58 protein-coding genes and 2 tRNA genes (1 of these 60 only partly in view) are annotated in these 54,811 nt (G+C 70.1%); 24 read left to right on the forward strand and 36 right to left on the reverse strand.

Going from position 1 to position 54,811, the window contains the following annotated elements; all coding sequences use genetic code 11:
- Nucleotides 1–142: 142 nt before the first annotated feature.
- The 4 genes from ACIQUC_RS12820 to ACIQUC_RS12835 all read right to left on the reverse strand — a co-directional run bounded on the left by ACIQUC_RS12820 (nt 143) and on the right by ACIQUC_RS12835 (nt 4,428).
- Complete coding sequence (locus ACIQUC_RS12820; protein ID WP_402267455.1) at nt 143–1,144, reverse strand: glycosyl hydrolase family 18 protein; 1,002 nt, start codon at nt 1,142–1,144, stop codon at nt 143–145.
- A gap of 405 nt (nt 1,145–1,549) precedes the next feature.
- Nucleotides 1,550–1,639: transfer RNA gene (locus ACIQUC_RS12825), tRNA-Ser, on the reverse strand.
- A gap of 507 nt (nt 1,640–2,146) precedes the next feature.
- Nucleotides 2,147–2,821: a GntR family transcriptional regulator gene (locus tag ACIQUC_RS12830; RefSeq protein ID WP_402267458.1), complete on the reverse strand. Its 675-nt coding sequence runs from the start codon at nt 2,819–2,821 to the stop codon at nt 2,147–2,149.
- A 149-nt stretch (nt 2,822–2,970) separates the two neighbouring features.
- Complete coding sequence (locus tag ACIQUC_RS12835) at nt 2,971–4,428, reverse strand: MFS transporter (RefSeq protein WP_402267461.1); 1,458 nt, start codon at nt 4,426–4,428, stop codon at nt 2,971–2,973.
- A 212-nt stretch (nt 4,429–4,640) separates the two neighbouring features.
- Here ACIQUC_RS12835 and ACIQUC_RS12840 point away from each other — a divergent pair, with 212 nt between their 5' ends.
- Complete coding sequence (locus ACIQUC_RS12840; protein ID WP_402267464.1) at nt 4,641–6,026, forward strand: magnesium chelatase; 1,386 nt, start codon at nt 4,641–4,643, stop codon at nt 6,024–6,026.
- Nucleotides 6,019–8,031: a VWA domain-containing protein gene (locus ACIQUC_RS12845; protein ID WP_402267467.1), complete on the forward strand. Its 2,013-nt coding sequence runs from the start codon at nt 6,019–6,021 to the stop codon at nt 8,029–8,031. The genes ACIQUC_RS12840 and ACIQUC_RS12845 overlap by 8 nt, the downstream gene beginning before the upstream one ends.
- Before the next feature lie 362 nt (nt 8,032–8,393).
- Here the strand turns inward: ACIQUC_RS12845 and ACIQUC_RS12850 are convergent, their stop codons facing one another.
- Genes ACIQUC_RS12850 through ACIQUC_RS12870 form a run of 5 tightly spaced genes read right to left on the reverse strand, consistent with a single transcriptional unit; the run spans nt 8,394 to nt 12,269 of the window.
- The gene (locus ACIQUC_RS12850; RefSeq protein ID WP_402267469.1) at nt 8,394–9,167 is read right to left on the reverse strand and encodes an SCO1664 family protein; all 774 of its coding nucleotides are present in this window, start codon (nt 9,165–9,167) and stop codon (nt 8,394–8,396) included.
- The gene (locus ACIQUC_RS12855; RefSeq protein WP_022907702.1) at nt 9,164–9,691 is read right to left on the reverse strand and encodes a DUF3090 domain-containing protein; all 528 of its coding nucleotides are present in this window, start codon (nt 9,689–9,691) and stop codon (nt 9,164–9,166) included. The genes ACIQUC_RS12850 and ACIQUC_RS12855 overlap by 4 nt, the downstream gene beginning before the upstream one ends.
- A 34-nt stretch (nt 9,692–9,725) precedes the next feature.
- Nucleotides 9,726–10,448, reverse strand: coding sequence for a histidine phosphatase family protein (locus ACIQUC_RS12860; RefSeq protein WP_022907701.1), 723 nt, complete (start codon nt 10,446–10,448; stop codon nt 9,726–9,728).
- 10 nt (nt 10,449–10,458) lie between these two features.
- Complete coding sequence (locus tag ACIQUC_RS12865; protein ID WP_402267473.1) at nt 10,459–11,184, reverse strand: ABC transporter ATP-binding protein; 726 nt, start codon at nt 11,182–11,184, stop codon at nt 10,459–10,461.
- On the reverse strand, nt 11,181–12,269 hold the full coding sequence (locus ACIQUC_RS12870) for an FtsX-like permease family protein (protein WP_402267476.1): 1,089 nt from the start codon (nt 12,267–12,269) through the stop codon (nt 11,181–11,183). Before ACIQUC_RS12870 ends, ACIQUC_RS12865 begins: the two co-directional genes overlap by 4 nt.
- A 149-nt stretch (nt 12,270–12,418) precedes the next feature.
- On the opposite strand from ACIQUC_RS12870, the gene ACIQUC_RS12875 reads away from it, so the two are divergent.
- The 4 genes from ACIQUC_RS12875 (at nt 12,419) to ACIQUC_RS12890 (ending at nt 15,986) form a co-directional block, all read left to right on the forward strand.
- Nucleotides 12,419–13,588 carry a sensor histidine kinase gene (locus ACIQUC_RS12875; RefSeq protein ID WP_402267479.1) on the forward strand — a complete coding sequence of 390 codons (1,170 nt, stop codon included), beginning with the start codon at nt 12,419–12,421 and terminating at the stop codon, nt 13,586–13,588.
- Entirely contained in the window at nt 13,585–14,205 is a 621-nt protein-coding gene (locus tag ACIQUC_RS12880; protein WP_402267482.1) for a response regulator, read from the forward strand. Before ACIQUC_RS12875 ends, ACIQUC_RS12880 begins: the two co-directional genes overlap by 4 nt.
- A gap of 63 nt (nt 14,206–14,268) precedes the next feature.
- Entirely contained in the window at nt 14,269–15,477 is a 1,209-nt protein-coding gene (locus tag ACIQUC_RS12885; RefSeq protein WP_402267485.1) for an MFS transporter, read from the forward strand.
- Nucleotides 15,478–15,557: 80 nt separating this feature from the next.
- Nucleotides 15,558–15,986 carry a BLUF domain-containing protein gene (locus tag ACIQUC_RS12890; protein ID WP_022907696.1) on the forward strand — a complete coding sequence of 143 codons (429 nt, stop codon included), beginning with the start codon at nt 15,558–15,560 and terminating at the stop codon, nt 15,984–15,986.
- Between the two features lie 18 nt (nt 15,987–16,004).
- Here the strand turns inward: ACIQUC_RS12890 and ACIQUC_RS12895 are convergent, their stop codons facing one another.
- A complete protein-coding gene (locus tag ACIQUC_RS12895; RefSeq protein WP_402267489.1) occupies nt 16,005–16,616 on the reverse strand; it encodes a ScbR family autoregulator-binding transcription factor in 612 nt (203 codons plus the stop codon).
- A 112-nt stretch (nt 16,617–16,728) separates the two neighbouring features.
- Entirely contained in the window at nt 16,729–18,279 is a 1,551-nt protein-coding gene (locus tag ACIQUC_RS12900) for an alpha-L-fucosidase (protein WP_402267492.1), read from the reverse strand.
- A 120-nt stretch (nt 18,280–18,399) separates the two neighbouring features.
- On the opposite strand from ACIQUC_RS12900, the gene ACIQUC_RS12905 reads away from it, so the two are divergent.
- Genes ACIQUC_RS12905 through ACIQUC_RS12915 form a run of 3 tightly spaced genes read left to right on the forward strand, consistent with a single transcriptional unit; the run spans nt 18,400 to nt 20,839 of the window.
- Nucleotides 18,400–19,392 (forward strand): aldo/keto reductase, encoded by a 993-nt coding sequence (locus tag ACIQUC_RS12905; protein WP_402267495.1) that lies wholly within the window; start codon nt 18,400–18,402, stop codon nt 19,390–19,392.
- Nucleotides 19,389–20,411 (forward strand): LacI family DNA-binding transcriptional regulator, encoded by a 1,023-nt coding sequence (locus ACIQUC_RS12910; RefSeq protein WP_022907692.1) that lies wholly within the window; start codon nt 19,389–19,391, stop codon nt 20,409–20,411. Before ACIQUC_RS12905 ends, ACIQUC_RS12910 begins: the two co-directional genes overlap by 4 nt.
- Nucleotides 20,411–20,839 carry an RbsD/FucU domain-containing protein gene (locus tag ACIQUC_RS12915; protein WP_402267498.1) on the forward strand — a complete coding sequence of 143 codons (429 nt, stop codon included), beginning with the start codon at nt 20,411–20,413 and terminating at the stop codon, nt 20,837–20,839. The genes ACIQUC_RS12910 and ACIQUC_RS12915 overlap by 1 nt, the downstream gene beginning before the upstream one ends.
- Nucleotides 20,840–20,863: 24 nt before the next feature.
- Here ACIQUC_RS12915 and ACIQUC_RS12920 read toward each other — a convergent pair whose 3' ends face one another.
- The 4 genes from ACIQUC_RS12920 to ACIQUC_RS12935 form a co-directional block, all read right to left on the reverse strand.
- On the reverse strand, nt 20,864–21,334 hold the full coding sequence (locus ACIQUC_RS12920) for a BLUF domain-containing protein (protein WP_022907690.1): 471 nt from the start codon (nt 21,332–21,334) through the stop codon (nt 20,864–20,866).
- Between the two features lie 92 nt (nt 21,335–21,426).
- Nucleotides 21,427–22,800 carry an ABC transporter substrate-binding protein gene (locus ACIQUC_RS12925; protein WP_402267501.1) on the reverse strand — a complete coding sequence of 458 codons (1,374 nt, stop codon included), beginning with the start codon at nt 22,798–22,800 and terminating at the stop codon, nt 21,427–21,429.
- A gap of 10 nt (nt 22,801–22,810) precedes the next feature.
- A complete protein-coding gene (locus tag ACIQUC_RS12930; RefSeq protein WP_402267504.1) occupies nt 22,811–23,764 on the reverse strand; it encodes a carbohydrate ABC transporter permease in 954 nt (317 codons plus the stop codon).
- Between the two features lie 30 nt (nt 23,765–23,794).
- On the reverse strand, nt 23,795–24,739 hold the full coding sequence (locus ACIQUC_RS12935; protein WP_402268011.1) for a carbohydrate ABC transporter permease: 945 nt from the start codon (nt 24,737–24,739) through the stop codon (nt 23,795–23,797).
- A 230-nt stretch (nt 24,740–24,969) separates the two neighbouring features.
- On the opposite strand from ACIQUC_RS12935, the gene ACIQUC_RS12940 reads away from it, so the two are divergent.
- Both ACIQUC_RS12940 and ACIQUC_RS12945 read left to right on the forward strand, forming a co-directional pair.
- Nucleotides 24,970–26,238: a Gfo/Idh/MocA family protein gene (locus ACIQUC_RS12940; protein WP_402267507.1), complete on the forward strand. Its 1,269-nt coding sequence runs from the start codon at nt 24,970–24,972 to the stop codon at nt 26,236–26,238.
- 73 nt (nt 26,239–26,311) lie between these two features.
- Nucleotides 26,312–27,325 carry a LacI family DNA-binding transcriptional regulator gene (locus ACIQUC_RS12945; protein WP_402267510.1) on the forward strand — a complete coding sequence of 338 codons (1,014 nt, stop codon included), beginning with the start codon at nt 26,312–26,314 and terminating at the stop codon, nt 27,323–27,325.
- Between the two features lie 151 nt (nt 27,326–27,476).
- On the opposite strand, the gene ACIQUC_RS12950 is transcribed toward ACIQUC_RS12945, so the two are convergent.
- The gene (locus tag ACIQUC_RS12950) at nt 27,477–27,923 is read right to left on the reverse strand and encodes a winged helix-turn-helix transcriptional regulator (protein WP_402267513.1); all 447 of its coding nucleotides are present in this window, start codon (nt 27,921–27,923) and stop codon (nt 27,477–27,479) included.
- An 81-nt stretch (nt 27,924–28,004) separates the two neighbouring features.
- On the opposite strand from ACIQUC_RS12950, the gene ACIQUC_RS12955 reads away from it, so the two are divergent.
- Entirely contained in the window at nt 28,005–28,700 is a 696-nt protein-coding gene (locus tag ACIQUC_RS12955; protein WP_402267515.1) for an SDR family oxidoreductase, read from the forward strand.
- A gap of 451 nt (nt 28,701–29,151) precedes the next feature.
- Here the strand turns inward: ACIQUC_RS12955 and ACIQUC_RS12960 are convergent, their stop codons facing one another.
- Entirely contained in the window at nt 29,152–29,712 is a 561-nt protein-coding gene (locus tag ACIQUC_RS12960) for a GrpB family protein (protein WP_402267518.1), read from the reverse strand.
- An 83-nt stretch (nt 29,713–29,795) separates the two neighbouring features.
- Here ACIQUC_RS12960 and mtnN point away from each other — a divergent pair, with 83 nt between their 5' ends.
- Nucleotides 29,796–30,518, forward strand: coding sequence for a 5'-methylthioadenosine/S-adenosylhomocysteine nucleosidase (mtnN, locus tag ACIQUC_RS12965; RefSeq protein ID WP_402267521.1), 723 nt, complete (start codon nt 29,796–29,798; stop codon nt 30,516–30,518).
- On the opposite strand, the gene ACIQUC_RS12970 is transcribed toward mtnN, so the two are convergent.
- Entirely contained in the window at nt 30,515–32,002 is a 1,488-nt protein-coding gene (locus ACIQUC_RS12970) for a family 20 glycosylhydrolase (RefSeq protein WP_402267524.1), read from the reverse strand. The genes mtnN and ACIQUC_RS12970 overlap by 4 nt on opposite strands.
- A 96-nt stretch (nt 32,003–32,098) precedes the next feature.
- Here ACIQUC_RS12970 and ACIQUC_RS12975 point away from each other — a divergent pair, with 96 nt between their 5' ends.
- Together ACIQUC_RS12975 and ACIQUC_RS12980 are read left to right on the forward strand one after the other, a co-directional pair.
- Nucleotides 32,099–32,473 (forward strand): hypothetical protein, encoded by a 375-nt coding sequence (locus ACIQUC_RS12975; protein ID WP_402267526.1) that lies wholly within the window; start codon nt 32,099–32,101, stop codon nt 32,471–32,473.
- Between the two features lie 13 nt (nt 32,474–32,486).
- A complete protein-coding gene (locus tag ACIQUC_RS12980) occupies nt 32,487–32,672 on the forward strand; it encodes a hypothetical protein (RefSeq protein ID WP_402267528.1) in 186 nt (61 codons plus the stop codon).
- Here the strand turns inward: ACIQUC_RS12980 and ACIQUC_RS12985 are convergent.
- The 7 genes from ACIQUC_RS12985 to ACIQUC_RS13015 form a co-directional block, all read right to left on the reverse strand.
- Nucleotides 32,611–33,216, reverse strand: a complete 606-nt coding sequence (locus ACIQUC_RS12985; protein WP_402267530.1) for an AAA family ATPase — start codon at nt 33,214–33,216, stop codon at nt 32,611–32,613. The two genes, ACIQUC_RS12980 and ACIQUC_RS12985, sit on opposite strands and share 62 nt — an antisense overlap.
- Nucleotides 33,217–33,262: 46 nt before the next feature.
- Nucleotides 33,263–33,790, reverse strand: a complete 528-nt coding sequence (locus tag ACIQUC_RS12990; RefSeq protein ID WP_402267533.1) for a GNAT family N-acetyltransferase — start codon at nt 33,788–33,790, stop codon at nt 33,263–33,265.
- A gap of 154 nt (nt 33,791–33,944) precedes the next feature.
- A complete protein-coding gene (locus ACIQUC_RS12995) occupies nt 33,945–34,511 on the reverse strand; it encodes a hypothetical protein (RefSeq protein ID WP_402267535.1) in 567 nt (188 codons plus the stop codon).
- 70 nt (nt 34,512–34,581) lie between these two features.
- Nucleotides 34,582–35,418: a hypothetical protein gene (locus ACIQUC_RS13000; protein WP_402267538.1), complete on the reverse strand. Its 837-nt coding sequence runs from the start codon at nt 35,416–35,418 to the stop codon at nt 34,582–34,584.
- A gap of 20 nt (nt 35,419–35,438) precedes the next feature.
- Nucleotides 35,439–35,672, reverse strand: a complete 234-nt coding sequence (locus tag ACIQUC_RS13005; RefSeq protein WP_402267540.1) for a hypothetical protein — start codon at nt 35,670–35,672, stop codon at nt 35,439–35,441.
- 105 nt (nt 35,673–35,777) lie between these two features.
- Nucleotides 35,778–36,155 (reverse strand): hypothetical protein, encoded by a 378-nt coding sequence (locus tag ACIQUC_RS13010; RefSeq protein ID WP_402267543.1) that lies wholly within the window; start codon nt 36,153–36,155, stop codon nt 35,778–35,780.
- 37 nt (nt 36,156–36,192) lie between these two features.
- A complete protein-coding gene (locus tag ACIQUC_RS13015; protein WP_402267545.1) occupies nt 36,193–36,615 on the reverse strand; it encodes a hypothetical protein in 423 nt (140 codons plus the stop codon).
- A gap of 100 nt (nt 36,616–36,715) precedes the next feature.
- Here ACIQUC_RS13015 and ACIQUC_RS13020 point away from each other — a divergent pair, with 100 nt between their 5' ends.
- A complete protein-coding gene (locus tag ACIQUC_RS13020; protein ID WP_402267548.1) occupies nt 36,716–37,006 on the forward strand; it encodes a hypothetical protein in 291 nt (96 codons plus the stop codon).
- 526 nt (nt 37,007–37,532) lie between these two features.
- Here ACIQUC_RS13020 and ACIQUC_RS13025 read toward each other — a convergent pair.
- The gene (locus tag ACIQUC_RS13025) at nt 37,533–38,861 is read right to left on the reverse strand and encodes a hypothetical protein (protein WP_402267551.1); all 1,329 of its coding nucleotides are present in this window, start codon (nt 38,859–38,861) and stop codon (nt 37,533–37,535) included.
- A gap of 163 nt (nt 38,862–39,024) precedes the next feature.
- Nucleotides 39,025–40,818 carry a phage tail tape measure protein gene (locus tag ACIQUC_RS13030; protein ID WP_402267554.1) on the reverse strand — a complete coding sequence of 598 codons (1,794 nt, stop codon included), beginning with the start codon at nt 40,816–40,818 and terminating at the stop codon, nt 39,025–39,027.
- Nucleotides 40,819–41,204: 386 nt separating this feature from the next.
- On the opposite strand from ACIQUC_RS13030, the gene ACIQUC_RS13035 reads away from it, so the two are divergent.
- Both ACIQUC_RS13035 and ACIQUC_RS13040 read left to right on the forward strand, forming a co-directional pair.
- The gene (locus ACIQUC_RS13035) at nt 41,205–42,176 is read left to right on the forward strand and encodes a DUF4062 domain-containing protein (RefSeq protein ID WP_402267557.1); all 972 of its coding nucleotides are present in this window, start codon (nt 41,205–41,207) and stop codon (nt 42,174–42,176) included.
- Nucleotides 42,177–42,359: 183 nt separating this feature from the next.
- Nucleotides 42,360–42,764 carry a hypothetical protein gene (locus ACIQUC_RS13040; protein WP_402267560.1) on the forward strand — a complete coding sequence of 135 codons (405 nt, stop codon included), beginning with the start codon at nt 42,360–42,362 and terminating at the stop codon, nt 42,762–42,764.
- A gap of 90 nt (nt 42,765–42,854) precedes the next feature.
- On the opposite strand, the gene ACIQUC_RS13045 is transcribed toward ACIQUC_RS13040, so the two are convergent.
- Together ACIQUC_RS13045 and ACIQUC_RS13050 are read right to left on the reverse strand one after the other, a co-directional pair.
- Entirely contained in the window at nt 42,855–43,475 is a 621-nt protein-coding gene (locus tag ACIQUC_RS13045) for a hypothetical protein (RefSeq protein ID WP_402267563.1), read from the reverse strand.
- Between the two features lie 31 nt (nt 43,476–43,506).
- A complete protein-coding gene (locus tag ACIQUC_RS13050; protein WP_402267565.1) occupies nt 43,507–43,911 on the reverse strand; it encodes a hypothetical protein in 405 nt (134 codons plus the stop codon).
- A 2-nt stretch (nt 43,912–43,913) separates the two neighbouring features.
- Between ACIQUC_RS13050 and ACIQUC_RS13055 the strand changes: the two genes are divergently transcribed.
- The 3 genes from ACIQUC_RS13055 (at nt 43,914) to ACIQUC_RS13065 (ending at nt 45,856) form a co-directional block, all read left to right on the forward strand.
- A complete protein-coding gene (locus ACIQUC_RS13055; protein WP_402267568.1) occupies nt 43,914–44,066 on the forward strand; it encodes a hypothetical protein in 153 nt (50 codons plus the stop codon).
- A 115-nt stretch (nt 44,067–44,181) separates the two neighbouring features.
- On the forward strand, nt 44,182–44,745 hold the full coding sequence (locus ACIQUC_RS13060; protein ID WP_402267571.1) for a helix-turn-helix domain-containing protein: 564 nt from the start codon (nt 44,182–44,184) through the stop codon (nt 44,743–44,745).
- Nucleotides 44,732–45,856 carry a tyrosine-type recombinase/integrase gene (locus tag ACIQUC_RS13065; RefSeq protein WP_402267573.1) on the forward strand — a complete coding sequence of 375 codons (1,125 nt, stop codon included), beginning with the start codon at nt 44,732–44,734 and terminating at the stop codon, nt 45,854–45,856. Before ACIQUC_RS13060 ends, ACIQUC_RS13065 begins: the two co-directional genes overlap by 14 nt.
- 39 nt (nt 45,857–45,895) lie before the next feature.
- Here ACIQUC_RS13065 and ACIQUC_RS13070 read toward each other — a convergent pair.
- The 3 genes from ACIQUC_RS13070 to serS form a co-directional block, all read right to left on the reverse strand.
- A tRNA-Ser gene (locus tag ACIQUC_RS13070) sits at nt 45,896–45,980 on the reverse strand.
- A 52-nt stretch (nt 45,981–46,032) separates the two neighbouring features.
- Nucleotides 46,033–46,887: an HAD family hydrolase gene (locus tag ACIQUC_RS13075; RefSeq protein WP_402267576.1), complete on the reverse strand. Its 855-nt coding sequence runs from the start codon at nt 46,885–46,887 to the stop codon at nt 46,033–46,035.
- Entirely contained in the window at nt 46,884–48,149 is a 1,266-nt protein-coding gene (gene serS / locus ACIQUC_RS13080) for a serine--tRNA ligase (RefSeq protein WP_402267579.1), read from the reverse strand. The genes ACIQUC_RS13075 and serS overlap by 4 nt, the downstream gene beginning before the upstream one ends.
- Nucleotides 48,150–48,312: 163 nt before the next feature.
- Between serS and ACIQUC_RS13085 the strand changes: the two genes are divergently transcribed.
- On the forward strand, nt 48,313–49,383 hold the full coding sequence (locus ACIQUC_RS13085) for a diacylglycerol/lipid kinase family protein (protein ID WP_402267582.1): 1,071 nt from the start codon (nt 48,313–48,315) through the stop codon (nt 49,381–49,383).
- Nucleotides 49,384–49,440: 57 nt separating this feature from the next.
- Here the strand turns inward: ACIQUC_RS13085 and pheA are convergent, their stop codons facing one another.
- From pheA to ACIQUC_RS13105, 4 genes are read right to left on the reverse strand one after another with little or no spacing between them, the layout of a single operon-like run.
- Complete coding sequence (gene pheA, locus ACIQUC_RS13090) at nt 49,441–50,397, reverse strand: prephenate dehydratase (RefSeq protein WP_402267585.1); 957 nt, start codon at nt 50,395–50,397, stop codon at nt 49,441–49,443.
- A gap of 52 nt (nt 50,398–50,449) precedes the next feature.
- The gene (locus ACIQUC_RS13095; protein WP_022906312.1) at nt 50,450–50,995 is read right to left on the reverse strand and encodes a MarR family winged helix-turn-helix transcriptional regulator; all 546 of its coding nucleotides are present in this window, start codon (nt 50,993–50,995) and stop codon (nt 50,450–50,452) included.
- A gap of 28 nt (nt 50,996–51,023) precedes the next feature.
- Nucleotides 51,024–51,461, reverse strand: a complete 438-nt coding sequence (locus ACIQUC_RS13100; protein ID WP_402267588.1) for a hypothetical protein — start codon at nt 51,459–51,461, stop codon at nt 51,024–51,026.
- Nucleotides 51,458–52,780, reverse strand: a complete 1,323-nt coding sequence (locus ACIQUC_RS13105; protein ID WP_402267591.1) for a molybdopterin-dependent oxidoreductase — start codon at nt 52,778–52,780, stop codon at nt 51,458–51,460. The genes ACIQUC_RS13100 and ACIQUC_RS13105 overlap by 4 nt, the downstream gene beginning before the upstream one ends.
- A gap of 54 nt (nt 52,781–52,834) precedes the next feature.
- Between ACIQUC_RS13105 and ACIQUC_RS13110 the strand changes: the two genes are divergently transcribed.
- The gene (locus tag ACIQUC_RS13110) at nt 52,835–54,280 is read left to right on the forward strand and encodes a glycosyltransferase 87 family protein (protein WP_402267593.1); all 1,446 of its coding nucleotides are present in this window, start codon (nt 52,835–52,837) and stop codon (nt 54,278–54,280) included.
- A 5-nt stretch (nt 54,281–54,285) separates the two neighbouring features.
- Nucleotides 54,286–54,811, forward strand: the 5' portion of a protein-coding gene (gene moaA / locus ACIQUC_RS13115; protein WP_402267596.1) for a GTP 3',8-cyclase MoaA. The gene runs 518 nt beyond the window's last position; 526 of the gene's 1,044 nt are visible here — the first part of the coding sequence; it begins with the start codon at nt 54,286–54,288; its stop codon lies beyond the right edge, outside the window.

The following is a 54,811-nucleotide window of genomic DNA, read 5'->3' on the forward strand; positions in this document are numbered from 1 at the left end:
CCCGGTCCACGGGCCCGGTGGTTGGGCACCCGGGGGGGGGCCCCCCCCCCCGGGGGGGGGGGGGGGGGGGGGTTCCCGGGGGGGGGGGCCCCCCCGGCCCCCCCCGCCTCCCGTCCGGTGCGGGGTCGCCCCGCGCGCGCCGTCAGCGCGGCAGGGCCAGTGTGTTCAGGGACCAGAGCGCGACGCCGTGCAGCCCCAGCCGGTCGGCGAGCGTGACCCGCACCCGGTAGGACCGCGCGTCGGACCAGTGCAGCTCGCGGCCGTCGTCGAGCATCGCGGACCACTCCCCGGTGCGTTCCGACCACCGGGCGTCGTCACCCGCGAGTTCCCGCGCCCGCGCCGGACTCACCTGCGCGTCCCCCGAGCCGCCCCACACGTACCCGTAGCCGGCGATCCCGAGGTCGATCCGGTCGGCCGGGACGCCCGAGCGCTCGGCCGCATCGACCACGCGCTCCGCCCACGACACGGACCCGATCGTGCCGGCGCCGCTCCACGGCCCGTGCTGGTCGTACGTCATCAGGACGAACCGGTCGACGTGGTCCGCGAGCGCGCGGAGGTCGTACCCGGTGGCGCGGTAGCCCTGCTCGTCGGTCGAGGCCATCACCGCCATCGACACCTCGGCGTCCCGGCCGAGCCGCTCGTGGACGGCGTCCTCGAGGGCCGCCGCGAACGCCACGAGCCCTGCACGGTCACGGCTCCGGAGCGACTCGAGGTCGATCTGCACGCCGCGCAGGTGTTGTTCGGACGCGAGGTCCGCCAGGCGCCCGGCGACCCGCGACCGGTTCCCGGCGTCGGACAGCAACGCAGTGCCGACCTCGGGCGAGAAGTCGCCGATCGCCTCCGAGAAGTTGCTGACGAGCAGCTCGGGGGCGGCTCCACCGTCCTCCGCGGTCCGGGCGAGTGCGCCGACGCCGGCCGGCAGGTCGTTCAGCCCGGCGCCGTCGTCCGTCACCGTGACGCCGTCGATCCCGATCGTCGCCGCGCGTCCGGACGCGTCCGAGACCGTGGCCGCGGACCCGTCCCCGGGTTCGACGTACGCCTCGACAGCGAGGTCGGCGTCGGATGCCTGCGTCGCGGCGCAGCCGCCCGTGACCAGCGCGACCACGACCGCGATCCCGATCACGAGCCCCGTCCGCCGCACCATGCGCTCACCGTAGCGTGCGGGGCGGAGCGGGCCGCGCCTCCCGGACTTCAGACGGAGGCGCCCTCGAGCCGGTCGACCGCGACGGCGAGCTCCTCGAGCTCGGGGACCCCGCGCGCTTCGGCCAGCCCGCGAGGTTTCGTGAGCAGGAATGGTCGGGTCACGTGCGCACACCCGACCGTTTCTGCTCACGAGGTTCGCGGCCGTCGCGGCGCACCCACGCGCGGACGGGAGGCGCGGTGCGGGCTGGCACCGCGCCTCCCGTCCGCGGTGGTGGCGCCGCGCACTCGATGCACCCGGTGCTCCCGGTGTTCCCGGTGTCCCTCGGTGCTCCCGGTGTTCCGGTGATCCCGGTGTTCCTCGGGAACGACGAAACCCCGGTCCAGGAGGACCGGGGTTTCGATGCCGCGGAGACGGAGGGATTTGAACCCTCGGTCCCCTCAAAGGGGACTCCACCTTAGCAGGGTGGTGCACTCGGCCGGACTATGCGACGTCTCCAAGCACTCTCGCGAGCGCTCCCACCACCATACAGGAGGTCGGGCACGGTCTCGACACCGTCCTTGCGCCGAGCCCACAGTAGGGTCCCCCGAAGTGGGGACAGCCGGAGGTTGTCCGCCCGTACCCCGGTCAATAGCATCGTCGAGGCGCGGCCATCACATTCCGGGGTCCACCCCGTCGCCGCGACACAGCACCGACGTCGCTCCTGGGCGGCGAGCCCGACGCGCGCCCGATCGCGCGAGGCTCAGACCGAGGAGTGGCCAGGGGGCGCGGCCCACCACCGCGCCCCCGCTCTCGGTCTGGTGCGGCCCGCGTTCGTCCGGCTCGTCCCCGACCGTCGGCGCACTCCCGGCTCCGGCACGCTCCCGGCTGTCGGCGCGTTCCCGGCTCCGGCCCGCCCGTCGTTTCGCGCTCACCGACATCTCACGGCCCAGAACGCCCGTGAACTGTCGGTGAGCGCGAAACCTCGGCGCACAGCCGTGCGCACAGGCGCGCGCGCGGGAGCCGTCAGGCGGCCGCTCGGAACCGCTCCGGCAGCGCGATCAGGGCGTCCGCGAGCTCGACCAGCACCGCCGCACACTCGTCGAGCGCATCCCGCTCGGCCGCCACGGTCGCCCGATCCGCCAGCACGCGCCGCTCCCGCCGCGCGACCACGGCGTCGATGCCGTTCGCCAGCGCCACCTCGTCCGTGAAGAACGCGTCGAGCACGGCACGCTGCGACAGGAGCCAGTCGGCACTGACCGCCGCACCGCTCCGGCGCAGCCACCACGAACCGATCTCGACGAACACACCACCCTCGGTCGCGCACGTCCGCAGCCAGGCGACGTCGAACCGGTCCGCACTCCGGGCCGACCCCGCCGAGGGCTCGGTGATCATCGTCCGCGCGATGCGGATGCGCTCGATCATGTGGTCGACGGTCCAGTGCGCCACGACGACCCCGACGTACCGCTGCACCGACACGAGCCGCAGGTTCTCGAGCGGCACGAGGGCTTCGCGGACGGGCGTCCGGGACACCCGCATGTCCGCCGCGATCGTGTCCAACCGCATCCGCTGCCCACGCCGGTACACCCCGCGCAGCACGTTGTCGAGCAGTCGGGCGAAGACGGCGTCGCGCAGCAGACTGCGTCGGATGCCGAGCGGGTCGTCGTCGTCACGACCCGGCCGGTGCTGTACTCGCTCCATGGCGCCAGGATCACGCACGGCCCACGCCGCCGGCTTCGCGAGTGGTCGGACCGTGGACCGTGCGGGACACTGTCGTGCTGTGGAGGACTGCCATGCGAGGACGATGACAGACCCCGCAACTCGGTGCTAAACACTCCGCATACGGAATACTACTTCCGCGCCGTGTCCGCTTCCTTGGTCAGGACCGAGAGCGGTTGGGTGACGTCCTCGAGCCCCTTCCGGGCCGCGTCGACCCCGAAGATCAGCGCCACCACCCCGCCGGCGATCATCACCGCGGAACCGAGCAGGTACCCCCAGAACAACGGTTCGCGGGAGGACCCGTCGCCGATGAGCGCACCGTAGATCAGCGGGGCGATGGCACCGAAGATCTGCGCCAGCGCGAAGAAGTACGAGATCGCCTGCGACCGGAGCTCGAGCGGGAAGATCTCCGACACGGTCAGGTAGGCGCTCGATGCCCCCGCCGAGGCGAAGAAGAACGACACGCACCAGAAGACGACCTGCACGGTGGCGCTGATCGCGTCGGCCTGGAACAGGAACGCCGAGGTGGCGAGCACGAGACCCGAGACGAGGTACGTCGAGAAGATCATCTGTCGACGACCCCAGGTGTCGAAGAATCGCCCGAGGATGATCGGGCCGAGCAGGTTGCCGATCGCGAACGGGAAGAAGTACACGCTCGTCTCGGCCGTCTTCAGCCCGAAGAAGTTCGTGAGCACGAGGGCGTAGGTGAAGAAGATCGCGTTGTAGAGGAACGCCTGGGTGATCATCATCGTCGCGCCGACGAGGGTCCGGGTCGGGTACTGCCGGAACAGCACCTTCACGATCGTCCGGAACTTCACGTTGTCCGTCGGGGTGACGGTCATCGCCTTGGACTGGTCGACCTCCGGCAGCCGGTGCCCGGTGGACTGCTCGACCGACTCCTCGATCTGCGTGACCGTCGCCTCGGCTTCCTCCTCGCGTCCGTGCGTCATGAGCCACCGGGGACTCTCCGGGATGTGCCGCCGCAGGAAGATGATCGCGATGCCGAGCACCGGGCCGAGGAAGAAGCCGATGCGCCAGCCGATGTTCTCGGCGAAGTTGGCCGTGTCGAGCAGGTAGATGTTCGCGAACGCGCCGAGTGCCGCGCCGCCCCAGTAGGTGCCGTTGATCGCGATGTCGACGTGCCCGCGGTACTTCGCCGGGATGAGCTCGTCGATCGCGGAGTTGATGGCCGCGTACTCGCCGCCGATGCCGAGACCCGCCACGAACCGGAAGGCCGCGAGGAACCAGAAGTCCTGCGCGAGCCCGGCGATGCCGGAGCCGATCAGGTAGATGGCCAGCGTGAGGATGAAGAGCTTCCGCCGCCCCAACCGGTCGGACATCCGGCCGAAGACGATCGCGCCGACGACCTGCCCGATGAGGTAGATGGTGCCGAGCGACGTCACCTGCTGCGTCGACAGGTCCAGGTCCGCCTGGAAGCCGGCGTTCGACACGATCTGGATCTCGAGGCCGTCGAGGACCCACGAGACGCCGAGTCCCACCACGACACTCCAGTGGAACCGTGTCCACGGCAGTCTGTCCATCCTGGCGGGGACCAGGCTCTTGATCGCCCCGTTCGTCGTGCTGCTCACGAGAGGGGAACGTACGCCCAGATCGACGAGATGGTTCAGATCCGGAAACGAACGGGTTCCGGGCCCGGAGCCGGATCCCCCTAATCGAATCCGGCTCCGATGCCGGAGTCCCAATCATTGCAATTGCTATGAGAACTCACAAGCAGGATGCCGGGAGGCGCGGTGCGGGCCCGCACCGCGCCTCCCGGCCCGAAGGGCGTAGCGTCGGACAGGTGACCCGACCCACCATCAGAACGGTCGGCGAGCTCCGCACCTCTGGCCACGTCCAGAAGACGGTCCGCGCCGAGATCCGCGACAACCTGATCAACGCCCTCCGTGAGGGCCGCGACCCGTGGCCCGGCCTGCACGGCTTCGAGACCACCGTGATCCCGCAGCTGGAACGCGCCCTCATCGCCGGGCACGACGTCGTCCTGCTCGGCGAGCGCGGCCAGGGCAAGACCCGACTGCTCCGCACGCTGCAGGGCCTGCTCGACGAGTGGACGCCGGTCATCACCGGCTCCGAGCTCGGCGAGCACCCGTACGAACCGATCACGACCGCGAGCATCCGGCGGGCGGAGGACCTCGGCGACGCCCTGCCGATCGGCTGGCGCCACCGGGACGACCGCTACGTCGAGAAGCTCGCGACGCCGGACACGAGCGTCGCCGACCTCATCGGCGACGTCGACCCGATGAAGGTGGCGGAGGGACGCAGCCTCGGCGATCCGGAGACGATCCACTTCGGGCTCGTCCCCCGCGGCCACCGCGGCATCGTGGCCATCAACGAGCTCCCCGACCTCGCCGAACGCATCCAGGTCGCGATGCTCAACGTGATGGAGGAGCGCGACGTGCAGATCCGCGGCTACGTGCTGCGGCTGCCGCTCGACGTGCTCGTGGTCGCGAGCGCGAACCCCGAGGACTACACGAACCGCGGCCGCATCATCACGCCGCTCAAGGACCGCTTCGGCGCTGAGATCCGGACCCACTACCCGATCGAGCTCGAGGACGAGATCGCCGTCATCCGCCAGGAGGCGCGGCTCACCGCCGACGTGCCGGACGCGCTCGTCGAGATCCTCGCGCGGTTCACGCGGGCGCTCCGCGCATCGAGCGCGGTCGACCAGCGCAGCGGCGTCAGCGCCCGCTTCGCGATCGCCGGGGCCGAGACCGTCTCCGCCGCCGCGGTGCACCGCGCCGCACGGCAGGGCGAGGAGCACGCGGTCGCACGGCCGATCGACCTCGAGACCGCCGTCGACGTCCTCGGCGGCAAGATCGAGTTCGAGAACGGCGAGGAGGACCGCGCCGACGAGGTGCTCGAGCACCTGCTCCGGACCGCGACCGCCGAGACCGTCCGCGCGCGCTTCCGCGGACTCGACTTCGCGGTCCTCGTCGAGGCCCTCGACGGCGGCACGATGGTGACCACGGGCGAGCAGGTCAGCGCCCGGACCTTCCTCGAGGGCCTGCCGTCGATCGGTGAGTCCGACCTGTACGACCAGATCGGCGAACGACTCGGTGCGACCGACGACGGCGGACGTGCCGGGGCCATCGAACTCGCGCTCGAGGGGCTCTACCTCGCGCGGCGGATCAGCAAGGAGTCCGGCGGGGGCGAAGCCGTCTATGGCTAGGGCGAACCGGCGCCTGACCCGCGACGCCCGCTACGGGAAGTACGAGGACGGGCCGGACCCGCTCGCTCCCCCGGTCGACCTGGCCGAGGCGCTCGACGCCATCGGCGAGGACGTGATGGGCGGCACCTCGCCCGAGCGCGCCCTCCGGGAGTACCTGCGCCGGGGCGGTCGGGACCAGCGCGGCCTCGACGACCTGGCACGCCGCGTGGCCGAGCGACGGCGCGAGCTGACGGCGAAGCACAACCTCGACGGCACCCTGCAGCAGGTCAAGCAGCTGCTGGACGAAGCCGTGCTCGCCGAACGCGGACAGCTCGCCCGGGACACCGAGATCGACGACGGCGACCGGGCCCTCGCCGAGATGCAGCTCGACAGCCTCTCGCCGTCGCCGGCCACCGCGGTCCAGGAGCTGAACGGCTACGACTGGACGAGTCCGGCCGCGCGGCAGAAGTTCGAGGAGATCAAGGACCTGCTCGGCCGCGAGGTGCTCGACCAGCGCTTCGCCGGCATGAAGCAGGCGCTCGAGGGCGCCACGGACCAGGACCGCGAGGACGTCGCCGCGATGATGCGCGACCTCACCGCGCTGCTCGAGGACCACCGCGCGGGGACGGACACGCAGGAGCAGTTCGATGCGTTCATGGCCGAGCACGGCCGGTACTTCCCGTCGGCCCCGCAGAACGTCGAGGAGCTGCTCGACGACCTCGCTGCCCGGGCGGCCGCGGCGCAGCGGATGCGCAACTCGATGACCCGGGAACAGCGCGACGAACTCGACGCCCTCGCGCAGCAGGCGTTCGGCTCCCCCGACCTGATGGGACAGCTCGCCCAGCTCGACGACACCCTCCGCTCACTCCGGCCGGGCGAGGACTGGGGCGGGTCCGAGCGGATGGAGGGCGAGCAGGGACTCGGGCTCGGCGACGGCACCGGGGTGTTCCAGGACATCGCCGACCTCGACGCCCTCGCCGACCAGATCGCACAGGCCGGACCGGGCTCCGACCTGGACGACCTCGACCTCGACGCCCTCGGCCGCCAGCTCGGGAACGACGCCGTCGTCGACGCGACCACCCTGCAGCGGCTCGAGAAGGCCCTGCGGAACTCCGGGGCGATGCGTCGCGGCGCCGACGGGCAGCTCCGACTCACACCGAAGGCCATGCGGCAGCTCGGGAAGAGCCTGCTCCGCGACGTCGCCGAGCGGATGTCCGGTCGCCAGGGAGCCCGGGACCTCCGGCGGTCCGGCGCGTCCGGGGAACCATCGGGCGCGACACGGCAGTGGCAGTACGGCGACACCGAACCGTGGGACGTCACCCGGTCGATCACGAACGCGCTCACCCGCACCGCGGCCTCGGGCCGGACGGGCCCGGGGGTCCGCCTGCAGATCGACGACGTCGAGGTGCAGGAGACCGAGGCTCGGACACAGGCCTGCGTGGCGCTGCTCGTCGACACCTCGTTCTCGATGGCGATGGAGGACCGCTGGGTGCCGATGAAGCGCACCGCGCTCGCGCTCCACACGCTGGTGTCGACCCGGTTCCGCGGCGACGACCTGCAGCTCATCGCCTTCGGACGCGAGGCCGAGGTGATGGACATCGAGCAGCTCGTCGGCCTCGACGCGATGTGGGACAAGGGCACGAACCTGCACCACGCGCTGCTCCTCGCGAACCGGCACTTCCGGAAGCACCCGACCGCCCAGCCCGTGCTGCTCATCGTCACCGACGGCGAACCGACGTCGCACCTCGAGCCGAACGGCCAGGTGTGGTTCGGGTACCCGCCGGACCCGATCACGATCGCGCTGTCCGTGCGCGAGCTGGAGAACGCCGGACGACTCGGCGCGCAGACCACGTTCTTCCGGCTCGGGGACGACCCGGGGCTGGCGCGCTTCGTCGACGCCATGGCGAGACGCGTGGACGGCACGGTCGTCGCGCCGGAGAACGACGACCTCGGCGTCGCGGTCGTCGGGTCGTACCTGGGGTCGCGTCGCGGCGGAGCGTTCCCCCGCGACGACTGGACGATCTGACGGGAAGGCCCTGGTCAGCAGGGTACCCGTCGTCGTATGCTGACGTCACAGCTGCCCCGGACCTCGGCCGCCCATCACCGCTCCACCAGACCGACATCGTCGGCCGGGTGGTGTCGGCCGTCCGAGTGCACCTGATCCGTCCTCGGCCGGTCGACCCCCGTGGGGTCCCGGAACGCAACGGCGCGGTTCGGTCGACCTCGCGGGCATCCGTGTCCCGGCAGGCGGGACGCGGTGGGGTCGGTGGGCTCCGGACCCGACGGAGCCTGCCGACCCGATCCCTCCCGGTGCGCCCGGGACCGACGCGACCCGAGTCCGACGCAGCACAGGACGCGTCCTCTGGGACCGTCGTCGCCCGCTGCTCGCTAGAAGAGGGGCCAGGGCACGGCCGGCCCGTGTCCGGGCGGCGGCGGGAACACCCCGACGGCCCGGAGCGCGGCGCAGCGGGCCCGGAGCGTGTCGACCTCGGCGACGGTGAGGTGCTCGTCGAGCGCCGCGCCGAGGTCGCCGTCGAGCGCCTCGGTCACCCGGTCGATGCCCTCGAGCTCGTCGGCGTCGAGCGGTTCGCCGATCCAGCCCCAGAGCACCGAGCGCAGCTTGTGCTCGACGTGGAAGGTCAGGCCGTGGTCGACGCCGAAGCGGTGGCCGTCCGGCATCGCCAGGACGTGACCGCCCTTGCGGTCGGCGTTGTTCACGACGACGTCGAACACCGCCATCCGCCGGAGTGCCGTCGTGTCCTCGTGCACGAGGGTCACCGGGCGGTCCTGCTCGTCGATCGCCTCGAGCACCGGGAGCCACCGGGGTGTCGTGGCGTCAGCAGGGTCGGCGTCGGCGTCCTCGGTGGGGACGAGGTCGACGGCGTCCTGTTCGGGGTCGACCTCCTGCCAGCGCTGGAGCATGCCGCGACCGAACGGTCCGTCGCCCATCCACGTCGGGGGCACGACGTCCCACCCGAGCGTCTCGGACACCAGGTAGGCCGCGACCTCGCGGTCGGCGAGTGTACCGTCCGGGAAGTCCCAGAGCGGTCGCTCCCCCTCGATCGGCTTGTAGACGACCGCCTCGCCGTCGAGGTCGGCGAGGAACGTGGCGTTCGAGGCTTCCCGGATGCGTGCCCGGATGGACACCGATCCGTGGCTCATGCGGCCCCGGGTGGGCGGCCGGCCGCCACGATCTCCCGGGTGCGCTCGACGAACGCGCGGGCGGTGCCGACGGGGATCTTCACCTGGAACAGCTCGGCCGGCTCGGGGATCTCGACGACGGCCTCGATCTCGTCGCCGTCCTCGCCCGTCTCGGCGACGATCTCGAGCTCGTCGTCGATCGGGTACGCCTCGATCACGACCTGGGCGGTCGCGGGGTCGAACCCGAGGCTCAGCGCACCGGCGCGGAACTCGGCCTCGACCGGCTGGTCGAGCGGTCCGCCGTCGCGGAGTTCGGCGGGAGCGGTGGGCGGGACGCTGAAGCGGTTGTCCTCGACCGTCGCGACCTCGTCGAGGAGCTCGTCGATCTTGTCCGCGAGGACGGCCGACTGCTCCTTCTCGAGCGCGACGCTCGTGACGCGGCGGCCGTCGCGCGCCTGGATGTAGAAGGACCGCTCGCCCGGGCGGCCGACGGTCCCGACGACGAGACGGTCCGGCCAGTCGAAGCCGTGCACGATGGTGGGCATACCCCGCATTGTAGGAGGGCCGGACGACACTCGTTCAGGCTCCGGCGGGAGCGGCTCCGGACGAGGCGTCGTCGTGGCCGGCGCCGCCCCCGACCGCGGCGTCCCCGGTCGGCGCGGGCGCGGCGGCCAGCCAGGCGAGGTCGCCCGACTCGGTGTTCGACGCGACGACCTCGGGGCGGTGCTCGCCGTAGCGCACGATGGACACCGAGGCCGGTCCGACCGCGATCCGCTGGAAGAGGTCGAGGTGCATGCCGAGGGCATCGGCGAGCACCGACTTGATGACGTCGCCGTGGCTGACGGCGACCCAGACGGCGGACGGGCCGTGCGCGGCCTCGACCTCGGCGTCGATCCGCCGGATCGCCGCGACCGCACGGGACTGCATGCCCTGCATGGACTCGCCGCCGGGGAACACGACGGCGCTCGGGTTCGCCTGCACCGTCCGCCAGAGGGGCTCCTGCGCGAGGTCCTGGAGCTTCCGGCCCTGCCAGTCGCCGTAGTCGCACTCCGTGATCGCCCGTTCGATGCGGGTCCCCGGCTCGCCCGTCTGCCGTCCGAGCACCGCCCGGGCGGTCTGCCGGCACCGTTCGAGCGGGCTGGACACCACCGCGGCGAGCGGCACGGCGGCGAGGCGCTCGGCCGTCCGCGCCGCCTGCTCGCGGCCGACCGCGTCGAGCGCGACCCCTGCCGTCCGTCCGGCGAGGACGCCGGTCGCGTTCGCGGTGGTGCGTCCATGCCGGACGAGGAGGACGGTCGCCATGTGCCCGATCCTAGGCGGCGATCGACCGCTCGCTCGTCGTCCGGTCGGACAGCACCCGTCCGTCCACGACCGTGACGAGCGAGTCGAGCGCGTCCCGGTGCACCAGGTCGTGCGTCACGAGCATCGTCGCCGTGCCGCGCTCGTGGGTCAGCTGCGCGATGAGCGCCATGATCGCCGCGCCGCGCTCCTGGTCGAGGGCGCTCGTCGGTTCGTCGACGACGAGGACCGCGGGCTCGTGGACCAGGGCACGGGCGATGGCGATCCGCTGCCGCTGGCCCCCGGACAGCTGGGCCGGCCGCTTGTCGGCGTGCCCGGCCAGCCCGACGGCGTCGAGGAGGTCTTCCGCCCGGCGCCGGAGCTCCGCCGCCCGGCGTCCGACGCGCGGCCCGCCGAGGTGCGCCATCACGAGGAGCTGCTCGCGGGCGGTGAGCGCGGGCAGCAGGTTCGACTGCTGGAACACGATGCCGATCCGCTCACGGCGGAGCGCGGTGGCCTCGTCGCGGGACAGTGCGGCGGCGTCGACCCGAGCGCCCGCGGCGTCGGTGAGGTGCACGTGGCCGGAGTCCGGCCGGATGAGCGTCGCCGCGACCGCCAGGATCGAGGACTTGCCGGACCCGGACGGGCCGGTGATGCCGGTGACTTCGCCGGCGCGGGCGGTCAGGGACACGTGGTCGACCGCGGTGACGCGGCGGTCGCCGTCGGGGAAGGTGAGGGTGACGTCGTCGAGGGTGATCATCGGTTGCTCCCGAGTGCGGTGAGGGGGTCGGCTGCGGTGACGGTCCGGAGGGCGACGGCGGCCCCGGCGAGGCCGAGGAGTGCCATCGCGGTCGCCGGCACCACGGTGGTGAGCGGGCTGAGGAGGAACGGCAGCGCTCCCCCGGCGAGCGCCCCGAGTCCGACGACCGCCGCGGTCCCGACGCCGATGCCGACGACGAGCACGACGAGCGCCTGGCCCAGAGCGTCGCCCGCGAGCGACCGGGTGCTCGCGCCGAGCGCCTTGAGGACGGCGACGTCGCCCGCGCGCTGCATCGTCCACACCGTGAAGAAGGCGCCGACGACGAGGGCGGAGACGCCGAAGAGCATGGCGATCATCAGGGCGAGCGAACCGACCTCCGAGCGGAAGGTCTCGAGCGCCGTGAGCGACCCGAGGTGCGAGGCGGCCGACGTGTCCGTGCGGGCGGCGACGGCGTCCCAGTCCGGCGACCCGCTGACGGCGAGCACCGTCGGGTCCCCGTCGCCCCCGAGCCGACGGTCCGCGGCCGACCAGGCGTCCCGCGTCATCGCGAGCACCGGGGTGTGGCTGTACCAGGCGTCCCCACCGACCGAGGCGACCCGGTAGGTCGTGCCCGTGATCGTCACGTGGTCGCCGACCGCGACGCCCAGGTCGGACGCGGCGCCGGTGGAGAGCCCGACCTCGTCGTCGTGCGCCGGTGCGAGCGCGGCGACCGTCCCGGCGTGGTCGCCGGCCGACGGCAGCCCGAAGAGCGCCACCCCGACCGCCGACCCGTCGTCGTGGGCCGACGTCGCCCGTCCCTGCACGATGCCGACGGGGACCACCTCGTCGACGCCGGCCGCGTCCTGCCAGCCGACCCGCGCCTCCCGGCCGATGGTGGACTCGCCGAAGGACGGCTGCCCGTTGGCGGGCTGCTGCAGGACCAGTCGGTCGCCCGGCAGGGCGAGCACGGCGGAGACGTTCTGGGCGGCGAGTCCGCCCGTCAGCCCCGCGAGGAAGCCCACGAGGAGCGTGATGAGGGCGACGACGGAGCCGATGAGCACGAAGCGTCCGCGAGCGAACCGGAGATCGCGCCAGGCGACGAACACGGTGTTCCTTCCCGAGGCCGCGGACCGTCCGTGACCTCGCACCCAGCCTCGCCGCGGCCCTCGTCCCGGGCATCGCCGACGGGGTTGGTCCCCGGATCGAACTTTCGGTTGATCCGGTCCCGCTGCCGGCTCCGTACGCTGGGAGGGACATGGCCCACAGCACGCTCACCCCGGTCTTCGTCGGTCTCCGCACCGGCCTGCACGTGCTGTCCGCCGCACTCCTCGCCCTCGTGGTGGTCCGGATCCTGGTGGGCGACGGAACCCGCCCGTGGGTGCCGCTCGGGCTGAGCGTCGTCTTCGCCGGCGTCTACCTGCTCGGTGCCGTCGCGGCCCGCACCGCGCCCCGTCGTCGGCGGGTCGCGGGCGCGCTCTGGCTCGTGGCGCTGAGCCTCGTGTGGATCGCCCTGCTGGTGGTCGTGCCCGAGGCCGCCTACCTCGTCTTCCCGCTGTTCTTCCTGTACCTGCACGTCCTGCCCCGGGTCGTCGGTCCGGTCGCGGTGGTGGTCGCCACCCTCGTCGCGGTCGTCGCACTCGGGCTGCACGGCGGCTTCACCGTCGGCGGGGTCGTCGGACCGCTCGTCGGCGCCGGGGTGGCGCTGCTCATCGGCCTCGGGTACCGCGCCCTCGCGCGCGAGGCCACGGAGCGCGAGGCGCTCGTCGCGGAACTCCTCGCCACCCGGGACCGGCTCGCCGCGACCGAGCGCGAGCAGGGCGTCCTCGCCGAGCGGGCGCGGCTCGCCCGCGAGATCCACGACACGGTCGCGCAGGGCCTGTCGAGCATCCAGATGCTGCTGCATGCCGCCGAGCGTGCGGACGGCGACCGGCCCGGGGTCGAGCACATCCGGCTCGCGCGTGCGACGGCGGCGGACGGCCTGGCCGACACCCGGCGCTTCATCCGCGAGCTGACGCCGCCGTCGCTCGACCGGGGGCTGCCCGCCGCGCTCGGCCGCCTCGCCGAGCAGCAGTGGTCCGGCGACGGTCTCACCGTGACCGTCGACGTCCCCGACGTCGCGCTGCCGATGGACGTCCAGACGGCGCTGCTGCGCATCGCCCAGGGCGCGGTCGCGAACGTGGTGCAGCACGCGCACGCCACGCACCTCACGGTGTCGCTTGCGGTCACGGGCCAGGAGGCGCGACTGACGGTCGCCGACGACGGCGTCGGGTTCGACCCGGTCACCGCCGCGGCAGGGGCCGGCTCGTCCGACTCGTTCGGGCTGCGCGCGACCCAGGACCGCGTGGACCAGTTCGGCGGCCGCCTGGAGATCGACTCGGCCCCCGGGCGGGGCACCACGCTCGTCGCCGTCCTGGAGGTGCCGTGATCCGGGTCCTGATCGCCGACGACCACCCGGTCGTGCGGGCCGGCCTCCGCGCGCTCCTGGACGGCGAGGACGGGATCGAGGTCGTCGGCGAGGCGGCGACACCGGGAGCGGCGGTCGACCTCGCCGCGACGCTGTCCCCCGAGCTCGTCCTGATGGACCTGCAGTTCGGCCAGGACACCTCCGGCGCCGACGCCACCCGGCGGATCCGCGCGCTCGACGCCGCGCCGTACGTCCTCGTGCTCACGAACTACGACTCCGACGGCGACATCCTCGGTGCGGTCGAGGCCGGCGCGAGCGGGTACCTGCTCAAGGACGCCCCGCCGCACGAGCTGATCGCGGCCGTGCGGGCGGCGGCGTCCGGGCAGAGTGCGCTCGCGCCGGCGATCGCCGGGCGCCTGATGGCCCGGATGCGGACCCCGCAGGTGTCGCTCTCGGCGCGGGAGATCGAGGTGCTCCGGCTCGTCGCCGACGGCGCGGCGAACGGCGAGGTCGCAGCGCGCCTGCACATCAGCGAGGCCACGGTGAAGTCGCACCTCGTGCACGTCTTCTCCAAGCTCGGGGTCTCGTCGCGGACGGCGGCGGTGTCCGCGGCGCGCTCCCACGGCATGCTGCGCTGACGCCGTCCGCGGGTTCCGTGCCGTTCCCTTGACGTGGCCCTGGTGGCACGTTCTGATGGACCCATGATCGGGCGCCACCGCGCGGCACTCTTCGCCACGTCGACGATGACCGGGTTCGGGATCGCGTCGTGGATCACCCGCACACCCGCGATCCGTGACGAGCTCGGTACCTCGATCGAGGCGATGGGCATCGTCATCCTCGGGCTCTCGATCGGCTCGATGATCGGCATCCTCGGCGCCGGCGTGCTCGTGCGGCGGCTCGGCACCCGGCCGCTCGTCGTGCTCGGCGGCGCCCTGCCCGTGACCGGCATGCTCCTCGTCGCCCTGTCCACCCCCGCGCAGCTCGCCGTCGGGGTCTGGGGCGGGCTCTTCCTGATCGGCTTCGGGTCCGGGGTCGCCGAGATCGGCCTCAACGTCGAGGCGGCGGCGGTCGAGCGGCGGATCGGCCGGCCGGTCGTCCCGGTCCTGCACGCCTGCTTCAGCCTCGGCACGGTCCTCGGTGGTGTGGTGGGCATCGCGGTGACCGCGGCCCGCACGCCCGTCCTCGTGCACCTGGTCGGCGCCACGATCGTGATGGCCGCCCTCGCCGCGTTCGCCGCCGTGGGCCTCCGTCCGGTCCCCCGCGACGCGCCGGAGCCGACGACCGCCGGCGCTCCGGTCCCGCGGCTCCGCGCGGTCCTGACCGTGCAGGTGCTGCTCATCGCCGTGATCACGCTGGCGATGGCCTTCGCCGAGGGCGCCGCGAGCGACTGGCTCCCGCTCCTCATGACCACCGACCACGGCGCCCCCGAGGCCGTCGGGTCCCTGGTCTTCACCGGGTTCGCCCTCGCGATGTTCGTCGGACGATCGGCCGGCACGCCCCTCGTCGCCCGATTCGGGCGCGCGCCGGTCGTCCGGGTGTGCGCGGCCGTCGGGGTGGTCGGCGTGCTGCTCGTCGTGGTGTCGCCGAACCCGGTGCTCACCGCGGCCGCCGCCGGGGTGTGGGGCCTCGGGATCGCCCTCGGGTTCCCGCTCGCGATCTCGGCCGCCGGGGATCACCCGACCGACGGCGACCGGCGCGTGTCCGTCGTCGCGACCGCCGGCTACGTCGCCTTCCTCGCCGGTCCCCCGGCACTCGGGTTCCTCGGCGAGCACCTCGGCCTGCAGGCGGCGATGCTCGTCCCCGCGGGGCTCCTGGTCGTGGCGCTGCTCGCCGCGCCGGCCACCCGTGCCCGCGTCGTCCCCGAGGTGCGCCGGGCACCGGTGCCCGCTCCGACGCCGTCCGCCGACTGAGCGGCACGGGGACCGCACCGGCGGACTACGCGTTGCGGACACCATTTCGTGTCCCGCGTGCCCCACGCCAGGATGGGAGCGTGCTCGTCTCCATCGTCTACATGAGCCGGGCGGCCACCACCTTCGACGACGCCGCCCTGGCCGAGCTCCTGCGTGCATCACGGCTCCGCAACGAGGCGCTCGGTGTCTCCGGTCTGCTGCTCGCGAAGAACGGCCGCTTCATGCAGCTGCTCGAGGGTCCGGCGTGGAGCGTCGACGACCGCTTCGCCGCGATCGCCCGCGACCCGCGCCACGCCGAGCTGAAGTCGCTCGTCCGCGAGGACATCGACCGGCGCCGGTTCGACGGGTGGTCGATGGCGTACCGGGCGCTGGACGACGCCGACGTCGCGTCGGAGGAGGGCTTCAGCCCGTTCCTCACCGAGGGCATCGACTTCCCGCCGTCGTTCGACCGCACGAGCGCCGCGTGGCTGCTGAAGTGGTTCCGCGACCGCGAGCTCCACGACCGCTGACCCGCACCCCGGACGGCGTCAGTCCGCCGTGCCGAACGCGTCCTCGACGACCCCCAGCAGACGGGGTCGGTGCCGTGGGTCCGCGACCGCGGTGAGGACGACCCGCCACATCGTCGCGACCGCGGGGAACAGGTCCTGCCGTCCGGTGCGCACCGCGGACACGAGCTGCACGCCGGTGAACATCGGGACCACGGTCGCACCGAGCTGCTCGGGGGTGAGGTCCGTCCGGAGCTCACCGCTCGCGACGGCGAGTCGGAACAGGTCGCTGATGCCGCCGATCCACCGGTCGTAGAACGCCGCGGTCGCGGCAGCGAACTCGCCGCGTTCGAGCGACAGCCGGATGCCCGCACTCACGACGGGGTCGGTCAGCAGCATGCCGGCGATGCCGCGGGAAGCGGCGACGAGCGCCTGGGTCGGTGACGTGTCGTGCAGGCTGACGACGTCGAAGGTCCGCACGTTCTGCTCGTCGATCACCCCGAGGGCGAGTGCGAGCTTCGTCGGGAAGTGGAAGTACAGGGCGCCCTGCGAGACCCCCGCGCCGCGGGCGACCGCGGCGACCGTCGTGGCGGCGTAGCCGACGCGCTCGAACTCACGAGCGGCGGCCTCCAGGATCTGTGTGCGTCGTTCCACGGGTCCAGTGTCGCGGACGCCGGGCGCGGTGCGGCCCCGCACCGCGCCCGGAGTCCGCGTCCGCGTTCGCGTTCGCGTTCGCGTTCGCGTTCGCGTTCGCGTTCGCGTTCGCTCAACCGTGCAGCGAGTCGTGCCGCTCCTGCCGCTCCGCAGGGCGCAGCCAGACCTTGACGACCGGGCCGGAGTCACCGGACGTCTCCCCACGGACGACGACCTCGAGTGCCGTGGCGGTCTGCGTCCACTCCGCCTCGCCGTCGACGCCCAGCACCTCGACGCTGCGGACGGCCCGCCCGAGCAGGTTCGCCCCGCTGCCGAACGCGCGGACGCGGGCGACACCGTCCTCGGGGTCGGCGAGCAGGACGGCGTAGACGTACTCGCCGGTGACGTCGCGGCGGGTGGTGAAGCGGACGTCCTCGGCCGTGTACGCCGGGGCCTCGCCGTCGACGAACGACCCCGCCCTGACCTGGGTCGGCCCCTCGCCGAAGACCCGCCAGGGACGTGTGCCGTAGATCGCCTCGCCGTTGACGACCAGCCACCGTCCGACGGCCTCGAGCAGCCGCTGCTCGGGTTCGGCGATCGTGCCGTCCGGCTTCGGACCGACGTTGAGCAGGAGCACGCCGTTCTTCGCGACGACGTCCACGAGCTCGGCGACGAGGTCGCGGGTCGTCTTGTAGTCGTGCCCCTCGATCCAGCACCAGGCCGACTTCGACACCGACGTGTCGTTCTGCCAGACCACGGGCGGGATCTCCCCCATCGCCCCGCGTTCGATGTCGTACACCGCGGAACCGTCGGCGAACGCCTCCCACTTGTAGTTGATGACGACCTCGCGCCCCCACTCGGCGGCGCGGTTGTAGTAGTACGCGGCGAGGGTGCGCAGCCACGGCTCGAACGCGGGCTGCTCGATCCACCAGTCGAACCACAGCACCTGGGGCCGGTACTTGTCGATGACCTCGACCGTCCGGAGGAGCCAGTCCTCGAGGTGCCGCTCGTTCGGCGCGGTCTCCTCACGCTGCGCGGGGCCGTAGAAGTCGATGAAGCGGGGATCGAGGACGTCGGAGTCGAACCGGGCGCCGCCGTTCATGAAGAACCAGTGCTCGGCCCGGTGCGAGGACGCCCCACGGACCATGAACGCGTCGTCGACGGCCGTCATCAGGTCCCCGAACACGTCGCGCTGCGGGCCCATCCGTGCCGCGCTCCACCGGGAGCGGTCGGTGTCGTACATCGCGAAGCCGTCGTGGTGCTCGGCGACGGGGACCACGAACTGCGCGCCCGCCCGACGGAACAGGTTCGCCCAGGCACCCGGATCGAAGTGCTCCATCGTGAAGGACGGGATGAAGTCCTTGTAGCCGAACTCGGACTGCGGCCCGTAGGTGGCGACGTGGTGCTCGAACTCGGGCGTGCCCTCGCGGTACATGTCGCGCGAGTACCACTCGTTCCGGAACGCGGGCACCGAGTAGACGCCCCAGTGCAGGAAGACGCCGAACTTGGCGTCCTCGTACCAGCGCGGCGGCGTGTACCGGCGGAGCGACTCCCAGGTGGCGTCGTACGGACCGGTGGCGACGACCGCGGCGACGGCGGCGAGCGCCGCGGAGTTGTCGCTGACGTCGACCGGCTCCGGCAGCGCTGTCGGGTCGAGCCGTGGCAGGTCGTGGGGTTCGGGCATGACTCCTCCTCGAGTCGAGCGAAACGTTTCGTCCTGGGGACGGTTCTACGGTAGCGTGCATCCGAGCCCGATGGGTGAAACGTTCAGTGATGCGCGAGGACGCGCAGGAGGAGGACCACCGTGGACGTCCTGACGAGCCGCCCCCTGCGGACCGGCGCGCACATCCCCTCGATCGGGCTCGGCACCTTCGGCTCGGACCGGTACACCCCGGACCAGGTGGCCGCGGCCGTCCGCGGTGGCCTCGACGCCGGCTACCGGCTGGTCGACTGCGCCTCGGTCTACGGCAACGAACCCGAGGTCGGGGCGGCCATCGCGGCGAGCGGGGTCCCGCGTGAGGACCTCTTCGTGATGTCGAAGGTGTGGAACGACGCACACGACCCGGCGGACGCGGTCGCCTCCGTCGAACGGTCGCTCCGGGACCTCCGGCTCGACCACCTCGACGCGGTCTTCGTGCACTGGCCGTTCCCGAACCACCACGCGCCGCACGCCTCGGTCGAGGACCGCGACGGATCCGCCCGCCCCTACGACCACGCCGCCTACCGCGCACTGTGGCGCGCGCTCGAAGGCCTCGTCGACGCCGGCCTCGTGCGGCACCTCGGCACGTCGAACACGACGATCCCGAAGCTGCGGCTGCTGCTGGACGACGCGCGGGTCCTCCCCGCACTCAACGAGATGGAACTCCACCCCACGTTCCAGCAGCCCGAGCTGTTCGACTTCTGCCGCGCGAACGGCATCCAGCCCGTCGGGTACTCGCCGCTCGGGTCGCCGTCCCGCCCGGAGCGCGACCGCGAGGACGACGACCCGGTGGACGTCGACCACCCGGTCGTCCGACGCATCGCCGAAGCACACGGCGTCCACCCGGCGATCGTCTGTCTGAAGTGGGCCGTCGCGCGCGGGCAGGTCCCGATCCCCTTCGCGGTGAAGCCGGAGCAGTACCGCGCGAACCTCGCCGGGGCGTCGACGGACCCGCTGACCGCCGACGAGCTCGCCGCCATGGCGGACGTCGACCGCGGCGCACGGCTCATCAAGGGGCAGGTGTTCCTCTGGTCTGGCGCCGACAGCTGGCACGACCTGTGGGACGAGGACGGCACGGTCACCGGGAGGGCCGGGTGACGGCGACCTACAAGGACCTGCAGCGGGCGACCGGCCTCTCGCTCGCGACGATCTCGAAGTTCTACAACGGCGGCACCGTCCGCGACGAGAACGCACACGCCATCGAAGCGGCCGCGGCGACGCTCGGGTTCCGTCCGAACGGGTTCGCGCGGAGCCTGCGGTCGCGGCGGTCCGGCACCATCGGGGTCCTGCTGCCGGCACTCGACAACGACTTCCACCTCACCGTGATCGCCGGCGTCGAGAGCGCCCTGCGCGACCACGGGATGAGCGTCATCGTCTCGTCGAGCCCGGACGCACGAGCCGGCGCCGTCGACCTGCTCCTGCGCCGGATGGTCGACGGGATCATCGCGGTGCCGTCCGACCACGACGTCGCGGCACTGTCCCGTGCTGCCGAGCGCGTCCCCGTCGTGCAGATCGACTGGCGCGCGGACGCCCTCGGCACCGACGGCGTCTTCCTCGACAACCACGGAGCCGGCGCGCTCGCCGCCCGGCACCTGCTCGACCACGGCCACCGCCGGGTCGGCGTCGTCGCGGGCGACCCGACGATCTCGACCATGCGCGAACGGACCGCGGGCTTCCGGTCGGTCATCGAGCGGGACGGCGGTGTGCTCGCCCCGGACGCCGTGGTCGAGGGGCCCCTCACGGTGCGCCACGGCCAGGCGGCGATGCAGCGGATCCTCGTGCTGCCCGATCGTCCGACGGCGGTCTTCTGCGCGAACTACGAGCTCACCCTCGGCGCCGTCATCGCGCTGAACGAGTCCGGCCTCACACTCGGCCGGGAGCTCTCGGTCCTCGGGTTCGACGGCCTCGAGCTCGCCCAGGTCACCGTCCCGAAGCTCACCGTGATCGTGCAGCCCACGCACGAGCTGGCGGTCCGGGCGGCGGACCTGATCCGCTCGCGGCTGACCGCACCGGACGACGACCAGGCGCCCGTCGACGTCGTCGTCCGCCCCCGTCTGGTCGCCGGTGGATCCGTCGCCCGACTCCCCACCGGACCCGTCACCGCCACGGAGGCATGATGCTGCGCTACACCCTCACCCACCAACCGACGCTCAGCGCGCTCGCGTCGCTCGGGCACGGCTCGAAGGTCCTGATCGCCGACGGCAACTACCCGTTCGCGACCGCGATGCGCCCCGGCGCCGCGCTCGTGCACCTCAACTTCCGCCCGGGACTGCTCGACGTCGACGAGGTCCTCACCACGCTCCTCGACGCGGTCGCGGTCGAGGCGGCGACGGTGATGGCGCCGCCGGCCGACACCGTCGTCCAGGCGCACGAGGGCTACCGGCGGATCCTCGGTGCCGACGTGCCGCTCGGCACCCTCGACCGGTTCGGGTTCTACGACGCGGTGCGCGCCCCCGAGACCGGGTTGGTCATCGCGACGGGTGACCAGCGCTCACACGCGAACCTGCTCCTCGAGATCGGGTTCCACCAGGCGTCGGAGCGCTAGCCGCCCGCGGAGCCGGCCACCCCGTCAGGCGGCGTGCCTGGCCAGGGTGATCCGCGCCTCCTGGACGTCCCGGAGCTCGCGTCCGCGGAACCAGCGGAGCAACCAGTCGGCCGGCGAGCCCGCCACCCCGGCCGGCAGGCCGGTGCGCTCGGACAGGAAGGTACTGAACCCGGGTTCGGCGCGGACCTCGGGGTCGGAGGGGTTGCCGAACGCCATCGCCCAGCCGTCGAACCGGCGGGCGGCGATGCGCTCGCGGGACAGCGACCTGACGTCCAGGTGGCGGGGATCACGTTCGATCGCGGCGAAGCGGTCCTCGACGCTCCACGCCGGCCCCTCGAGGACCTGCATGAACCGGCCGCCCTTCGCGAGCAGCAGACCGGAGACGCCGAGCGCCTCGTTGCGGAGCCGCGCTTCGCGCAGCATGGCGACGAGCTGGTCGTCGGTGAGGTCGTCGACGGCGACGGACATGTACACGAGCGATTCGAGCGAGGTCATCGGCGTCAGTCTCGTTCCACAGTGGAACCGCCGTCAACGCGGTCGTCCACGGACCGCACCGGACCCGTGGACGACCGCGCCTGCGGGACGGCTCAGGTGAGGCCCAGCAGCGTGTTGACCTGCTCGTTGACCCCGGTGAGCGACGAGATCGGCGCCCCGTTGGCGTAGATGGAGTCGAACGCCGGCTGGACGAGCGCCTGCACGTCGGCGGGGTTCCGCGTGACCGGGAACAGGAACGTCGTTCCATCGTCGACCTGCTCGGTGAACGCCGTGACGTCCAACCCGCGCTTCGCGTAGGCGGCGACCGCCGCGTCGGTCCCGGACCGCCGGGCGGGGAACACGATCCCGGCCCGGCCGACGATCTCCTGCGCGGTCGCGCCGCCGAGGAACGCGACCCACTTCGCCGCGGCCTCCGGGTGCTTCGCCTGCTTCGTGATCGAGTCGCCCAGGCCGTTGAACATCGAGGCGCGGTGCCCGACGGGGCCGGCCGGGGTCGGCGCGATGGCGACGTCGATGCCGGGCAGGTTCGCGTACGTGCCGATCATCCACGACCCGTTGAACGACAGCGCCACCTTCCCCGAGCCGAGCTGCACGTCCGGTCCGGTGGTCGTCGAGAAGACGCCGTACTTCGGCATGTAGCCCTTCTCGGCGAGCCCGAAGTACCACGAGATCGTCTTCTGGAACGCAGCGTCGTCGTAGCGGAACCGGTTCCCCCACGGGTTCCGGTTCGTGTAGAACCAGTCGATCGACCCGGTGAAGGGCGACCACTGCGTCTGCCCGAAGCCGTCGCCGCCACTGCCGTTCGCGCTCATCCCGTAGACGGCGACGTCGTCCTTGTCGAAACCGCGCTCGTCCCCGCGACGGCCCTTGCCGTCGATCGTGAGGTGCGCGACCGCCCGCTCGAAGGTACCGCCGTCGTCCGGGTTCCACGACAGTCCGGCGAGGTCGTCGGCGCTGTACCCGGCCTTCGCGACGACCTTCGGGTCGTAGAACATCGCGATCGTGTCCCAGTCCTTCGGCGACCCGTAGCGGTGTCCGTCCCGGCCCTTCCAGAGCTGGGCGAGGCCGGACTGGTAGTCGTCGTCGCGGATGGAACTCGTCGCCTCGAGCTCGTCGAGCCGGTAGAGCACGTCGAGGTCGGCGAACTGGGGGAACTTCGACAGGTGGTCGGTGAACACGTCCGGCGCCGTGCCGGCGATGAACCCGGCGGTGAGCTTCGTCCAGTAGTCGGCCCAGCCGAGCTGGGTGATCTTGATCCGGATGCCCGGGTTCTCCCGCTCGAAGGCCTTCGCGACGGCCTGGTAGGCGGGCAGCTGGTTCGCGTCCCAGAGCCAGTACGACACGGTGCCGGTCGCGCCGCTCCGCGGGTTGGGCGTGCTCGGACTCGAGCAGGCCGCCAGCGCTCCGAGGGCCAGGGCCGAGGCGCCGCCGGCGAAGAGGGACCGGCGGGTGATGGAGTTCGTCATGAGCTGGTCCCTACTTGATGCCGGAGAAGCCGATGGAGTTGACGATGCGCTTGGCGAAGAGGCCGAACAGCAGCATCATCGGGAGCGCCGCCACCAGGGTCGCCGCCATGAGACCGGCCCAGTCGGTGCCGGACTGCGGGGACTGCGACTTGAAGACGCCGAGCGCGACGGTGAGCACGCGGGAGCTGTCCGTGTACGAGACCATCAGCGGCCAGAAGTAGTCGTTCCAGGCGGTGATGTACGTCAGCACGGCGAGCGTCGCGATCGGGGCGGACGCCATCGGCAGGATCAGGCGGAAGAACACCCGGACTTTGCCGGCGCCGTCGATGAGCGCGGCCTCCTCGACCTCGCGCGAGATGCCGAGGAAGAACTGGCGGAGGAAGAACACCGCGAACGGGGTCATCAGCATCGACGGCAGCGAGATCCCGAGCAGGGTGTCGACGAGCCCGAGCGACTTGATGAGGGTGAAGTTCGGCAGGAGCGTGAAGATCGTCGGGACCATGAGGCCGGCGAGGAACACCCCGAAGACCCGGTCGCGTCCGGGCCACCGCAGGCGTGCGAAGGCGTACGCGGCGCCGGCGGAGAAGAACACCTGGCCGACCGTGATCATCGTCGCCGTGACCACCGAGTTGAGGAGGTAGCGCCAGAAGTCGATCGCGGCGCCCGAGCCTCCCTGGGCCAGGGCCTCCTTGGTGGACTGCAGACCGAACACGCGCTCGAACCCGCCGAGGCTGAAGCCGGTCGGCAGCAACGAGGTCGGGTCGGCCGAGATCGCGCCGTTCGAGGACAGCGCGGTGCGGAGGATCCAGTAGAAGGGGAACAGGGTCACGACGATGACGGCGATCATCGCGATCCAGGCGATCACGCGGCCGACCGAGGGCTTCCGACGCGGCGGGCGGGTGCCGCGGGTGGTGATCGCGCGGGTGGTCTGGGGCTCGACCACCGGGGGCAGGGTGCTGGTCATCTTCGACTCGCTTCCGTGTGCGCTCGGCCGTCAGTCCAGGTCGCTCTCGCCGGAGCGCGAGAGTCGGTACTGGATGACCGTGATGATGCTGAGGACGATGAGGAGGGCCACCGAGACGGCGGACGCGTAGCCGAACTGGAACCGGCCGAACGCCAGGTTGTAGATGTAGTTCTGCACGACGTTCGTGGCGTTCGCCGGGCCGCCCTGCGTCGCGATGGCGACGGTGTCGAACACCTGGAACGAGCCGATGATCGTGATGATGAGCACGAGCGACAGGATCGGGCGGAGGAGCGGCACGGTGATGCGCCAGAACATCTTCCACTCGCTCGCACCGTCGATGCGGCCGGCCTCGTAGACCTGCTCGGGCAGCGCCTGGAGCCCCGCGAAGATGAGCAGCGCCGTGTAGCCCACGTTCCGCCAGACGTTGATGAACGCGATCGTGGGGATGCCCCAGAAGTCGCTCTGCAGGAACGGGATGCGGCCGACGCCGATCGCGGACAGGATCTCGTTGCCGATGCCGAGCTGCGTGTCGAGGATCCAGAGCCAGATGAGAGCGGCGACGACGTTCGACACCAGGTACGGCGCGAGGACGATCCCGCGGACGAAGGTGGACTTGGTGAGCCGGTGCATCATCACGGCGATGAACAGCGCGAGGATCGTCTGGAAGCCGATGTTGAGCAGGACGTACTCGACCGTCACGGCCATCGAGTGCCAGAAGATCGAGTCCTGCACGAGGCGGACGTAGTTCTGCAGGCCGGTGAACACCGGCGGCGTCAGCAGGTTGTAGGTCGTGAAGCTCAGGTAGATGCCGCGGACCGTGGGCCACAGCAGGAACACCGCGAAGCCGACGCTGGCCGGGGCGATGAAGACCAGCGCCAACCAGAGGTCGTTCCTCGGTCGGCGGCGCGGGGAGGTGGTGCCGGCACGAGCGAGGTCGGCGGACCGACTCCTGCGTCTCGTGCTGGCCGTCGTCAAGGGTGACGACACGGGGCTCTCGGTGGCCATCGCGACTCCTTCGTCTGCGGTGGACTGGCGTGCGGCAGTCCGTGAGCCGGGAATCTACACGTGGGGACTGCTGCTGGCAAGAGGTTTCGATGCAGGAACATTCGGGGGTTGTCACGTGTAGATATTCCGTGTCAGGATGACGACCGTTCGCATCGGAGCGACCTGCCCGGCGACGCATCCAACACCTGGAAAGGTCACTGATGATCTCTGTCGGAATGGTCGGCGCCGGCCAGTTCGCCCCCCAGTTCGCCAAGCTGTTCAAGCTGCACCCGGACGTCGACCGCGTCTACGTCACCGACCTCGTCGACGACCGTGCGACGGACCTCGTCGAGTCGCAGCACCTCGACGGCACCTTCCCGGACTTCGACGCGGTGCTCGCCTCGGACGTCGATGCCGTCGCGATCTTCACGCAGCGCTGGACCCACGGCCCGCTCGTCGTGCAGGCACTCCGCGCCGGCAAGCACGTCTACTCGGCCGTGCCGATGGCGATCTCCGTCGAGGAGATCCAGGCCATCATCGAGGCCGTCCGCGAGACCGGTCTCACCTACATGATGGGTGAGACGAGCTACTACAACCCGGCGACGGTGTTCGCCCGGTCGAAGGTCGCCGAGGGCGCCTTCGGACGTGTCTTCTACGCCGAGGGCGACTACGTCCACGACATGGACCTCGGCTTCTACGCCGCCTACCAGTTCAGCGGCGGCGACGACTGGAAGCGCACCGCCAGCTACCCGCCCATGCTCTACCCGACGCACTCGGTCGGCGGGGTCCTCGGGGCGATCCCGGGGCACGCGGTCAGCGTCAGCTGCATCGGCGTCCGCGACGACCGCGGCGACGGTGTCTTCGACAAGGACGTCAGCCAGTTCGACAACGACTTCTCGAACGCCACCGCCCTGTTCGAGCTCGACAACGGCGGGGTCATGCGGATCAACGAGATGCGCCGTGTCGGGTACCCGTCGCACATCCGCGAGTCGCGGTTCCGCTACTTCGGCACCGAGGCCAGCTTCGAGCAGCTCGCCAAGGTCAGCGTGTGGCAGGACAAGGAGGACTCGCACGACATCAGCGACCAGATCGACACCCAGGCGACGATGGAGCTGGACGACCCGCGCCTCGCCGGGGTCGACCCCTCGCTGCGCGACGCGTTCGTCTCCGGCTACGCGGCCGTGCACGACACCGACCGTCTGCCGGCCGAGTACGCCGGGGTGCCGACCGGACACGAGGGCAGCCACCAGTTCCTCGCCGACGACTTCGTCCGCGCCGTCGTCGACCGGACCCTGCCCCCGGTGAACGCCTGGACCGCCGCCCGGTTCACCCTGCCCGGGATCATCGCCCACCAGTCCGCGCTGCAGGGCGGGGTCCGCCTCGAGGTCCCGGACTTCGGCGACGCCCCGACCCCGGCCGACGCGACGGCGTCCGGGGCTGCGGCGTCCGGCGGCGCGACCGGTGCCGGGGGTCCGACCGCTGCCGTCTAGGATTCCAGCAACAACCGTCGTTCGGGTGCCGGTCCGTGTGGACCGGCACCCGAACGCCATCGAGGAGGCGTCCGTGACCAGCCCGACCACCCCGAGGGCGGTCACGCGCGCGGACGTCGCCCGGTACGCGGGCGTCAGCACCTCGGTCGTCAGCTACGTCGTGCACGACGGCCCCCGTCCCGTCGCGGCCGCGACCGCCGCCCGGGTCCGCGACGCCATCCGCGTGCTCGGGTACCGGCCGAACGCCAGCGCCCAGGCCCTCCGCACCGGGTCCTCGAAGATGCTCGGCCTGATCGTCCCCGAGCTCGACAACCCCTTCTGGTCCGAGCTCGCGGTCGCGGTCACGCACGCGGCGACCGCGCGCGGCTACGACGTCCTGCTCGCGAACAGCGACGGTGACGCGGCGGGCGAACGGGACCGGCTCCGCACGCTCTCCGCCCGGCAGGTCGACGGGATCATCGTCACGAGCATCATGACGCGCCCGGACCTGTCGACCGTCTCCGACCCGGGCATCCCGATGGTCCTCCTCAACACCTTCTTCGAGGTCCCCGACTACGCGAGCATCGGCGTGGACGCGCTCCGCGGCGCCCAGGACGGGACGCGGCACCTCATCGAGCACGGCTACCCGTCGATCGGGCTCGTGATGGGACACGCCGGCGGCTTGGAGCTGCGCGAGCAGGGCTGGATGCGGGCACTCCGCGATGCCGGTCGCCCCGACGGCCCGATCGTCCGCTGCGACTTCACCCGCCGCGGCGGGTACGAGGCCGGGCTCCGCATGTTCGGCGACGGCGCCGGCCCGCGTGCCGTCTTCGTCAGCTCCGACATGCAGGCGATCGGGCTCATGCGGGCCCTCTGGGAGCTCGGGCTCCGCGTGCCGGAGGACGTCGCGATCGTGTCGTTCGACGGCGCCGCCGAGTCCGACTGGACGAACCCGCAGCTCACCACGGTCCGGCAGCCGATCGAGACGATGGCGGTCGCCGCGGTCGACAGGGTGCTCGGACTCGACCTCGACAACCAGTGGCACCGGGACCTCGTCCCCGCCGAGTTGGTGCTCGGCGCGAGCTGCGGGTGCGACGTGCGTCGCTGACACACCCGCCTGCGGTCCGGGAGGCGCGGTGCGGGCCCGACCCGCGCCTCCCGTCCGACGGCGGTCCCGTCCACGGACCGCACCGTACTGCCGACATCGCGCGCGTCGATCGACGCGCGGGTCGTCGCAGAGCGCGTGCGGAGCAGCGCGGTCAGCGCAGTGCCGCCGCGAGCTGGTCGCGCGGGACGATGCGTCCGGTCGCGGGGACGACCGCGGCCGACTCGACGGTGTCGCCCGTGCCCGCGTCGACGAAGCGCAGGTCGGACGACCGCTCGGACGGCCGGTGCCGGTCCGCCCAGCCGCCGAGCGCGAGGAGCACGAGCGAGAGGTCGCGGCCGGCCTCGGTGAGGACGTACTCGTCACGGACGCGGCCGCCGTCCGGCTTGTAGGCGTGACGCTCGAGGACACCGCCCTCGACGAGGGAACCGAGGCGCGCCGTGAGGACCTCGCGCGGGATCCCGAGACTCTGCTGGAACTGACTGAACCGGGTCGCGCCGGCGAGGGCGTCGCGGACGATCATGAGCGTCCACTTCTCGCCGAGGACGTCGAGGGAACGCGCGATGGGGCAGCGCTCGTCGCCGCCGAGGATGCCGAGCATGGGCCCATGCTACCTGGGTTCGGAATCCAGATGCATCGTGCTAGGTTCACTTTCCGTACTCAACCTTCGACAGGAGATCCCATGACCACCCTCACCGACGCCGTCGTCCTCGTCACCGGAGCGAACGGAGGCCTCGGCACCGCGTTCGTCCAGCAGGCCCTCGACCGTGGTGCCGCCAAGGTCTACGCGACAGCCCGTTCCCCGCGCACCTGGGACGACGAGCGCATCGTGCCGCTCGTCCTCGACGTCACCGACCAGGCGAGCGTCGACGCCGCCGCACGTGCAGCAGCAGACGCCACGATCGTCGTGAACAACGCCGGCATCGGCGGCTCCGCGCCGCTCCTCGAGACCTCGGTCGACGACGTCGAGCGGGTCTTCGCCACGAACGTCTTCGGCGCGCTGCGGGTCGCCAAGGCCTTCGCGCCGTCACTCGCCGGAGGCGCCCTCGTCGACGTGCACTCGGTCCTCAGCTGGATCGCGCTGGCCGGGGGCTACTCCGCCTCGAAGGCCGCGTTCTGGTCGATCACGAACTCCCTGCGGCTCGAGCTCGCCCCGCAGGGCACCCAGGTCGTCGGGGCGCACCTCGGCTACACCGACACCGGCATGACCGCCGACCTCGACGTCGACAAGGCCGACCCGGCGGACATCGTGGCGGCGATCTACGACGCCCTCGAGGCCGGCGAGCACGAGGTCCTCGCCGATCAGATCAGCCGCGACGTCCGCGCCGGCCTGAGCGCCCCGCTCGCTGCGCTCTACCCGGCGCTGGCGACCGCCTGATGCTGTGCCGGCCGGCTCCTCACGCCGGACACTGGCCGGCGCTGGCGACCGCCTGACGCCGGCGCTGGCCGGCTCCGCACACCGGACACTGGCCGGCTCTCACGCCGGGCGCTGACCGAATCCGCACGCCGGGCACTCGCCGACTCCGCACGCCGGACACTCGCCGAATCCGCACGCCGGACACTCGCCGACTCCGCACGCCGGACACTCGCCGACTCCGCACGCCGGGCACTCGCCGACTCCGGACGCCGACGACGACGCGCGGGGAGCCGGACAGTCCGGGGCACTGCCTCGTCACCACCGCGGGACGGGGTGTTCCGCGGGACGGGGCGTTCTGCGGGACCGCTGACCGTTCCGGTTCACGAAACCCGCGATCTGTGAACCGGAACGGTCACACCCGCGGAAGGATGCGGGCTGCGCCACGCCTCGGGTCAGCCGCAGGCACCGCGGGTCACCCGTGTGCGCCGCGCCTGGTGATCCCCGCGGTGTCGGCGGCGATCGCGGCGCGCTCCGACGCTGACAACCCCGCCCGGCGCAGCGCCCGGTCGAGGACGGCGGACTTCTGCACGAGGTACGCGTCGATGTCCGACGCGTCGGCCGCGGCCCGACGCTTCACGGCGGCGTACTCGTCGCGGAGGCCGTCGTCCGCGCGCAGGGCATCGCGCACGCCCAGGTGGTTCCGGAGCGCGAGCGACCCGTCTGCGACCACGTAGGTGTTGCTCGGGGCGAAGCGCTCGGGCGTCCGGAACGCCTGACGACCGGGGATGCCGAGATCGCCGCGGGGCACGAACCCGATCGCGGCGAGCGCCTCGACGGCAGCGGGCACGGCGGACTCGTCGACGACCACGTCGACGTCGATCACGGGCTTCGCGGCCAGCCCGGGGACAGCGGTGCTCCCGACGTGCTCGATCCGGTGCGGGACACCCGCGGCGAGGAGAGCACCGGTGTACGCGGTCCGGAGCACCACGAAGCGCCGCGGCCACTCCGCCCGGTACTCGACGACCTCGACCACACCGCTCCCTCGTCACCGCGTGCACCGAGCACGGTACGCGCACCGGTGTCCCGACGATCAGCGCGGCGTGCGAGGATCGATCAGTGCAACTCCCTCCCCCGGTCGCGATCGTCATCGCCGCCATGAGCGAAGAGGTCTCGGCGTTCGCCGGCCTCCTCGGTGGCGTCCCCATCCTGGACGGTCCGGTCGGCGGCCACGACGAGCACCACCTGCTCGACGTCGCCGGTGCGACGGTCGCGGTCCGACGCAGCGGGATCGGCTTCACGAACGCCACCGCCGCGGTCGCGCACGCCTTCCACGACTTCGGCTCGGGCATCCCGGTGATCAGCGTCGGCACCGCAGGTGGGCTGATGCGCGGCGTCGAGATCGGCGACGTGATCGTCGGCGACCATTACGTCAACCTCAACGCGGACGCCACGGCGTTCGGGTACGCGCTCGGCCAGGTCCCGGGCATGCCGACCGGGTACGCACCCGACGACCGGCTCGTGTCGCTCGCCCTCGCGTCGGACACCGGGGACCGCCTCCGCGCCGCGACGATCGGCTCGAGCGAGATCTTCGTCACCGAGGGTCGCGCCCGCACGCTCCGGACCGCGTTCCCGTCCGTCGCCGCGGTCGACATGGAATCAGCAGCGATCGCGCAGTTCGCCCACGTCCACGACATGCCGTTCGTGTCGGTGCGGTGCATCAGCGACCTGTGCGCGCCGGACGGCGACGAGTTCAAGGAACACCTGGACGACGCGGCGGCCCGTGCCGCCCGGGTGGTGCACGACGTCGTGACCGGGCTCGCCGCACGAGCGGAGTCCTAGCGCGCGGCGGTCTCGAGCATCGCGACCACGTGCGGGGTGCTCCAGCGCAGGAGTGCCGCGCCGGGCGGGTGCTCGAGGTCCTCGCCCCAGATCGCGACGGCCGCACCGGACATCGGAGCGGCGAGGCGCTTCCCGGAGTCCCCGTCCCAGTCCCGGAGTGACCAGTGCGCACGGAGATCCTCGGCCGCGTACCGACTGTCGGCCGGGTCCAGGTCCGTCGGCACCTCGTACATGTAGTACGAGTCGTAGTTCAGCAGGTCGATCCCGGCGGCGGCCAGGTCGGGCGCCGACGCTCGCCGCTCCCGCCGTTCGCGCCGTTCCGCCTGGTCCTCGGTGTCGCCGTCGAAGCTCCAGTACGTGACGTGGATGCGTGGGTCCAGCCGGGCGATGGCCGTCCGGTCGATCCCGTCGTTCCAGGCCCACACCTGCCGGTCGCCGGCAGCGGCGGCCATCGTGTTCAGCCAGCGCACCCGCTGTGCGGCGGTGACGCCATCGCCCCACTCGTCCCCGCCGATGTGCACGGTCCGGCTGGACGGGAACGTCCTGATGACCTCGGCGACGACTCGGGCCGCCAGCGCGGAACTCTCCGGCGCCGACGTGTCGAGTTCGCTCGCGCCCGCCCGGATCCGGTCGACCCACGCCTTCCCGTGCCGGGCTTCGAGGAGGGCGAACGCGGCAGCCATGTGGCCCGGGGTGTCGACCTCGGGCACGATCGCGATGCCCCGGCGCGCGGCGTGCGCGGAGATCGCCCGTGCCTGCGCGACGCTCAGGAACGGTCGCCCGGTGACCCGACTCGTCCAGACGCCGTGGTCGAGGTCGGCGTCCGCGAGCGTCTGCCCGAGGACCGCGCTCTCGATCCCGACGTTCTGGTCGTCGGTGAGGTGCAGGTGCAGGAAGCGGCCGCCGTGGTCGGCGAGCAGGTCGATGTACCGCTCGATGAGCGGTACCGAGTAGTACGCGCGAGCGACGTCGAGCATCACGCCGGTCTCGGGGCGTGCGCCGGTCGCGCGCGTCGTCGTGACGCTCCGAGCCGAGGCACCGCAGTCGGGCAGTGAGAAGACCCCGGTGCAGGCGAGGACGGCGTACGTCCCGGCCGGCACGCGCTGCGGAGCAGAGTGCGTCGCCCGGACCGTGGCGCTCGCACCCGGTGCGAGCGACCGGACCGCGACGTGGCCGAGGGTGTACCTGCGGCTCCCGGCCGTCAGTGCGAGCCAGGCGTCGACGGCCGGCTTCCGCACCGTGGTGGTGTTCTCGACGGTCACCGCGGTGCGGACCGTGGTGCCGGTCGCGGTGGCGGCGCTGGTCGCGGTGACCTGCACGACCGTCAGCCGCGGTGCCGCGGACCCGACGGCGGTCTCCGGCGGTCCGGCGATCGCGTCGACCCCGACCACGACCCCGGCAGCCAGGGCGATCGCGAGCCCGACGGCGACGGTCCGCCGCAGGACGCGAGGTGTTCCGCCCCGATCACGTCTCCCAAGCTGCACAGCGCCCCGCCCTCGAACCCGCACCTCGTGCTCCCGCGCCCACACCAGCAAGCTCTCGCGAGCGTACCGGATCACCCGGCGTCGGAAGGAACCACCATGATGAAGCAGCTCGCCGCCGCCGTCATCGGACTCAGCCTCCTCGGCGGGTCCGTCGTTGCCGTGTCACCGGCGGAGGCATCGTCGACGCCGCACTACCTCTGCTACCGCGGCACCTCGATACCGCAGAACCTCACCGCGAACACGAGCCCGAAGAAGTGCAACGGGATCTACCGGATCACGGTCGGCGGGAAGATGGTCGCGCAGGTCGACAACCGCAAGGTGAAGAACTGGGCGGACTTCTCCAGGCGCATGCAGGCGGGGTACCAAGCGTCGCAGCGATGGTGTGCGCAGAACTCCCTCACGTGCACGATCGTCACGTCAGTGGGTTCACTCCTGCTCGGCGGCGTCTTCTCGCGCACGGCGACGGCCTAGTACCGTGAGCACCATGTCTCCGGCTCAGGCTCGGAAGTACGTGACGTCCCTCACCGTCACCCTCGCCATCGGCGTCGTGCTCCTCGTTCTGGGTGTCGCGATGGCTGATGCACTCCTCCGGACCGCCGGCCTCTCCCTCACCGTGGTGATGACCCTGCTCCTGGTCGTCCAGGCGGTGCGCTCGCACCGAGGCCGCTAGCAAGGAGGAGCCCTCGAGCACCGTCGCGCACACCGGCGACGACGTCCTGCAGCGTCTCGTCGAGGGACTGCTCGCTCGTGTCGAGCCACCACCCTCGGTCCCCGAACCCCTCCCGCATCGACCGGTCGAGGTCTGCGTAGCCGTCGAAGGCGAAACGCTCCTCGACCGGTCGGCGTTCGTTCCGTGCACGGCAGGCGGACGGCCCCGGTGCGAGCACCACCAGCGACGTCCGCACCGGCGGGAGCCGCCGCACGAGCCGGTCGAGGTGCTCGCCGTCGGGAACGACACCGTCGATCACGGTCGTGAACCCGGACGCCACGAAGTTGGTCGCGAGTGCCCCGGTGTTCCGGATGCAGAGATCGACCTGGCGGGCGGCCTCGTCCGCTGGTCGCCCGAGGGGCCAGACGGCTCCGGAGACGACCATGGCGTTGAGGTCGTCGGCCGCGATCCGCGCGCCGCGGGGTGTCGCGGCGGCGAGCATCCGACTGATGGTGGACTTCCCGGCGCCGGGCATCCCCGTGACGATCACGATCTCGGCGTCCACGCTCCGATCATGCTCCACGAGCACGCCGACCGTCGACCGCACGGGGTCAACCGGTCGTCGGCGCGAGGAGCTGGAACATGACGTGGTCCCGCCACGCCCCGTCGATCCGGAGGTACTCGGGCGCGAGGCCGTAGCGCTCGAACCCCGCAGCGAGCAGCGCCCGCTGGGAGCCCAGGTTCTCGGGCAGCGTCTCGGCCTGGACCCGGTGGAGACCGAGGACCTCGAACGCATGTGCCGCCGCGGCCCGGACCGCTCGCGAGGCGTGTCCCTGACGGAGCCGATCGGCGCGGATCCAGTAGCCCATCGCGCACGACTGCAGCGCTCCGCGGGTGATGCCGCTCAGTGTGATCCGGCCGAGCAGTTCACCGTCACCCGACTCGATCACGAACGGGACGGACGTGCCGGCGCGCTCGGCGGCGAGCGCCTGGACGATGAGGTCGTGCTGCCCCGCCTCGGTGAAGTACGACGGCGCACGCGTCGGTTCCCACGGCCGCAGGTGCTCGGCACTCGCGGTGACCACGGCAGCGAGCATCGCGGCGTCGTGGACGCTGATGAGCCGCAGGCGCGTGTCCATGGCGGAGGGTGTGGGATTCGGACCCTGCCCGGGCGCGGAGCACTCTGCGCCGGATCCTAACGATGCCCGATAATTTGGGACTCTGCAGTCACGTCGGGCAGGTTCAGTCACAGTCGGTTGGGCCGGGTTGTGGGCAAGATGTGGGCAGATCAGGTCACTCAAGACTTTGGAAGCGCTGGAACGCTTCAGAGTCCATGGCGAGTGCGATCGCGGCCTGCTGTAGCTTGACCTGCTCTAACTGGGCCGCAGCGGCGGCCGAAGGCGACTGCGCCGAAATGACGCTTTCAACGAACGCGGTCAGGGGCTCCCCAATCGCTCGGCGGAAATCGAATCCGAGAATCTGCAGTAGGTTGACCGTCTCGACGGACAACAGGGGCTTCAGCTGTCCGATTTGCTTCTGGAACTTTTCAGCGGCGTCATCTTCCATACCCTCGCCGAACTGCTCGAGCAGAGGCACGAGAGTTCCCGCGATATACTGCACCTCAGTGTCAGTGATCCTTTGCGCGACGAGCGTCTGCTGGTAGCTCTGAGCAATCAGGGCAAGCTCATTCTTGTCCGCGATCAAATCGGAGATGATCTCCGACAGACCGTCAATGGTGTCCTGGGTTCTGCCGCGTTCCCGGAGCGCGCGGATCTTATCCATCACCATGGAGGCGCTGTTCCGCGCAGTGCTCTCGGCGAGCTGTACGCCCAGTTGGATTACTTCAGGGGGAACATCCACAGCCGACCTCGTACTTCTCTCGCAGTGCAGCCCGAAGGCTTCGGATCAGGGCTGTACCTTACCCCGCCAGCTACCCCAGAACGGCGTCTACGTCGTCGAGCGCCGCCTCGAGATCCGCCCGTAACCGGCGGACGATGCGCTTCTGGGACGGCTCGAGAAGGTCCAGCGCTTCTGTTGCGACGGTCGCCACTCTTCCGAGCCGAGCCAGTAGCTCCCGCCGCTCAAGCAGATCAGTGGCCCGCTCGACGCCGATCCACTCACGCAGCTTGTCGAGGTACGGCTTCTGCCGATGCTCAAAGCGTGCTCGAGAGTCTTCCGGGATGAGAAAGTGCTCGTTGCCGTCAAAGTCAGTGACCGTCGCACCCTGCAGCAGTTCGAGGTTCGCCCCTCGTTCCTCCTGCTCGATTTGGCTCAGTAGGACGTGGGGATATCGAGCGGCGACTGCCCGCCCGATGCGTTCCGTTGTGGGCCACGGGAGGTTGAGCGCCTGGTCGTACGCGAACGCGGGCGCCTCTAGGAGATCGTCCTGAGTGAGGCCCGACAACTCAGCGAGCGTGGGGACGTCATATACGACTGATGTGCCAGCGCTGTCCGCGTTGAATTCGGCTACCTCGAGTGAGACAAGCTTGATGAAGACGTGCTCTGCGGTGCGACGGTCGAGTCTCGTAGGACTCCATGCCGCCACCGCCCGGATCTTCTGATCGAGCTCGATGTACTCGCGGCGTTCATCCCACCGCACCTCGAGACGGGATGGCGATACCCAGCGGCGCTCGCCTTGCCACTCATCATCGACGAGCTCGATGCGCACCCTTGGTGGTCGCTTGTCTCCGGTAGCGAGGATCACGGCTTCGTGGAACGACGCTGAAGTTCTGGCAGTCCTGTAAGCCCATCGCTCACCTGTCTCCATGGCCCCAGCATAGGAAGTTGCTACTCGACCTCAACGTCCAGGTCGGCGTCGAGACGGGCGGCGACATAGCCACCTATGAACGCCACTTTGAACACTGCCGAGCTGAAGTCTGGGTTGAAAGACGCGTCAAGCATCGCTTGAGACCCCTTGACGTGCTCCTGATAGCTGGCGATGGCATCGGGCATGTACTTCGCGCTACCACTGCTGAGCTGCTTACGGATGTAGGCGTCTGCCTTCTCCATGTTGGTCGTCATACCCCGAATTGTGCTGTGCGCTACCGACACACTGAGCGAGGTGCGCCGTGAAAACACGAACGCCCCCGCGCTGTAGGCAGGGGCGTTCGGTTGCTGGTGGCGGCACTAGGCAGGAAGCGCCTCGGGCTCACTCACATCTGAGACATCGGCTTGAGTTCGAGGTAGGCGGACCTGCACTGCGACTCCATCTCGAGCAGTTCGCACCGTTGCCATAAGCATGCCGATCGTGGAGTCGGCGTGCACAGCGTCCTGCGAAAACTTCTCTGCTGAGTCCGGGTCGAGTGACGCCTCCGGCGGCATCACACTCGCGCGAGTCATCAGGTTCTCGCTCGCATCGATGACGAACAGGTTCGAGTAGCCACCTGTCCAGCTGACACGATGAAGCACGTCTGAGACAAGTTCATGGTCGAAGGCAACGGTGATGGGCCGCGAACCGTCATCGGCCGTCACCCGGAGTGACTTGCCAACGTCAGTTAGCGCCACCGCTCGCATGATCGTTCCTGCGTACCGATCACGCCGTTCACGCTCTGTACGGGGTTCCATCGCGCCATCCACTTTCGATCTCCTGCCATCGCGTTTCGACTTCGTCGATCGCTGTGGCGTATGTACTTTCTACATCGTTCTGGGTCCGGATCGGCCGTATGACACTGCGATCCTTCATGTTCGGGTACACGTGACGGTGGACGCTGTCGTCGCTGCAGTCGATCCGCCAGATGTTCTTCCACTCGCCGTTCGTTTCGCAGTCGAGCATGATCGCGAAGTAGACCAACCGTCCGTCGCGACGTCCGATCCTCTCGGAGATTCGAGCGGTTGCGCTCACATGGTAGACGTACGTGTCGGACGACGGCGGCGGGTCCCACTCCGACTCAACGGGGATCGGCCACACTGCATGCCCGCCTGGCTCTGCCGCCTGCTGCCGGGCGGCAGCGCGTTTCGCCTGCATGTCATTTTGCTTGCCGAACCGAGCCATTGTGGCTTGAGACTACCTCAACGCCAGTCCGCTCCCGAGCCGTTGGGTCGGTGGTCGTTCTGATGATCGCGTCATGCCTGAGCACAAGTGGGCTCCCCCGGAGCATCCCGACGTCACGCTCCATCAGCCGATCAGCTTCGACGCGGAGCTCGCCGGCCCGTTGCTCACGATCGATCCGCCAAAGCCGGTCTACGCGGACATCGCCTATGGGACGATCCCCGACCTGCTGCATCTGCCGTGCTTCGCGATCGCCGCTTCCGAAGTCGCCGTCCTTGTGGAGACGTCCTGGCAGGGACGACGGCAGGGGATTCTTGTCGATCGGGATCACGTTGTCCACCGCACCCTCCAGCCACGGGCCCGTTGATGGCCAAGCGCCGTCGCGACCGGTGGGCGCTTGAGCCGGCCTACTCGCTTCCGGAAGCGGCACGGGGTGGACCTGACTACGACGTCTCTCCCCCAGACCCGGTCTTGTGTTGGCTGCAGTTTCCGGACCGCATCCTCGAGATCGAGGCGCGGGTGATCGCGTATACGGAGCGCGCCGTGCTGGTCGAGTGGGGCTTCGGTCAGGGGGGCGGATTGCGCGTGGGTATGGCGCGACGCTGTCCGAGGCCCCGGACAGGCGCAGCAGTCGCGCTACCCAACGTAGGCTGCCCATCATGGCCAGGATCCCGAAGCGCGATCGCTGGACGACAGCGTGCATCGTTGCGGGCGTTGGCGGAACCTCCGCGGCCCTTGTCCCGGGATTCCTTTGGGTCACGCTGTCCGGCCAACTGCACTACTGAGTAGACGCGATACAGCGAGAGAGGGTGGTCCGAAGCATTGCGGTGCTTCGGACCACCCGATCCCGGCACTCTACGCGGGACTTGCGATCTTCCGGCCCAGGAGTCGCGTCACGCGTACTCCGCACGCTCCCGTCGTTCGATCGCCTGAGCGACCGCCAGCGGGTCTTGCACGGACAGGTTGTAGTTGTTCCCTGCCCGGTTCACGACCTGCTGCGGCTGCTGCGCGCCACTGCGGTAGGGCGTCGGGTCCATGTACCGAACCGTGCCGCCGTTGTTCAGCGCCTCGAGGAACGGCAGGTTTCGGGCAGTCGCGTACTGGTTCATGACGAACTCACGCCCGTGCACGACACCAGCGACCTGACTGGGGTGACCGTTGCCCGTATACCCGCCAGCCGCGTACCCCTTCAGGCCGAACCCGCGAGCGATGATGCCCTGGATCGCCTTCGACTGATCCTTGATCTGCTTCTCAAGGGACCGGGCGTTCTTGTCCGCTGACGTGATGAGCGCCTTGTAGTTCACGTCGGCGACCGTCTGACCAGCCTTCGTCGCCGTCGACTGGATCGTCCCGTAAGAAGCGTTGATCGACTTGATGTCCGACGCGGATGCGGCTGCGGCTGCGAGGGACCGTGCGAGCGGCAGGCCCTCCGCAGTGCCAAGACTGGCAATCTCCGCGAGCAGGTTGCCGTTGATGCCCTTCTTGGCGAGCGTGCTGAGCAGGCCAGCGAACTCCGTGACGTTGCCCGCCGCCTTCGCCAGCCCGCGGCGGAGCGTCGAAGCAGTTCGGAAGTTTCCGACGTCAGTCCGCCCGATCGCGCTCGCCACCGAAGACTGCAGCAACGATGCCGACTGACGGAGGTCAGACAGCTTCGACGCTGCGGTGTCGGACTTGTCCGCGAGCTTCGTCATGGACGTCTGGTACCGGAGTGCAGCCGCGCCAATCTGGTTGCGGAACTTCACCGGGAGCGACGTGTCCCCGAACATCGACATGAGCTCGGAGACAGCGCCCAGACCGCCGTACTGGCCGGACGCACGGTTGTAGTTGAACTGCACCCGCCCGCCCGTCGCGTATCGCTGTACCAGCCCTCCGGAGGCGTAGTGGCCGCGGTTCACCCGGTCGAGGAAACTCGTGCCGTACTTCTTCACCGAGCGGTCCCGGATGACGTACTCGCCGTTCGAAAGCATCGCCGGAACCGAGTCTGACGTGCCGGTCCCGGGGCCGCTGATGTAGCCGCCAGCGGCCTTGAAGATCCCGACTGTGTTGTCCGGCGTCCCGGTCGTGACTCGGTTCGTGGTGACGGTGATCGTCTTCTGGGTCGGGATGGCATTGAGAGTGTCGAGAACGCTCTGAATGGCCACCTGGGCAGCAGTGGTTGCCGCGTTGACGTTGGTTCGCTTCTCGGCGGGCAGAGCGTTGAGCTTCCGCTGGTACTCCGACACGAGAGCACCGGCAGCGTCCGCGGAGTTGGGTGAACAGCGTCGACCACTGCGTCGGGGTACCGAGGATCTTGTCCGCGTAGTCCTCAGCGGCCTTGCCCGTGACGCCGTACTGTCCGAGTGCCGCGATGAGCGACTTGCGGCCAGACTCAAGCGCACTCGTCGCCTAGTCCTGCTCGCCGGTCTGCTGATACAGAGCGCCCGCGTAGTTCAACGTCGACTGCGCGATCGAATCGAGAGCAGCGGAGTTCGCTCGCCCCTTCTCCGTCATCACATCGAGCGACTGGCCGTTCTGCTCGATCGAGTCCGTCACGCCATCGATCGCAGCCTCAAGGTCGCGCTGGGTCGAGTTCACGTCCAGCTGCGCTGAGTTGAAGCCCTTGATGGCGTTGGCGACGTCTGCGATCGCCTGTGTGGCGTCCTCGGCAGAGTCGGTCACCCCGTCGAGGCCAGCAGCAGCATCGTCGGAACTGTCCGCGCTACCGGCCTGAGCCTCCGCGAGCTGGCCGAACTGCTCCTTGGAGTTCTTTACGGCTGCGCGCTGCTTCTCGACGGCCTGCACCAGCTCGGTGATGTCACCCGAGGCGTCGGACAGGCCCTCCCCGTACTTCTTGGTGATGAAGTCGTTGTCGTCGGTGCCGCGGATCTCCTTCCGAACCGCCAGCAGCTCCTTGTAGGCCTTCGTGTTGCCCTGGGCCGCCTTCGCGACCGTGTCGAGCCCGATCCCGAGACGCTTTGCCTTGTCGAACGCCGACGACCCCTCGATCTCCTGCCCGAAGATCGTGCTCCGAGCAGCGAGAGCATTCGCGACGAGCTCGCCGGTGTTCTTCGTCAGCGCGCCGGTCGTCTGGTTCAGCGAGTCACGGAGCGTCTGCGTGTACTGAGCTGACTGCAGCTGCTGCGCGGCGAACACTGCAGCAACGGCAGCCGCCGTACCGAGAGCAATACCCCACGGGCCTGTCATGAACTTCGCGACGCCAGCCAGAGAGGAACGCGCCGTGATGCCACCGTCACGCAACGTCGCGAGGGCGCTCCGGAACTCCACGATCTTTGGGATCGCGAAAAGCATCCCGCCGCCAAGCAGTGACACCGCCCCGACGACTCCGGTCGCACCGAGAGCGGTTGCCTTCAGCGGGTCAGGAAGCAGGTTCACCGCCTGCACGACGCCCGTGAGCGTCTGCACCAGCGGACGGAGCGCGCTGCTGGCCGAGGTGCCGGTGTCGATCAGACCGGTCTGGAACGCGGATCGCAGCTTCTCGAGGTCGCCGTTGAGGTTGTCGGACTTCAGCCGCGCCTGCTCCATTGCGTAGCCGGCGTCGTTGTTTTGGTCGATGTAGCCCTGGATACCGCCCGCGCCCTCCTTGTAGAGAACGGTGGCAGCACGGACCGCGTCGGAACCGAAGATCTGCGCGAGTGCCTGCTGGCGCTGCGCGTCGCTGAGGGTGGAGAGCTTGTCGTGCAGCACCTGCGCAATGTCCGCAGCACCGAGGAACTTGCCATTGGCGTCCTCGACGTTGATGCCGAGGGACTTCATCAGCTGCGCCGATTCCTTCGACGGGTTCGCGAGCTGCTGCAGCATCGTCTTCAGCGAGGTGCCGGAGTCAGAGCCGAGTAGACCGGCGTCGGCGAACGCCGAGAGGACGCCCAACGTTTCCTCGAGCGAGAAGCCGAAGTTGGATGCGACCAGACCGGACTGGTTGAGAGCGTCACCCAGCTGCTCAACGCCACCAAGCGCCTTGCCTGCACCGGCCGCGAGCTCGTCCGCGATGTGCGGGACGTCCTTGCCCTCGAGGTTAAATTGCTTCATCGCGACTGCGGCGATCTGCGTCGCCTGCCCGACCTTCTCGAGCTTGTCGGACTCCTTAGCCGTGTCCGCAGTTGCCTTGCGGACCTTCTCCATGCCCTTGACATAATTGTCGATCGCCGCACGTACGGTGACTTGCACCACTCTGTCTGCCATGCCGTTCTCCCTCGGCTCGGGAGAAATCGGCACGCAAAAAGCCCGCTGGAACCGGCATGCCGAGATCTCGAATCTCGTTCATGCCCGGGTGTTCCGGCGGGCTCATTTCTATGTCGATTGTATCAAACAAACGCGCAGAAGAGCAGTAAGTGGGTGGAGCGCCCACCAGACGCCTGCAGGGAATGCGAGGCCTAGGAAGCAATTCACTCAAATTCACGCAAGTTGACGCGAAGCACCGTCACCACTTCGGATCAACACTGTCAAATAGGTGCCGTTACGAAATCTGGAACACTTGAGGGATGCGCCCTGACACTGCTGTCCTACTGAAGGCGCGGCCGGGGCATGACTGGTTGCGAGACGCACTCGTAGCACGGCAGACTGCCCTCATGGATCGCTTCTACCGCGTCTTCGTCAGCTCCACCTTCACAGACCTCGAGGAAGAGCGGCGCGAGGTGATGCAGGCGCTACTGGAACTCGACTGCATGCCCGCGGGCATGGAACTGTTCCCATCCTCGAACGCTCAGCAATGGGACATCATCGAACGAGTTCTCAAGACATGCGACTACTACGTTGTGGTAGTCGGAGGCCGCTACGGCTCAATATCCGAGGAAGGAATCAGCTACACCGAGAAGGAGTACGAACTTGCCGAAACGCTTGGCATTCCTATCCTTGGGTTTCTCCACGGCGATCCGGACAGCATCCCCGCTGGAAAGTCGGAAGCCACCCCAGCAGCTCGAAAGAAGCTTGAAGCGTTCCGGGGGCGAGTCCAGGGAAAGCATATCAAGTACTGGATGAACGCTATCGAATTGGGAGCAATAGTCTCTCGCTCATTCACCCAGGAAATGAAATATAACCCGCGCGATGGCTGGGTAAGTGGAGCTAATGCTCTCACACCGGAGCTTGAATCAGAGCTGCGGTCGCTTCGCGCTGAGAATCAGAACCGGTCGATGACCGCGAGAACTCCCCAAGGCAAGACCCTGCAACAGGGAGATGATAAGGTCCCGATCGTCCTCCTTTCGCGTTTTGGCTCGTACAGCGAACCGGATGCCTTCACCAAGGAAGCCACTTGGGACGGCCTTCTTAAAGCAGTAGGGGATCGTATGATCACGGAAGCGCCGGAATCCGTCCTCAGGGCCGCGATATGCGACGCGTACGCCGATTCTGATCCTGAGTCAGGCGAGGAGATCTATCTCACGCAAGAAAGCTGGGTTCTAATCATTCGCCAGCTTCGCGCACTTGGGTACATTGAGCTCGGAACGAAAGATCGCCCCGTAACCGACATAACTGTGTACTGGAAGCTCGCACCAGCGGGTGAAGAGAGGTTGCTCGAAATCGCTGCCCTGTATAGATCAGAATAGCGAGCCCCGACTCCTACGAGCTGCGACAGCAAGCGCAAGGTCGTCGTCGGCGGATTGAGTCAGGCATGGCGCATTCTCGACGCTAACCGCCGACGCGCGTCGCCTCCTGGGCTGTGCATCCGGCAGCAGCTTCGTGATCGGTCATGGCTTACCGCTCAGGTTCGGTGGTCGATAGAGCGTGCGGTGAACGAAGAGGCGTGCGCGACGTTCGCGCAGATCTTCCCCGTGCTGTTAGTCGCGGCGGTAATCGAGATCGGGCGGATACACCCGAACCTCAGACGTCTGCCCTGGTTCATGCCGGTGGTCATTGCGATGCCTATGAGCTGGAGCGCCATAGGCCTAGGCATCTGCATGGTGGGCGTGCTTGAGCGCGGAGTGCCCACCTGGTTGGGGAGCGCCGTAGTGGTCCTCGCGTTTGGCGCGATGGCTGGCCTCGTGCTTCAGCTTGTGATGATTGCCGTGACACGGGAAGTGCAGGACGAGGAAGCCGCGGAGGCTGCAGCGCGCCCCGCAGTGCGACTGAGCATCGCCGAGCGCTTGCGCATAGCTGTCACGGGCCGATCCGACTCCGGTTCTTCGCGTTCCTGAGGACCGTTTTTCGCATGGGGAGAGAAGCGCGCCCGCCCAGGAGGTCCGGGTGGAGACAGGCTGAGGCCCACCTACCACCCGGACGCGCAGTCACTCCGCTGCGGCTGCCATCTGACTGATGGCCGCTTCGGAGTACGCGCGAATCTCGGCCGGCTTCTCCGCGTTGAAGACCCAATCGTTCATCGCGTTCTGCGCCTGGTCACCCGCCCCGTCGTCGCCGCGCATCAGCTGCCAAAGCTCAACGCCCTTCTGGTCGAGCGCTTCGTTCCCCGGCTCGTTGAGGTAGCGGTTTACCAGCTCCGCGGTACCGGTGCGGTAGGCGTGACCGAGGATCGCCTTGACGAGGATGCTGTCTCCGCTGAGCCTCGCATTGTCGTACAGCTGATGCATCGCCTTGTCATCCTTCGCTTCGGCTGCACGGGTTACGCGGTCGAGAGCGTCGCGGTAGGACACGGTGTCGCTGGTGGGCGCAGTGGTAGGCAGCCCGAACAGCTGGCGCTCGAGGTCGGCTCGACGTGTGGTGAGTGCCGCGTCTCGTTCACGCTTGAGCTTTGACAGCTGCTGCACCGTGTTGGCGTGCAGCGTGGCCAGCTTGCTGCGCTTGCCTTCCGGGGTGAGGCGGTTGTCGTTCTGCACGGCTGCGACCTGCGAGAGGTAGCGGGTCTTGAGCTCGTGCGCCTGTTCGTGGTGCTTGGTCTTGGGCAGGGTCATGATCAGTTCCTGTTCTTTTTGGATGTGTGGTTCAGCCGGTTGGTTTGGTGTGGGTGGAGAGCGTCTGCCACCATTGCCGCGCGGCTTCCCGGACGTCGTAGGGGCTGGTGTCGGTGACCTTATAGGCGGGCTCGAGGTAGAGCATCGCGAGGTGCAGGAGCGCGCCGTAGAGGACGTCGGGCCACCCGTCCGGCCCGAGTGTTTCGGCGGCGAGCGTGTGATGTCGGACTACGGTCTTCACCATCAGGTCGGGGCTGGCGGTGAGTGTGGCGAGCTCGCTGGCAAGGGAGTAGCTGGCGATGCTGATCGATCCAGCTCCGACGACGCTGCTCGGTACTCCGTCCTTGTCCTCGTACAGCTGCGTGAGCATCTTGTTGCCGGCTGTCTCGAGCTCGTCGAGGTACGCCTTGAGCCAGTTGCTGCTTGGGTCTGTCATGGGTGCTCCTGACGGTCGTGGTGCAGCCCGAAGGCTGGGTGATTGAGGCGCGGACAGGTGGCGTCGTGCTCGAGCACGGCGTGAGCGATGCCGGGGATGTAGCGCTCATCGAACGCGATCTCGAAGCGCTGGTGATCCTCGATACGAGGTGGTGAGAGTGGCATGCTGCCTTCCGGTCTGTTTTGGCTCTCTGCCTGGAACCAGATTAGGCATGTTCGGTTTCGGGCGCAAGTATTGACCGAAAATGGGCGTGCCGGGTAGAGTCTGGTTGTGAACACCCCGGAGCAAATTGACGAGTCATTCGCCAGCGCCGTCCGAGAGACGCGAACGCGGCTTGGCGTCAGCCAGGATCGACTAGCCGCCGAAGTAGCGAAGCGTGGCTATAGCTTCCATGTCACGACAGTTGGCAAGATCGAGCGCGGGGACCGCCGCGTCACCGTGGGTGAAGCCGTCGCGCTAGCCGACGCTCTTGACGTCTCGCTGGAGTCTCTGGTGCACAACAAGCAGGACTTGACGGCTAGTTTCGCCGAACATGGTCAGGCTCGGACGGCCTTCATCCTTGAAGCTGCGCGTTACGTCGAAACGATGCTCTCGGTCGCCGCGGCGGCAGATAATCAGGCCGATCTCCGACACGAGGACGAGCAGTGGCTTGCGGAGGCCTTCTTGGTACAGACGCCGGCGGACTTGACCGAGGACGCTCGGTACGCGCTCGACGCTGCCATCAGCCGCCGCGGCATAGATCCCGACGGAGTCTGGGTGAAGCGGCTGGTGCGGAGTGTGACAGAAGGCGCTGAGTGGGCACAGGCACGGCGGAAGTCGAATGGCAACGGGTAGCGTCGCTCCCTACGAGACGGCGAGGGGCAGGCGATACAGAGTTCGATACCGCACGCCAGAGCAGCGTCAGACCGACAAGCGTGGCTTCAAGACGAAGCGGGACGCCGAACTGTTCCTCGCATCCGTAGAGGTATCGAAGGCCCGCGGTGAGTTCGTACGTCCGGAGGATGCACGCGAGACGATCGGCATGCTCGGCCCCGTCTGGCTCGCCAACCAGACGCACCTCAAACCGTCGTCGCTGCGTCCGCTCGAGATCGCATGGCGTCTGCATGTCGAGCCCGTCTGGGGCAAGACGAGAGTATCCGACGTCAAACACAGCGCGGTGCAGACGTGGGTGACCTCGATGAACGGAGCGAGTGCGACGACAGTCATCCGCAACTACGGTGTCCTCGCCAGCATCCTCGACACCGCGGTGAAGGACCGCCGCATCCTGAGCAACCCGGCGCGTGACGTGAACCTGCCGCGCAAGAAGCGGAAGGAGCACGTCTACCTCACGCACGAGCAGGTGTCTGACCTCGCTCTCGCGGCCGGTGACCGGTCGACGCTCGTCCTCGTCCTCGCGTACACAGGGCTGCGCTGGGGTGAAGCGGTCGGCCTGCGCGTGAAGGACGTCGACTTCACCCGGCGGCGGCTCAACGCGACGGTGAACGCGGTCGAGGTGGCGAACGTGATCACGGTAGGGACGCCGAAGACCCACAAGCGGCGTTCCGTGCCTTTCCCCGCACTGTTGGCACCGGCGCTGCGCGAGCGCTGCGATGGGAAGGACGGCGACGCTCTCGTGTTCGCGACGAAGCACGGCACGCACGAGCGGCGCTGGCACAACGATCACGGCTGGTTTCCCGCGGCGGTGAAGAAGGCCGGGATCCCGTCGACGACCGCGCACGGGCTTCGGCACACCGCTGCGAGCCTGGCGGTGAGCGCCGGCGCGAACGTGAAGGCGGTGCAGCGGATGCTTGGTCACGCCTCCGCAGGGATGACGCTCGACGTGTACGCAGACTTGTTCGAGGACGACCTGGACATCGTTGCGGGCCGACTCGATGACGGGCACGCGCAGACGGTTGTGGGCAAGATGTGGGCAGAGGCCGCCCGGGACGAGGACGAGGCCCGCTAGATCCGCTTGTCTGTGCGGATCGACGAGCCTCCTTTAGGGCGGAGGGTGTGGGATTCGAACCCACGAGACATCTCTGCCCACCTGTTTTCAAGACAGGCTCCATCGGCCGCTCGGACAACCCTCCAGCGACGCGACCACGTGGCGAGACGTGATCGCGTCCCGAGAAGTCTACCGGGCTAGCGCGGCAGGGAGTCGAGCGCGGCCGCGAGGCCGTCGTCGGTCACGCCACCGGTGATCTCGTTGCCCGCGTCGACGACGTCGTCGGGCGCCTGGCCCATGACGACGCCGCGGCCGGAGGTCGACGCCCACCGCAGCATGTCGATGTCGTTGCGGCCGTCACCGGCGGCGAAGACCCGGGAGCGCGGGATGTCGAGCCACTCGCGCACGCGTTCCATCGCGGTGGCCTTGGTGACACCGAAGGGTGCGATGTCGAGCCACGACGTCCAGCCGACCGAGTAGGACACCTTGTGCAGCCCCATCTGCTCGACGACCTGCAGGAAGTCCTCGGTGTCGTGGCCCGGGGAGATGACGACGACGCGGGTGGCCTCGACGCCGAGCAGCTGCTCGAACGGCACGTGCTCACCGGCGACGGTCATCGTGTCGTCGGGGAAGTTGCCGGAGAGCAGGAAGTGGCCGGTCTGGTCCTCGACGCCGAACGCGGCGTTCTCGAGGGCGCCGTGGATCGTCCGGAGGACCTCGCTCGGGTCGAACTGCTCGACGTGCACCCGCTCGTAGGACCCGTCGGGGCGGCGGGCGAGGGTGAGCGCACCGTTCGCGCAGACGAGGTACTTCGGCTCGATGCCGAGCGTGTCCAGCAGCGGCACGGTCATGCCCTCGCTGCGACCGGTGGAGAGCATGACCTCGTGCCCGGCTGCCTCGGCAGCGTGCAGTGCGGCGATCACGGCGTCGGTGACGACCCCGTCCTCGCGCATGGTGGTGCCGTCGATGTCGAGCGCCACCAACCAGCGCTTCGTACGGGCGGGCGCTCCCGCACCGGCCGCGCCGTCGACGAACCGACCCTGCGTGCTCATCGGGGCTCGATCACCTCGACGCCGCCGAGGTACGGACGGAGGACCTCGGGCACGACGACCGAGCCGTCGGCCTGCTGGTGGGTCTCGAGGATCGCGACGATCCACCGGGTGGTCGCGAGCGTGCCGTTGAGGGTCGCGACGGGCGCGGTCTTCCCGCTCTCGGTGCGGTACCGGATGTCGAGGCGACGCGCCTGGAAGGTCGTGCAGTTCGACGTCGAGGTGAGCTCGCGGAAGGTGCCCTGCGTCGGGACCCACGCCTCGATGTCGTACTTGCGCGCGGCGCTCGTGCCGAGGTCGCCGCCGGCCACGTCGATCACGCGGTAGTGCAGCCCGAGGTCCTGCAGCATCTGCTCCTGGTACCCGACGAGCTTGGCGTGCTCGGCCTCGGCCTGGTCCGGGTGGACGTAGGCGAACATCTCGAGCTTGTTGAACTGGTGCACGCGGAGGATGCCGCGGTTGTCCTTGCCCGCCGACCCCGCCTCGCGGCGGTAGCAGGTCGACCAGCCGGCGTAGCGCAGGCCGTCGCCGTCGTCGAACGACAGGATCTCGTCGGCGTGGAAGCCGGCGAGGGCGACCTCGCTCGTGCCGGTCAGGTAGAGGTCGTCGGCCTCGAGCCGGTACACCTCGGCCGCGTGCTCGCCGAGGAAGCCCGTACCGGCCATGGTCTCGGGGCGCACGAGCGTCGGGGTGATGAGCGGCTCGAACCCGGCGGCGATCGCGCGGTCGAGGCCGAGCGACATCAGGGCGATCTCCAGCCGGGCGCCGAGGCCGCGCAGGAAGTAGAACCGCGAGCCGGAGACCTTCACGCCACGCGGGATGTCGATGATGCCGAGGTGCTCGCCGAGGTCGGCGTGGTCCTTCGGCTCGAAGTCGAACTCGGGCTTCGTGCCGACGGTGCGGAGCGTGACGAAGTCGTCTTCGCCGCCCTTCGGCACGTCCGGCAGCACGACGTTGGGGATGCTCCGGACCACCGCGTTGAAGGACTCCTCGGCGGCGGTGACGGTCGCCTGCGCCTCCTTCACCTGCGCGGCGAGCGCCTGGGCCTGCTGCACGAGCGCGGCCTTCTCGTCCTTCGGGGCCTTCGCGACGGTCTTGCCGAAGGCGTTCTGCTCGGCCCGGAGGGACTCGAACGAGGTGATCGCGCTCCGCCTGGCCGCATCGGCGGCGACGGCCTCGTCGACGACGGCGACGGAGGCGCCGCGCGCCTCCTGCGAGGCCTTGATGACGTCAGGGTTGTCGCGCAGGAGCTGGGGATCGATCACCGGATCATCCTAGCCAGCGCCGGTTGCGGGCCGGGTGCGAGGCGGGTCCGAGGTGGGTGCGAGACGGCCTGGAGGCGCGGTGCGGGCCCGCCCCGCGCCTCCAGGCCCGCGACGGGTCGATCCCGGCATCCCCTCGCAGCATCCGATCGGTACCGTTGGCTGCATGTCGACCCCATCGGAGACCGCGTCTGCGGGCCAGGACGCCCTCCAGACCGAGCAGCGGACGGCCGCGGTGGTCTACAACCCGGTCAAGGTCCACCTGCCGACCCTCAAGCGCACCGTCGAGAAGCACCAGCAGGAGGCCGGCTGGGCCGAGACCCTCTGGTTCGAGACGACCGAGGAGGACCCGGGCGGCGGGATGGCCCGCGCAGCGCTCGAGGCCGGAGCCGACGTCGTCGCCGCCGCCGGCGGGGACGGCACCGTCCGTGCCGTCGCCGAGGTGGTGCACGGGTCGGACGCCTCGCTCGCGCTCCTGCCGAGCGGCACGGGCAACCTCCTCGCGCGCAACATGAAGCTGCCGCTGGACGACCTCGGCGGGATGGCGAAGGCGATCTTCGTCGGGCACGACCGGCCGATCGACTTCGGGCTCCTCGGCGTCGAACGTCCGGACGGGTCCCGCGACAAGTACGGGTTCGTCGTGATGGCCGGCCTCGGGCTCGACGCCCGCATGATCGCCAACACCCGGCCCGAGCTGAAGAAGCGCGTCGGGTGGCTCGCGTACCTCGACTCGCTGCTGCGCTCGGTTCGGGACGCCGACGGCTTCGAGTTCAAGTACCGGCTGGACGAATCGGCGCGCAACGGCTCGGTCCGGGCGCACTCCGTCATCGTCGGCAACTGCGGCATGCTGCAGGCCAACGCCATGCTCCTGCCCGACGCCGAGATCGACGACGGGGTGTTCGACATCGTCGTGATGCGCCCGCGCGGCTTCTTCGGCTGGGTCCGGATCGGCGCCCGGGTCTTCTGGGAGAACGCGATCCTGCGGTCGTTCCGTCGGTCGGCCCTGTCCGACACGCTGATCGGCCGCCGGATCACCACGGCCGCGAAGCAGGAGCGCCCGCTGCGGTACATGCGCGGCGAGGAGTTCACGCTGCGGCTGTCGAAGCCGGACGAGTTCGAGATCGACGGCGACCCGGTGGGCGAGATCGTCGCGTTCCGGGCGCGGATCGACCCCGGTTCGCTCGACGTGCGGGTCCCCGACGTCGAGCCGAGTCCGGCACGCGGTCGCCGGCGCTGACGCCCGGCGCGCGGTCGCCGACGCTGACGCGCGGCGGCGCCGTGGCCGCCGCGCGGCTCAGTCCGCCTGGGGCTCGCCGGACACGATCGCGCGCAACCAGTCGCGCGCCTCGACGAACGCGACGTCCGAGTAGCGGGCGGGCACCTCGGGGCGCACCCCGTCGGCCCGCGGGTACGACCCGAGGAACGTCACGCGCGGGCTGAACCGCCGCAACCCGAGCAGGGCGTCGGCCACGCGCTCGTCCCGCACGTGCCCGTCGAGGTCGATGACGAACCGGTACCGCCCGAGCTCGTCGCCGATGGGCCGCGAGGACAGCAGCCCCATGTTGATCCCCCGCGTCGCGAACTGCTCGAGCATGTCGACGAGGGCGCCGGGGTGGTCGGCCGGCAGCTCGACGATGACGCTCGTCTTGTCGGCGCCGGTCGGGGCGGGCAGCGCCAGGGTCTTCGACACGAGCACGAACCGGGTGACCGCCGAGGCGTTGTCCCCGATGGACGACGCGAGCACCTCGAGCGCGTAGTGGTCGGTGATCCCCGGGGGTGCGACGGCGGCGTCGGCGGTGGGGTGCTCGTCGAGCAGGGCGGCCGCGGCGGCGACGTTCGAGGACGCCGGGATGTGCCCGTGTCCGCGGACGTTGGCCTCGAGCCAGTGGTGGGTCTGGGCGTAGGCCACGGGGTGGGCGTTCACGGTCCGGACGTCGGCGAGCGCGGTGCCGGGCCGGGCGACGAGCACGAAATCGACGGGGACGAGGTACTCCCCCACGATGCGGACGCCGGGGATCCGCGCGAGGGCGTCCTGCGTCGCACTGACACCGCCGTCGACGCTGTTCTCGATCGCGATCACCGCGCCGATCGACCGGCCGCTGACGACGTCGTCGAGCGCTTCCCCGACGTTGTTCACGCTCCGCCAGGGCTTGCCCGCCGCCGCGTCCACGAGCTTGAGCGCGGCCTCGGTGAAGGTGCCGGCGGGTCCGAGGTAGGAGTACGTGTCGGACGGCGCGGCGGACTCGGTCATGCCGCGAGCCTATTGCAACGCCCGCGGCCCGCAGGCGTGCGTGCCGGTGGCGTCAGTCAGTCGCCGTGCCGGTCAGTCGGGCCTCGCAGATGGCGGGCTCGTCGTCGTCGCGCGGGTAGGTCAGCGCGGCGAAGCGCCCCTCGGGGTCGAGCCGGCTGAGGAGCGCCGCGGCGATGCCGTCGAGCTGCCCAACCTGCTCGTCGCTCAGCGCGTCGATCACCATGCGGCGAGCGGTCCGGACGTGGTCCGGCGCCGCGTCGACGATGGTCGCGTAGCCGGCGTCCGTGAGCCGCACGTCGGTCGCCCGCCGGTCGTCGGTCGAGGGGCAGCGCGAGACGAGTCCGCGCTTCTCGAGCCGGGACACCACGTGCGACAGCCGCGGCAGCGAGGCGTTCGTCGCCGAGGCGAGCGCCGACATCCGGAGCGTCCGGGAGTCGGTCTCCGAGAGCATCGCGATGACCATGTAGTCGAAGTGCGTCAGGTCGGCGTCACGCTGGAGCTGCTGGTCGAGCGCTGCGGGCAGGAGCTCCATGACCGCGACGAGCTTCATCCACGCGCGCAGCTGGTCGCGGGTGAGCCACGGGGTGTCGTCGGTCATGCTCCCACCCTACCGAAAGGTTGTCGGTTCAACCAGTGGTCACGCGGGGTCGGGCCGGACGCCGCGCTGCGATGACGAGCACCGCCACCACGACGAGCAGCAGCACCCCCTCGACGATGAGCAGCCGGGCACCGTAGTCGAACGGCAGCACGGTCGGGTTCTTCTGCCCGTGCGCCTTGGCCGCGATCTCGGGCAGGACGACCAGGGCGAGCACGCTCCCGAGGACGACGACCGCCTGCACGACGACGAGGGCCCACGACCGGATCGTCCGCCCGGTCCGGCGCAGCAGCAGTCCCGCACCGACGACGAACGGCGACAGGATCGCGTCGTGCAGGACCACAGCCCCGAGGAGCCAGGTCGCCAGCCCCCAGATCCGGTTCGGTCGGACGGTCGTCACGAGGACGTACGCCCCGAACGCGATGACGAGCACGCCGACCACGACGAGCACGATGCGTGCGGCCCTCATGCGATCACCTCGATCTTCTCGATCCACTTCGTCTGCAGCACTCCGGGTCGTCCGGGAGCGATGATCCGCGCCGGGAACCCGTGGTCGAGGTCGAGCGTCGCGCCGTTCAGCTCGAGCGCGATGAGCGTGGTCGGGTCCTCGGCGTACTCGGGGCCCATGTCCATGATCCGGTAGCCGCCGTGCCGCTCGAGGCTGGTCACCCGCACGTGCGATCCCGGCGCCGCCTGCACGGCCGCGAGCAGGTCGACCATCCGCACGCCCTTCCAGGTCGCCATCTGGCTCCAGCCCTCGACGCAGGCGATCGGGAGCCGGGCGACGGCCCCGCCGAGCGCCACGAGCTCCGCCCGCGAGAAGGTGCGGCTGACGTCGTGGCCGACGACGGTCAGGGTCCAGTCGGCCGCGGTGGCGGTGGCCAACACGCCGGCGGCGCGGGCCGTGCGGTTCACCGGCAGGTCGTTCGGACCGCGGTGCCGCTGCCGGGCACCGAAGACGTTGAACGGCTCGGCGAGCACCGAGGACTGTCCGGCGGTCAGTGCGACGACCCCGACGGTCGCCGCGGCGACCCCGGCGAAGAACCCGCGACGTGCGACCCGCTGGCGGCGTCCGTCCGCCTGCCCGGCGGTGGTCCGGGAGGCGCGGCTCGGCTCCGCCGCGTCGGCCGGCGGTCCGGCCGGCACGCCGTCGACCCAGCGGAGCACGCGGCCGGTGAGGCCGCGGGGGTACCGGGTGCCGGGCTGCGCGCCCGGAGCCGACGCGGCGGGCTGCGTCTGGACCGGCGGGAGCAGCTCGCTCCCCGCGTCGGGATCGACCACGAAGCGTCCGTGCTCGTCGTAGGAGTCCCGCTTCCGCCAGTACCGGGTGATCAGGCGGAGCTTCACGCCGATGTGCAGCACGAGCGACCCGATGAGCACGTACGCGAGCGCGTTGTGGACCTGCTTGAACGGGAACGGCCACGGGTACCACTGGTAGGTGTTCAGCAGGCCGGTGGTCACCTGCACGATCGCCGACGCGACGAACACCGCGATCGACAGCCGCTCGAGCAGGTGCAGCGGCCCGCGGACCGGCGGGGTCTGCAGGAGCGCCGGCATCACCGTGTTGAGCTTCGCGAGCAGCAGCGGGATGATCGCGATGCCCGCCGTGATGTGCACGCCCTGCGTGATCTGGTAGAGCTGCACGGGCCGGGTCGGGAAGCGCATCCACGACAGCGGCTCCTGCAGGAAGTAGCTGAAGACACCGGTCCCGAAGCAGACCAGGAAGGCGATGCCGAGCAGCCGCCCGAGCACGACCGCCGACCGCGCGTTCCGGTTCGGGGACGCCATCACGGATCGTGCATCCAGCAGCAGCCCGCGGACCATGGATAGCCTCGACGGACCATGAGTGAACGACGTCGCCCCGGCCGACTCCTGCCGACCGTGCTGGCCGTGGTCGGCGTGCTCGCCCTTGCGGGCGTCATCGCCTTCGGCGTCACGCATCTGGGGTTCCTCCGGTCCGGTCATCGTTCCCCATTCGTTGCGTGGACCCTGATCGCTTGGGCGGTGTTCGCCGCGGCGGTGCTCGCGTTGCGGTTCGTGCCGGCGAAGTGGATGACGTGGCTGGTGGTCGGAGGTGGTCTGGTCGTGGGGCTCGCCGCCATCGCCGGGCCGCCGAACACCAGTACCGACTCTGCACGCTACGCCTGGGACGGCATCGTGCAGCACGCCGGGATCTCACCGTACGCGCACACGCCCCAGTCGACGGCGTTGTCCGGTCTGCGCCCCGACTGGCTGTTCCCGGACAAGGTCGACGGCACGTGCAAGCCGCTCGAACCGCGCTTCCGCGGGCTCGGCGACGGTGCCGACGGGCACTGCGTCGCGATCAACCGTTCGGACGTCGTGACGATCTACCCGCCGATGGCCCAGCTCTGGTTCGCCCTCGTCCGGGCGTTCGTACCGGCCACCGCCCAGTACATGCCGTTCCAGGTCGCCGGGCTGGTCGTGTCGCTCGGCGTCACCGTCGGGCTCGTCGCGGTGCTGCGGAAGCTCGGTCGTCCGACCTGGTGGGCGGCGCTCTGGGCCTGGTCGCCGCTCGTCGCCTCCGAGGCGGTGACGAACTCGCACGTCGACGCCCTCGGGGCCGCCCTCGCGACCGCCGGTGCCGTGCTCGTCGTCTTCGGTCGGCCGATCTGGGGCGGGATCGCCCTCGGCGCGGCGACGGCGACGAAGCTCATCCCCGCGATCGTGTACCCGCCCCTCCTCGGCCGGTGGCGGCACTGGTGGGCGATCCCGGTGGGCATCGCGTTCTTCGGTCTGCTCTACGTGCCGTACGTGCTGTCGACCGGCCTCGACGTCCTCGGCTACCTGCCGGGGTACCTGTCGGAGGAGGGCTACGAGGACGGCTCCCGGTTCGCCCTCGTCTCGGTCGTGTTCCACGGCGACGCGGCGACGATCGTGGTCGGCCTGCTCGTGCTGGCGGCGGCCTTCGTCGCCTGGCGCCTGTCCGACCCGTCGCGTCCCTGGTCCGGCGAGGTCCTCATGATCGGCGTCACGTTCCTCGCGGTGACCCCGCGCTACCCCTGGTACGCCCTGCTCCTCATCCCGTTCGTGGTGCTCTCGGGCCGCTGGGAGTGGCTGTCGATCGGACTCGCGATCGCCCTGCGCGGGGTGTGGCCGTCAGCGGACGCGTACCGGTGGTGGCTCGCCGCCGCAATCGCCGTCATCGTGGTCGTCACGCTGGTGCGCACGGGGCGTGCCGACTGGGGGCGCTGGGGTCGCCGGCTCGCCTTCCGGCAACGCGCGATCGCGCAGTCGTCAGGTGCCGGGGCCGCCGAGGACGTACGCTGACGCCCATGGCACCAGCGACCCTGCTCGGCTCCTCCGACGGCCTGCTCGACCGGTTCGGACGGCGCGCCGTGGACCTGCGCGTGTCGCTGACCGAGCGCTGCAACCTCCGGTGCACCTACTGCATGCCGGCGGCGGGCCTGCCGTTCGCCCCCGACGACGCGCTGATGACCGCGGCCGAGATCGAGCGCCTCGTCCGGCTCGGCTCCGAGCGCTTCGGCGTGCGCAAGGTCCGGTTCACGGGCGGCGAGCCGATGCTCCGCCACGACCTGGTGGACGTCATCGCCCGCTGCGCGGCCCTGCCCGACGCCCCCGAGCTCTCGCTCACGACGAACGCGATCGGGCTCGCCCACCGCGCGGCCGCGCTGTACGACGCCGGCCTCCGACGCGTGAACGTGTCGCTCGACACCGTCGACCCGGACGTCTTCGCCACCGTCACCCGGCGCCCGTTCCTCGACAAGGTCATCGCCGGGCTCGAGGCCGCTCGGGCAGCGGGTCTCGCGATCAAGGTGAACGCGGTGCTGCTGCGCGGCG

The organism is Curtobacterium sp. NPDC098951, from assembly GCF_044759965.1.
GTDB lineage: Bacteria > Actinomycetota > Actinomycetes > Actinomycetales > Microbacteriaceae > Curtobacterium.

What these genes read in the sequence shown, in the direction of transcription:
- ACIQUC_RS12820 (WP_402267455.1), bottom strand. Translation starts at nt 1,144, where the DNA reads ATGGTGCGGCGGACGGGGCTCGTGATCGGGATCGCGGTCGTGGTCGCG.
- ACIQUC_RS12830 (WP_402267458.1), bottom strand. Translation starts at nt 2,821, where the DNA reads ATGGAGCGAGTACAGCACCGGCCGGGTCGTGACGACGACGACCCGCTC.
- ACIQUC_RS12845 (WP_402267467.1), top strand. Translation starts at nt 6,019, where the DNA reads ATGGCTAGGGCGAACCGGCGCCTGACCCGCGACGCCCGCTACGGGAAG.
- ACIQUC_RS12850 (WP_402267469.1), bottom strand. Translation starts at nt 9,167, where the DNA reads ATGAGCCACGGATCGGTGTCCATCCGGGCACGCATCCGGGAAGCCTCG.
- ACIQUC_RS12855 (WP_022907702.1), bottom strand. Translation starts at nt 9,691, where the DNA reads ATGCCCACCATCGTGCACGGCTTCGACTGGCCGGACCGTCTCGTCGTC.
- ACIQUC_RS12860 (WP_022907701.1), bottom strand. Translation starts at nt 10,448, where the DNA reads ATGGCGACCGTCCTCCTCGTCCGGCATGGACGCACCACCGCGAACGCG.
- ACIQUC_RS12865 (WP_402267473.1), bottom strand. Translation starts at nt 11,184, where the DNA reads ATGATCACCCTCGACGACGTCACCCTCACCTTCCCCGACGGCGACCGC.
- ACIQUC_RS12875 (WP_402267479.1), top strand. Translation starts at nt 12,419, where the DNA reads ATGGCCCACAGCACGCTCACCCCGGTCTTCGTCGGTCTCCGCACCGGC.
- ACIQUC_RS12885 (WP_402267485.1), top strand. Translation starts at nt 14,269, where the DNA reads ATGATCGGGCGCCACCGCGCGGCACTCTTCGCCACGTCGACGATGACC.
- ACIQUC_RS12900 (WP_402267492.1), bottom strand. Translation starts at nt 18,279, where the DNA reads ATGCCCGAACCCCACGACCTGCCACGGCTCGACCCGACAGCGCTGCCG.
- ACIQUC_RS12915 (WP_402267498.1), top strand. Translation starts at nt 20,411, where the DNA reads ATGCTGCGCTACACCCTCACCCACCAACCGACGCTCAGCGCGCTCGCG.
- ACIQUC_RS12920 (WP_022907690.1), bottom strand. Translation starts at nt 21,334, where the DNA reads ATGACCTCGCTCGAATCGCTCGTGTACATGTCCGTCGCCGTCGACGAC.
- ACIQUC_RS12925 (WP_402267501.1), bottom strand. Translation starts at nt 22,800, where the DNA reads ATGACGAACTCCATCACCCGCCGGTCCCTCTTCGCCGGCGGCGCCTCG.
- ACIQUC_RS12930 (WP_402267504.1), bottom strand. Translation starts at nt 23,764, where the DNA reads ATGACCAGCACCCTGCCCCCGGTGGTCGAGCCCCAGACCACCCGCGCG.
- ACIQUC_RS12940 (WP_402267507.1), top strand. Translation starts at nt 24,970, where the DNA reads ATGATCTCTGTCGGAATGGTCGGCGCCGGCCAGTTCGCCCCCCAGTTC.
- ACIQUC_RS12950 (WP_402267513.1), bottom strand. Translation starts at nt 27,923, where the DNA reads ATGCTCGGCATCCTCGGCGGCGACGAGCGCTGCCCCATCGCGCGTTCC.
- ACIQUC_RS12955 (WP_402267515.1), top strand. Translation starts at nt 28,005, where the DNA reads ATGACCACCCTCACCGACGCCGTCGTCCTCGTCACCGGAGCGAACGGA.
- ACIQUC_RS12975 (WP_402267526.1), top strand. Translation starts at nt 32,099, where the DNA reads ATGATGAAGCAGCTCGCCGCCGCCGTCATCGGACTCAGCCTCCTCGGC.
- ACIQUC_RS12980 (WP_402267528.1), top strand. Translation starts at nt 32,487, where the DNA reads ATGTCTCCGGCTCAGGCTCGGAAGTACGTGACGTCCCTCACCGTCACC.
- ACIQUC_RS12990 (WP_402267533.1), bottom strand. Translation starts at nt 33,790, where the DNA reads ATGGACACGCGCCTGCGGCTCATCAGCGTCCACGACGCCGCGATGCTC.
- ACIQUC_RS13000 (WP_402267538.1), bottom strand. Translation starts at nt 35,418, where the DNA reads ATGGAGACAGGTGAGCGATGGGCTTACAGGACTGCCAGAACTTCAGCG.
- ACIQUC_RS13005 (WP_402267540.1), bottom strand. Translation starts at nt 35,672, where the DNA reads ATGACGACCAACATGGAGAAGGCAGACGCCTACATCCGTAAGCAGCTC.
- ACIQUC_RS13015 (WP_402267545.1), bottom strand. Translation starts at nt 36,615, where the DNA reads ATGCAGGCGAAACGCGCTGCCGCCCGGCAGCAGGCGGCAGAGCCAGGC.
- ACIQUC_RS13020 (WP_402267548.1), top strand. Translation starts at nt 36,716, where the DNA reads ATGCCTGAGCACAAGTGGGCTCCCCCGGAGCATCCCGACGTCACGCTC.
- ACIQUC_RS13030 (WP_402267554.1), bottom strand. Translation starts at nt 40,818, where the DNA reads ATGGCAGACAGAGTGGTGCAAGTCACCGTACGTGCGGCGATCGACAAT.
- ACIQUC_RS13035 (WP_402267557.1), top strand. Translation starts at nt 41,205, where the DNA reads ATGGATCGCTTCTACCGCGTCTTCGTCAGCTCCACCTTCACAGACCTC.
- ACIQUC_RS13045 (WP_402267563.1), bottom strand. Translation starts at nt 43,475, where the DNA reads ATGACCCTGCCCAAGACCAAGCACCACGAACAGGCGCACGAGCTCAAG.
- ACIQUC_RS13050 (WP_402267565.1), bottom strand. Translation starts at nt 43,911, where the DNA reads ATGACAGACCCAAGCAGCAACTGGCTCAAGGCGTACCTCGACGAGCTC.
- ACIQUC_RS13065 (WP_402267573.1), top strand. Translation starts at nt 44,732, where the DNA reads ATGGCAACGGGTAGCGTCGCTCCCTACGAGACGGCGAGGGGCAGGCGA.
- ACIQUC_RS13075 (WP_402267576.1), bottom strand. Translation starts at nt 46,887, where the DNA reads ATGAGCACGCAGGGTCGGTTCGTCGACGGCGCGGCCGGTGCGGGAGCG.
- ACIQUC_RS13085 (WP_402267582.1), top strand. Translation starts at nt 48,313, where the DNA reads ATGTCGACCCCATCGGAGACCGCGTCTGCGGGCCAGGACGCCCTCCAG.
- pheA (WP_402267585.1), bottom strand. Translation starts at nt 50,397, where the DNA reads ATGACCGAGTCCGCCGCGCCGTCCGACACGTACTCCTACCTCGGACCC.
- ACIQUC_RS13095 (WP_022906312.1), bottom strand. Translation starts at nt 50,995, where the DNA reads ATGACCGACGACACCCCGTGGCTCACCCGCGACCAGCTGCGCGCGTGG.
- ACIQUC_RS13100 (WP_402267588.1), bottom strand. Translation starts at nt 51,461, where the DNA reads ATGAGGGCCGCACGCATCGTGCTCGTCGTGGTCGGCGTGCTCGTCATC.
- ACIQUC_RS13105 (WP_402267591.1), bottom strand. Translation starts at nt 52,780, where the DNA reads ATGGCGTCCCCGAACCGGAACGCGCGGTCGGCGGTCGTGCTCGGGCGG.
- ACIQUC_RS13110 (WP_402267593.1), top strand. Translation starts at nt 52,835, where the DNA reads ATGAGTGAACGACGTCGCCCCGGCCGACTCCTGCCGACCGTGCTGGCC.